Origin of the sequence: Evansella sp. AB-rgal1 (assembly GCF_041820985.1) — a bacterium.
In the GTDB taxonomy this organism is placed as follows: domain Bacteria; phylum Bacillota; class Bacilli; order Bacillales; family Salisediminibacteriaceae; genus Evansella.
The window spans coordinates 1-57,671 of record NZ_JBGUAU010000017.1 but is presented as its reverse complement, the minus strand read 5'-3'; the positions used below and the strand labels follow the sequence as shown (position 1 = coordinate 57,671).

General features: G+C 37.0%; 49 protein-coding genes, 2 tRNA genes and 1 riboswitch (1 of these 52 running past the window's edge). Of the genes, 48 read left to right on the top strand and 3 right to left on the bottom strand.

The genetic code is table 11. The annotated features are described in order from the left end of the window. A protein-coding gene (gene rnhC / locus ACERII_RS15325) for a ribonuclease HIII (protein ID WP_373643478.1) crosses the window boundary here: on the bottom strand, positions 1–479 show its 5' portion. The gene continues 460 nt to the left of window position 1, outside the view; the window shows 479 of its 939 coding nt (coding positions 1–479); its start codon is at positions 477–479; its stop codon lies beyond the left edge, outside the window. Between the two features lie 270 nt (positions 480–749). Between rnhC and zapA the strand changes: the two genes are divergently transcribed. From zapA to ACERII_RS15250, 15 genes are all read left to right on the top strand, one after another. Continuing rightward, on the top strand, positions 750–1,019 hold the full coding sequence (gene zapA, locus ACERII_RS15320; RefSeq protein WP_373643475.1) for a cell division protein ZapA: 270 nt from the start codon (positions 750–752) through the stop codon (positions 1,017–1,019). A 2-nt stretch (positions 1,020–1,021) separates the two neighbouring features. Continuing rightward, positions 1,022–1,558, top strand: a complete 537-nt coding sequence (locus ACERII_RS15315) for a CvpA family protein (RefSeq protein ID WP_373643474.1) — start codon at positions 1,022–1,024, stop codon at positions 1,556–1,558. A gap of 341 nt (positions 1,559–1,899) precedes the next feature. Then, positions 1,900–3,624 (top strand): DNA polymerase/3'-5' exonuclease PolX, encoded by a 1,725-nt coding sequence (polX, locus tag ACERII_RS15310; protein WP_373643473.1) that lies wholly within the window; start codon positions 1,900–1,902, stop codon positions 3,622–3,624. A 20-nt stretch (positions 3,625–3,644) separates the two neighbouring features. Continuing rightward, the gene (locus ACERII_RS15305) at positions 3,645–6,008 is read left to right on the top strand and encodes an endonuclease MutS2 (RefSeq protein ID WP_373643471.1); all 2,364 of its coding nucleotides are present in this window, start codon (positions 3,645–3,647) and stop codon (positions 6,006–6,008) included. Between the two features lie 15 nt (positions 6,009–6,023). Further along, positions 6,024–6,431 carry a DUF350 domain-containing protein gene (locus ACERII_RS15300; RefSeq protein WP_373643469.1) on the top strand — a complete coding sequence of 136 codons (408 nt, stop codon included), beginning with the start codon at positions 6,024–6,026 and terminating at the stop codon, positions 6,429–6,431. A 464-nt stretch (positions 6,432–6,895) separates the two neighbouring features. Then, on the top strand, positions 6,896–8,689 hold the full coding sequence (locus ACERII_RS15295) for an ABC transporter ATP-binding protein (RefSeq protein WP_373643467.1): 1,794 nt from the start codon (positions 6,896–6,898) through the stop codon (positions 8,687–8,689). A gap of 295 nt (positions 8,690–8,984) precedes the next feature. Continuing rightward, the gene (locus ACERII_RS15290; RefSeq protein WP_373643464.1) at positions 8,985–10,679 is read left to right on the top strand and encodes a long-chain-fatty-acid--CoA ligase; all 1,695 of its coding nucleotides are present in this window, start codon (positions 8,985–8,987) and stop codon (positions 10,677–10,679) included. A 381-nt stretch (positions 10,680–11,060) separates the two neighbouring features. Then, on the top strand, positions 11,061–11,645 hold the full coding sequence (locus ACERII_RS15285) for a fatty acid metabolism transcriptional regulator FadR (RefSeq protein WP_373643461.1): 585 nt from the start codon (positions 11,061–11,063) through the stop codon (positions 11,643–11,645). Between the two features lie 227 nt (positions 11,646–11,872). After that, positions 11,873–12,100 (top strand): hypothetical protein, encoded by a 228-nt coding sequence (locus tag ACERII_RS15280; RefSeq protein ID WP_373643459.1) that lies wholly within the window; start codon positions 11,873–11,875, stop codon positions 12,098–12,100. Positions 12,101–12,169: 69 nt separating this feature from the next. Further along, on the top strand, positions 12,170–12,940 hold the full coding sequence (locus tag ACERII_RS15275) for an enoyl-CoA hydratase (RefSeq protein ID WP_373643458.1): 771 nt from the start codon (positions 12,170–12,172) through the stop codon (positions 12,938–12,940). Between the two features lie 41 nt (positions 12,941–12,981). Further along, positions 12,982–13,752 (top strand): electron transfer flavoprotein subunit beta/FixA family protein, encoded by a 771-nt coding sequence (locus ACERII_RS15270; protein WP_373643456.1) that lies wholly within the window; start codon positions 12,982–12,984, stop codon positions 13,750–13,752. 18 nt (positions 13,753–13,770) lie between these two features. After that, positions 13,771–14,742 (top strand): electron transfer flavoprotein subunit alpha/FixB family protein, encoded by a 972-nt coding sequence (locus ACERII_RS15265; protein WP_373643455.1) that lies wholly within the window; start codon positions 13,771–13,773, stop codon positions 14,740–14,742. A 484-nt stretch (positions 14,743–15,226) separates the two neighbouring features. Further along, positions 15,227–15,541: a thioredoxin gene (gene trxA / locus ACERII_RS15260; protein WP_373643453.1), complete on the top strand. Its 315-nt coding sequence runs from the start codon at positions 15,227–15,229 to the stop codon at positions 15,539–15,541. 202 nt (positions 15,542–15,743) lie between these two features. Further along, a complete protein-coding gene (gene uvrC, locus ACERII_RS15255; protein ID WP_373643452.1) occupies positions 15,744–17,519 on the top strand; it encodes an excinuclease ABC subunit UvrC in 1,776 nt (591 codons plus the stop codon). Between the two features lie 107 nt (positions 17,520–17,626). Next, positions 17,627–17,816, top strand: a riboswitch (Lysine riboswitch). A gap of 321 nt (positions 17,817–18,137) precedes the next feature. Beyond that, complete coding sequence (locus tag ACERII_RS15250) at positions 18,138–19,394, top strand: aspartate kinase (protein WP_373643451.1); 1,257 nt, start codon at positions 18,138–18,140, stop codon at positions 19,392–19,394. Positions 19,395–19,856: 462 nt separating this feature from the next. Here ACERII_RS15250 and ACERII_RS15245 read toward each other — a convergent pair whose 3' ends face one another. Continuing rightward, on the bottom strand, positions 19,857–20,291 hold the full coding sequence (locus ACERII_RS15245; protein WP_373643449.1) for a DUF2507 domain-containing protein: 435 nt from the start codon (positions 20,289–20,291) through the stop codon (positions 19,857–19,859). Positions 20,292–20,456: 165 nt separating this feature from the next. Here ACERII_RS15245 and ACERII_RS15240 point away from each other — a divergent pair, with 165 nt between their 5' ends. The 27 genes from ACERII_RS15240 (at position 20,457) to yihA (ending at position 50,038) form a co-directional block, all read left to right on the top strand. Then, positions 20,457–21,806 (top strand): TrkH family potassium uptake protein, encoded by a 1,350-nt coding sequence (locus tag ACERII_RS15240; RefSeq protein ID WP_373643448.1) that lies wholly within the window; start codon positions 20,457–20,459, stop codon positions 21,804–21,806. A 477-nt stretch (positions 21,807–22,283) separates the two neighbouring features. After that, positions 22,284–22,892 carry a succinate dehydrogenase cytochrome b558 subunit gene (locus ACERII_RS15235; RefSeq protein ID WP_373643447.1) on the top strand — a complete coding sequence of 203 codons (609 nt, stop codon included), beginning with the start codon at positions 22,284–22,286 and terminating at the stop codon, positions 22,890–22,892. A 22-nt stretch (positions 22,893–22,914) separates the two neighbouring features. Continuing rightward, positions 22,915–24,684, top strand: a complete 1,770-nt coding sequence (gene sdhA / locus ACERII_RS15230; RefSeq protein ID WP_373643446.1) for a succinate dehydrogenase flavoprotein subunit — start codon at positions 22,915–22,917, stop codon at positions 24,682–24,684. Continuing rightward, positions 24,681–25,442: a succinate dehydrogenase iron-sulfur subunit gene (sdhB, locus tag ACERII_RS15225; RefSeq protein WP_373643445.1), complete on the top strand. Its 762-nt coding sequence runs from the start codon at positions 24,681–24,683 to the stop codon at positions 25,440–25,442. The genes sdhA and sdhB overlap by 4 nt, the downstream gene beginning before the upstream one ends. A gap of 95 nt (positions 25,443–25,537) precedes the next feature. Then, positions 25,538–25,984: an acyl-CoA thioesterase gene (locus ACERII_RS15220; RefSeq protein WP_373643443.1), complete on the top strand. Its 447-nt coding sequence runs from the start codon at positions 25,538–25,540 to the stop codon at positions 25,982–25,984. 664 nt (positions 25,985–26,648) lie between these two features. Further along, positions 26,649–26,873, top strand: a complete 225-nt coding sequence (locus ACERII_RS15215; protein WP_088076137.1) for a helix-turn-helix domain-containing protein — start codon at positions 26,649–26,651, stop codon at positions 26,871–26,873. A gap of 196 nt (positions 26,874–27,069) precedes the next feature. Next, complete coding sequence (locus tag ACERII_RS15210; protein ID WP_373643440.1) at positions 27,070–27,615, top strand: sigma-70 family RNA polymerase sigma factor; 546 nt, start codon at positions 27,070–27,072, stop codon at positions 27,613–27,615. Beyond that, a complete protein-coding gene (locus tag ACERII_RS15205; protein ID WP_373643438.1) occupies positions 27,608–27,925 on the top strand; it encodes a hypothetical protein in 318 nt (105 codons plus the stop codon). Before ACERII_RS15210 ends, ACERII_RS15205 begins: the two co-directional genes overlap by 8 nt. Further along, positions 27,894–30,110, top strand: a complete 2,217-nt coding sequence (locus ACERII_RS15200; RefSeq protein ID WP_373643436.1) for a hypothetical protein — start codon at positions 27,894–27,896, stop codon at positions 30,108–30,110. The genes ACERII_RS15205 and ACERII_RS15200 overlap by 32 nt, the downstream gene beginning before the upstream one ends. A 139-nt stretch (positions 30,111–30,249) precedes the next feature. After that, positions 30,250–31,113, top strand: a complete 864-nt coding sequence (locus tag ACERII_RS15195) for a PRD domain-containing protein (RefSeq protein WP_373643434.1) — start codon at positions 30,250–30,252, stop codon at positions 31,111–31,113. Between the two features lie 267 nt (positions 31,114–31,380). Beyond that, complete coding sequence (locus tag ACERII_RS15190) at positions 31,381–31,644, top strand: phosphocarrier protein HPr (protein ID WP_373643431.1); 264 nt, start codon at positions 31,381–31,383, stop codon at positions 31,642–31,644. Further along, positions 31,644–33,368: a phosphoenolpyruvate--protein phosphotransferase gene (gene ptsP, locus ACERII_RS15185; RefSeq protein WP_373643430.1), complete on the top strand. Its 1,725-nt coding sequence runs from the start codon at positions 31,644–31,646 to the stop codon at positions 33,366–33,368. Before ACERII_RS15190 ends, ptsP begins: the two co-directional genes overlap by 1 nt. 257 nt (positions 33,369–33,625) lie before the next feature. Then, entirely contained in the window at positions 33,626–34,099 is a 474-nt protein-coding gene (locus ACERII_RS15180) for a MarR family winged helix-turn-helix transcriptional regulator (RefSeq protein WP_373643428.1), read from the top strand. Positions 34,100–34,191: 92 nt separating this feature from the next. Continuing rightward, positions 34,192–34,998 carry a glutamate racemase gene (gene racE / locus ACERII_RS15175; protein ID WP_373643587.1) on the top strand — a complete coding sequence of 269 codons (807 nt, stop codon included), beginning with the start codon at positions 34,192–34,194 and terminating at the stop codon, positions 34,996–34,998. Between the two features lie 1,202 nt (positions 34,999–36,200). Then, positions 36,201–37,331, top strand: coding sequence for a GerMN domain-containing protein (locus ACERII_RS15170; RefSeq protein WP_373643427.1), 1,131 nt, complete (start codon positions 36,201–36,203; stop codon positions 37,329–37,331). A gap of 215 nt (positions 37,332–37,546) precedes the next feature. Further along, positions 37,547–38,320 (top strand): ribonuclease PH, encoded by a 774-nt coding sequence (rph, locus tag ACERII_RS15165; protein ID WP_373643425.1) that lies wholly within the window; start codon positions 37,547–37,549, stop codon positions 38,318–38,320. After that, the gene (locus ACERII_RS15160; protein WP_373643586.1) at positions 38,320–38,913 is read left to right on the top strand and encodes an XTP/dITP diphosphatase; all 594 of its coding nucleotides are present in this window, start codon (positions 38,320–38,322) and stop codon (positions 38,911–38,913) included. Before rph ends, ACERII_RS15160 begins: the two co-directional genes overlap by 1 nt. A gap of 29 nt (positions 38,914–38,942) precedes the next feature. Next, positions 38,943–39,449 carry a metallophosphoesterase family protein gene (locus ACERII_RS15155; protein ID WP_373643424.1) on the top strand — a complete coding sequence of 169 codons (507 nt, stop codon included), beginning with the start codon at positions 38,943–38,945 and terminating at the stop codon, positions 39,447–39,449. Positions 39,450–39,514: 65 nt separating this feature from the next. Then, positions 39,515–39,588 (top strand) — tRNA-Gly (locus ACERII_RS15150). Between the two features lie 72 nt (positions 39,589–39,660). Further along, a tRNA-Arg gene (locus ACERII_RS15145) sits at positions 39,661–39,737 on the top strand. Between the two features lie 326 nt (positions 39,738–40,063). Next, positions 40,064–40,195: a hypothetical protein gene (locus ACERII_RS15140; protein ID WP_373643421.1), complete on the top strand. Its 132-nt coding sequence runs from the start codon at positions 40,064–40,066 to the stop codon at positions 40,193–40,195. 253 nt (positions 40,196–40,448) lie between these two features. Continuing rightward, positions 40,449–41,501: a tetratricopeptide repeat protein gene (locus ACERII_RS15135; RefSeq protein ID WP_373643419.1), complete on the top strand. Its 1,053-nt coding sequence runs from the start codon at positions 40,449–40,451 to the stop codon at positions 41,499–41,501. A 107-nt stretch (positions 41,502–41,608) separates the two neighbouring features. After that, complete coding sequence (tig, locus tag ACERII_RS15130) at positions 41,609–42,904, top strand: trigger factor (RefSeq protein WP_373643418.1); 1,296 nt, start codon at positions 41,609–41,611, stop codon at positions 42,902–42,904. Between the two features lie 548 nt (positions 42,905–43,452). Further along, complete coding sequence (gene clpX / locus ACERII_RS15125) at positions 43,453–44,715, top strand: ATP-dependent protease ATP-binding subunit ClpX (protein WP_373643417.1); 1,263 nt, start codon at positions 43,453–43,455, stop codon at positions 44,713–44,715. A gap of 324 nt (positions 44,716–45,039) precedes the next feature. Beyond that, positions 45,040–46,725 (top strand): ATP-dependent protease LonB, encoded by a 1,686-nt coding sequence (gene lonB, locus ACERII_RS15120; protein ID WP_373643416.1) that lies wholly within the window; start codon positions 45,040–45,042, stop codon positions 46,723–46,725. Between the two features lie 405 nt (positions 46,726–47,130). After that, the gene (lon, locus tag ACERII_RS15115; RefSeq protein WP_373643415.1) at positions 47,131–49,446 is read left to right on the top strand and encodes an endopeptidase La; all 2,316 of its coding nucleotides are present in this window, start codon (positions 47,131–47,133) and stop codon (positions 49,444–49,446) included. A gap of 1 nt (position 49,447) precedes the next feature. After that, a complete protein-coding gene (gene yihA / locus ACERII_RS15110) occupies positions 49,448–50,038 on the top strand; it encodes a ribosome biogenesis GTP-binding protein YihA/YsxC (RefSeq protein WP_373643412.1) in 591 nt (196 codons plus the stop codon). A 163-nt stretch (positions 50,039–50,201) separates the two neighbouring features. On the opposite strand, the gene ACERII_RS15105 is transcribed toward yihA, so the two are convergent. After that, the gene (locus tag ACERII_RS15105; protein WP_373643411.1) at positions 50,202–50,687 is read right to left on the bottom strand and encodes a LiaI-LiaF-like domain-containing protein; all 486 of its coding nucleotides are present in this window, start codon (positions 50,685–50,687) and stop codon (positions 50,202–50,204) included. Between the two features lie 322 nt (positions 50,688–51,009). Between ACERII_RS15105 and hemA the strand changes: the two genes are divergently transcribed. The 6 genes from hemA to hemL all read left to right on the top strand — a co-directional run bounded on the left by hemA (position 51,010) and on the right by hemL (position 57,599). Next, positions 51,010–52,401: a glutamyl-tRNA reductase gene (gene hemA, locus ACERII_RS15100; RefSeq protein WP_373643409.1), complete on the top strand. Its 1,392-nt coding sequence runs from the start codon at positions 51,010–51,012 to the stop codon at positions 52,399–52,401. Positions 52,402–52,418: 17 nt separating this feature from the next. Then, the gene (locus tag ACERII_RS15095) at positions 52,419–53,237 is read left to right on the top strand and encodes a cytochrome C assembly family protein (RefSeq protein ID WP_373643407.1); all 819 of its coding nucleotides are present in this window, start codon (positions 52,419–52,421) and stop codon (positions 53,235–53,237) included. A gap of 122 nt (positions 53,238–53,359) precedes the next feature. After that, positions 53,360–54,295 (top strand): hydroxymethylbilane synthase, encoded by a 936-nt coding sequence (gene hemC, locus ACERII_RS15090; protein WP_373643406.1) that lies wholly within the window; start codon positions 53,360–53,362, stop codon positions 54,293–54,295. Between the two features lie 55 nt (positions 54,296–54,350). After that, entirely contained in the window at positions 54,351–55,124 is a 774-nt protein-coding gene (locus ACERII_RS15085; protein WP_373643405.1) for a uroporphyrinogen-III synthase, read from the top strand. Positions 55,125–55,142: 18 nt separating this feature from the next. After that, positions 55,143–56,117, top strand: coding sequence for a porphobilinogen synthase (gene hemB / locus ACERII_RS15080; protein WP_373643404.1), 975 nt, complete (start codon positions 55,143–55,145; stop codon positions 56,115–56,117). A 192-nt stretch (positions 56,118–56,309) separates the two neighbouring features. Further along, positions 56,310–57,599 (top strand): glutamate-1-semialdehyde 2,1-aminomutase, encoded by a 1,290-nt coding sequence (gene hemL, locus ACERII_RS15075; protein ID WP_373643403.1) that lies wholly within the window; start codon positions 56,310–56,312, stop codon positions 57,597–57,599. The last annotated feature ends 72 nt before the right edge of the window (positions 57,600–57,671 follow it).

The window sequence follows — 57,671 nt, the reverse complement described above, 5'->3', positions numbered from 1 at the left end:
AAACTATAGGTACATTCTTTCACTAGTTTAGGAGCTAGCTCTTGAATTACTTTATCATTAATACTTTTCGAATCTCGAATTCCCCAATTCTCAATCGTTTTCATTTGCTCCGCGCTCAAATGTGCACAAACAACTGTCATTGGCCCAAAATAGTCTCCCGTACCTGTCTCGTCACTTCCTAACAAAACAAGATCTGTCACATTTTTTGGAGGTGCATAGGAATGATCGTCTACTGATTTAGACGCAGTCTTAGATTTTGATGCAGATGCGGTATTACTTGAACTCCATCTACTAGCTTCTGCTGTTGCATCTTTCCCCTGAAATAACACCTTTCCTGATTTATATCCAGTAATAGAGCATCCTTCTGTTTTTGCTGCAAAAACAGCTCCTTGAGGTGGTTGGCTCTTTAAATCCGATAGATAATGATTCTTGATTTTTTGCAAAACATCCTTTGATACTTGTAACACTTCATAGCTCAATGCCATCCATCCTTTCATTCGGGAGTATTATTTTCGGCTACCATTCAGTATAGCCAACTATTCAGTGGTAGTCACGTATCAAACATATTGTCAGAGTTATTATCGGGTCATGCTGAAAACGAGTGGCTTTTTGGATTGCAAAGGACGTGTTTTCTTTTATAAAAAATCTAGTTTCTACTAAGTATTGCATAGAGTTTCACAAATCTATCATCTTTATATTTCCATCCTTCGTCCATCGTGGTATGATATAGATTAGGATTTCTATGACGAATGGAGGCCTTGTTAGTGGAAGATGAACACGAAAAACGTCGAACGAGTGTTTCAATTTATGGTCAGCAATACACCATCGTCGGAGAGGAAAACCCACAACAAGTAAAAAAAGTGGCTATGCTCGTCGATCGAAAAATGAGAGAAATAAAAAAAAACAATCCATATTTAGATTCAAATAAATTAGCTGTACTAACAGCAGTAAACATAGGAAATGATTATCTTGCATTATTAGAAAAACTGGATACTGAAAAGAAAGATGGGGAGTCTTAAAGATGCTTAGTTTTATATTGTTTTTTGCTTTAGTAGTGAGTTTTTTCGTAGGCTTTCGCCGTGGACTCATTTTACAAATAATTCATTTACTAGGTTTTATCGCATCCTTCGCCATAGCTTATTTGTATTATCAGGATGTTGCTCACTACATACGATTGTGGATACCTTTCCCACAGTTTTCTTCTGAATCAGGCATGATTCTATTAGTTGAAGCGTTTGCATTTGAAGAGGTTTACTATAATGGTATCGCCTTTGCAATTTTGTTTATTGGTTCAAGAATTGTTTTACAAATATTAGGGTCTCTGTTTGATTTCTTAGCACACTTGCCTATCATCAATGCAATTAACCGATGGCTCGGTGGGATTTTAGGATTCATCGAAGGATTGTTATTTATTGTAATATTATTACATTTAGGTGCTTTACTTCAAATTGAGATAATACAAGAAACGATTCAAAATTCGTCGTTTGCTCAAATGATATTTGAATATACACCAGTAATTTCTAATCAAATTAAAGAGCTTTGGTTGGATACTATGTAAAGGAGCTTCTCGTTTTTCGAGAAGTTTTTTTCATACTTTAAGAATGCTACCTTCACAAAAGACTAAAGTGTAGAATAACTTTTTTTGACTTAAAAAGTTGTCTAGCTCCAGGCTCCATCAATTCGACCACAATAACAAAAGTAAAAGCACTTTTTATTGTCGTGAAAAGTTGCATTTTGTCGGGAGACCGAAGTTGGCGTTATGCCGCTCCTACAGGGCAAGTGGAATTCCTATTAACAAACCCATAACGGTTGCGAAGCTAGTCTATATAAGGATATGATGTTACAAGGACATAAAATTGGCATACTAGTGATAGAGAATGGATATCGAGGTGAGCTGTCTTGTCGAAGTTAAATAAAAAAGAAATAATAAAAGTACTTGAAACGATTGCAGTGTATTTAGAGATTAAAGGGGAGAATTCCTTTAAAGTTTCGGCCTATCGTAAAGCAGCAAACGCACTAGAGCGAGATGAACGAACAATAGAAGAAATAAAGGATCCTGCCGCACTACAAGGAATCGGAAAAGGAACAGGAGCAATTATCCAAGAGTTAATAGATACTGGTCAAGCCAACCTATTAAGCAAATTAGTGGAAGAACTTCCTGATGGCCTACTTCCCCTATTAAAAGTACCTAATTTAGGTGGGAAAAAAATAGGAAAGCTATATCAGGAACTTCAAGTAGTGGACGTGGAAACATTACGAAAAGCATGTGAAGATAAGAAGGTTCAAAAGCTTGCTGGTTTTGGTGAAAAAACAGAAGAGAAAATCCTGGCTGCATTGCAAGACTTTGGAAAACGGCCAGAGCGTTTGACAATTGCACAGATGATTCCTGTAGCAGAGTTAGTGAAATCGTGGCTAAATGAGATAGAAGGAATTATCCGATATGAATTAGCTGGTAGCTTTCGAAGAGGAAGAGAAACGGTAAAGGATTTAGACTTTATACTATCTACGGATGATCCCACGGCAGTTGGAGAACAAATTGTTGCAATAAAAAATATTAAAGGTGTTATTGGACATGGAGACACGAAAATTAGTGTTGAGTTTCAGTTTGATGACTTAATTGTACCAGCTGACTTTCGAATGGTGAAAGACGATGAGTTTGCAACAACACTTCATCACTTCACTGGATCCAAGGACCATAATGTGATGATGCGCCAACGAGCAAAAGCTCGAGGAGAAAAAATAAGTGAATATGGCGTAGAAATAGAAGAAACGGAAGAAGTAAAAACGTTCGAAACCGAGGCAGACTTTTTCAAACACTTTGGATTGCAATATATCCCTCCTGAAGTTAGGGAAGGGAAAGAGGAAATTTCTATTTTTGAGAAAAAACATAAGCTACTGGAAGAAGAGGATATAAAGTCTGATTTACACATGCATACTACTTGGAGTGATGGTGCACATTCTATTGAAGAAATGATTGAAGCATGCCGAAACCGAGGGTATAATCATATTGCCATTACAGACCATTCAAAGTTTTTAAAAGTAGCAAATGGATTAACAGTAGAACGATTGAAACGTCAGCACGAGGAAATCCGTACAATAAACGAAGGTCTAAAAAACTTCACTGTGTTTACAGGAATTGAAATGGATATCCTTCCAGATGGAAGTCTAGATTATGAGGACGAACTGCTAGAGCAAGTAGACTTTGTGATTGCATCGATTCACTCAGGATTTCAGCAGGATGTAAAAACAATCATGAAGAGATTAAAAAATGCAATGGAAAATCCTCATGTGGATATGATTGCTCACCCAACAGGAAGAGTCATTGGCCGCCGTACAGGCTATCCAGTGGATTTTGAAGAACTTATTGAATTAGCTCTTAAAACGGATACGATTCTCGAATTAAATGCTAATCCAAATCGACTCGATTTATCGGCAGAGTGGGTGAAAGAAGCACAAGCAGCTGGTGCTAAAATTGCAGTAAATACGGATGCACATCGTTATGAAACGTTAGATCATATGAGTATTGGTGTGAAAACAGCAAGGCGTGGCTGGCTAAAAAAAGAAAATGTAGTGAATACATGGTCAACAAAAAAACTTACAGAGTTTTTAAATAAACGTAGGTGACAATAACGGAGGTGACCCTTGTGTTAGAAAGGGTTTGTCGCATTTTAGAATATGACAAAATGAAAGTACAACTTATTAATCATGCAAGTAGCTCTTTAGGGAAACAAAAAGTGGAACAATTAACTCCATCATTTGATTTTGAAGAAATACAGCACGGACAAAACAGTACGTATGAAGGAACTAAGGTACTTCGATTACGTGGACAAGCTCCGTTAGGTGGAATACGCGATATTCGAGCATCTGTGAAGCGGGCAAAAATAGGCGGGATGCTCAATGAATTAGAACTTCTAGATATCGCTTCTACAATTTATGGAAGTCGTCGATTCAAAAGCTTCATTGAATCTCTTATGGAAGATGAAGTGGAGTTAGCAATTTTACCAGAGCTAGTAAATGACATTGTTCCACTCACAGACTTAGAAAGAGAAATAAAGCAATCCATCGACGAAAATGGAGAAGTATTAGATTCCGCAAGTCCTACACTTCGGAGTATTCGTCAAACTATTCGCTCTCATGAATCTAGTGTTCGTTCCAAGCTAGAGAGTATTACTCGATCTTCTAGTGGGAGAAAAATGTTGTCGGATGCCATTATTACGATTCGAAATGAACGATATGTTATTCCTGTAAAACAAGAGTATCGAGGACATTTCGGTGGAATGGTTCACGATCAATCCGCATCTGGTGCTACATTATTTATTGAACCGAATGCAGTGGTTCAAATTAATAATCAACTTCGAGAAGCGAGAATGAAAGAAAAACAAGAAATTAACCGAATTTTACAAGCGCTAACTTCTGTTGTGGCAGAAAGCTCTGAAGAGTTATTAACGGTTGTTTCAATTATGACGGAAGTAGACTTTATTTTTGCCAAGGCTCATTACAGTAATGAAATTAATGGAACTCAACCCAAGTTAAATGAAGATGGCTACATTCAGATGACCAAAGCAAGACATCCATTAATTCCAAAGGAAGAAATTGTACCGATTGATGTTGAAATCGGAAAGGATTATTCCTCTTTAGTAATAACAGGGCCAAATACTGGGGGAAAAACGGTAACATTAAAAACAGTTGGATTACTTACGTTAATGGTACAATCTGGCTTACAAATACCTTGTGAAGAAGGGTCCGATGCAGCTGTATTCCAACAAATCTTCGCAGATATAGGGGATGAACAGTCTATTGAGCAAAGCTTAAGTACATTTTCTTCCCACATGACAAACATTGTCGATATCCTAGAACGTGTGGACTTTCAATCCCTTGTGCTATTTGATGAATTGGGAGCGGGTACAGATCCTACAGAAGGTGCTGCATTAGCTATATCCATCCTAGATTTCGTTTACAAGGTAGGCGCAAAAGTTATTGCAACAACGCATTATAGTGAATTAAAAGGATATGCATATAATCGAGATGGAGTCATGAACGCAAGTGTGGAATTCAATGTAGAAACACTTCGTCCAACGTATCGATTACTTATTGGAGTACCAGGAAGAAGTAATGCTTTTGCCATAAGTAAACGATTAGGGTTGCGTGATGATATTATTGAAGAGGCTAAAAGTCACATAACCGCTGACACGAACAAAGTGGAAAATATGATTGCTTCCTTAGAAGATAGTCGTAAAAAAGCAGAGCAAGAAATGGAACAGTCGGAACTACTCCGAAAAGAAGCGGAACGAATACATCGAGATCTGGAGAGAGAATTTGGAAAGCTTGAGCAAGAAAAACAGAAAATTTTACAAGTTGCTGAAGAAAAAGCAGAACAATCATTAAAGAAAGCAAAAGACGAAGCAGAAGAAATCATTTCACATTTACGAGACATACAGAAGAATAATCCGAATATAAAGGATCATGAATTAATTGAAGCAAAGAAACGTTTAGAGGAAGCGAAACCCAACCTCGTTAATAAAAATAGTAAAGATAAACAAAAGAAAGTTATTTCAAAAAATCAAAAGCTTCTCCCTGGAGATGAAGTGAAAGTTATTAGTTTTGATCAAAAGGGTCATATCGTGGAGCAAGTAAATGAAAAGGAATTTTTCGTTCAACTAGGTATGATGAAAATGAAGGTAAAAAAGGATGACCTTCTTTATATTGATCGTCCAAAACAAGTGGAGAAAAATCCATTAGCGACTGTGAGAGGGAAAGAGTCACACGTTAGTACAGAGTTAGATTTACGTGGTGAGCGTTTTGAAGATGCCATGCTCCAAGTAGAAAGGTATTTAGATGATGCTGTTTTAGCTGGATATCACCAAGTATCCATTATTCATGGTAAAGGAACAGGGGCTTTACGCAAAGGTGTTCAAGAGCTTCTTAAAAAACATCGAAATGTAAATGAGACGAGAATGGGGAGTGCCGGAGAAGGTGGCTCTGGGATTACAGTCGTTACCTTGAAATAGAGAGGACGAAATTTTATGGGGAGTTTTTTTCAACATGAGTATATGTATACTGCGGGTATGTATAGCGTGGTAGTCATTGCATTAATTGTTTACTTGGCTATATTTGAATTAGTTACTAAATACAAAACATGGACAGAAATAAAAAATGGAAATGTGGCAGTAGCATTGGCAACAGGAGGGAAAATATTTGGTATAGCGAATATATTTCATTATTCCATCTTACATAACGATTCTGTCATTGCTATGCTTGGCTGGGGAACTTTTGGATTTACATTGTTGGTATTTGTGTATTTTATCTTTGAATTTTTAACACCTGGTTTTAAAGTAGATGAACAGTTACAACAAGACAATCGAGCTGTTGGTCTAATCTCTTTTATTCTTTCTGTATCTTTATCTTTCATTATTGGAGTAACTATTCTTTAGTTCCTTGAAATGTATGGGATAATCTACTACATTATGTTTGGCAAAAAAATGATAGAATAAAAAGATAAGAATGCGATAAAAAAGTATAGGTGATGATATGGAAACGTTATGGAAAGTTTTGATTGTAATATGTGCAGGATTTATTATTGCTGGATTCATTTTTTGGTTTTATGCTGCGTAAAAATTAAGTATTTCCTTGGAATTAAAAATTAGTAAGCCAGGTTTTAATAAAAGCCTGGTCTTTTTTATATGTCTGAAAATATGCGTTATCAAGTGGAGTTAAACTATCAAATATTACTAACTTTGTTGGTTTTTATTCCATTCGTGTCAGCCCACTCCCGATCTTAGCTACTTTCTATTGTGGTATGTATAAAATAGGATTATCATAAAGTAATATGATTAGTGTGTGATTAGTAACGTTTTAAGTAGTTAATTTCAAGAATTTGAGCATAGGAGATGGCACAATGAAAGAAAAAGGAGTATCCCTTGATTTTGAAAAAAGGTTTGAAGAGAATGCAAATATGAAAGGTCGCTCTTTTCGGGTACTACACATGTTGTATAAAGGGCAATTTGTTAAGCTATTTATCTCTGTTATCTTTTATCTATTTAAGCATTCACCTGTCTGGGTACTTCCTATTGTCACAGCAAACTTAATAAACTTCGTTGCAGATCCAGGAGAAAAGGATCTATCTATACTTTGGATCAATGGAATATTAATCACTGTTGTAATCATTCAAAATATACCAACTCATGTTCTACATATCAGTTTTATGAGCAAGGCTATTCGCCATGTAGAGGCAGGTCTAAGGAGTACACTTATTAGAAAGCTTCAACATTTATCCATCTCTTATCATAGTGAACTACGCTCTGGGAAACTTCAAGCGAAGGTATTACGTGATGTGGAAATGATTGAAATTATGTCGAAGCAAATGATTGTGGGTGTGCTCCCAGCGGTCTTAAATGTTCTCGTGGCTATTATCATAACTTTGAATAGAAGTTTTACTGTAGCTAGCTTTTTTATTTTATCAATTCCTATTTCTATTGTTATTGTTTATTTCTTCCGTGGAATCATCCGTAGAAGAAATCGAGAATTCCGCAAAGAAATTGAAGAAATGTCTGGTCAAGTTGCAGAAACCGTGGAGATGATCCCTGTTACACGGGCGCATGGACTACAGCAGGTGGAGATTAATAAAATAGATTCAATGCTTCATAATGTGAGAGGAAAGGGTTATATGCTTGACCGAGTAGAGGCGTTTTTTGGTTCCTCTAATTGGGTATCCTTTCAGCTCTTTCAGGTAATGTGTTTATTTTTTACCATCTACTTAGCTTATAATGGTCAAATTCCTGTTGGAGATGTAGTGATGTATCAGGCGTACTTTGCGCAAATTCTTATGTCGATTACTGCTCTTATTAATGTATATCCACAATTAGCGAAAGGGTTCGAATCTATCCATTCTGTTTCAGAAATACTTTTTGCAAATGAAAACGAAGAATATGTAGGGAAGAGAAAAGTAACTAACTTAGCTGGACAATTTACTTTTGAAAAAGTGTATTTTCAATACCGTGATACAGATAAGCATGTGTTAAGTGATTTGAATCTTCATGTGAAATCTGGAGAATGTATTGCATTTGTTGGAGAATCAGGTGCAGGAAAGTCCACGATATTAAATCTAACAACTGGTTTTTATCAGCCTACTAGTGGGAGAATTGTCATTGATAACATACCTATGGATGAAATGGACATAATGAATTATCGACAACAAATCGCTGTTGTACCTCAAAACACGATTTTGTTTTCAGGGTCGATTAAAGAAAATATTACTTATGGTCTTGCAAAAGTTTCAGAGGAAGAAGTGCAGCAAGCTGTTATAATGGCAAATTTACAAAGCGTTATAGACGATCTTCCAGATGGAATAGATACGAAAATCGGAGAACATGGTGGGCGTTTATCTGGTGGGCAACGACAGCGAATTGCTATTGCTAGAGCATTTATCCGTAATCCACATGTGATTATTCTTGATGAAGCAACTTCCGCTCTAGATAACAATTCTGAATATCTTATTCAACAATCTATGAAACAATTAATTAAAGGTCGTACAACATTTATTGTAGCTCATCGACTTTCTACTATTCGAGATGCTGATCGTATCGTGGTCATGAAGAACGGACGTTGCATTGAAATGGGAACTTTTCAAGAATTGATGGAAAAAGAAGGGGAATTCTATCGACTAAATGAAATGCAGCAAGTGGGAATTTGACCGCCTTTAATAATCCATTATCGCAATGTGACATCAAATGATTTCAAAATAACCTAATCAAGCAGAAACTTCTCTTGTTTAGGTTATTTTTTGATTTTTTTATCTATATAAATAATATATGTCAAGATCAAACGTAAAAAATTCAAAAAATTGAAACAAAACAGTTCCAATTTGTATGCGTTTTCATTAAAATAGAAACAGAGGGATTAATGCCTTTCGATGAAAATTAGTAGTTGTACTTTTTTTCATTGGAAAAAAGTAAAAGGATCGGTCATATCAAAGGGAGGAGATGGGTATGGATACTTTGACAGAAAAACCATGGTATCAGTTTTATCCGAAAGAAATTCCTAAGTCGGTGGATTACGAAGTTGCTTCATTGCAAAGTTACTTACAGAGTGCAGCGGAAAAATATCCTCAAAAAGTAGCATTGCATTTTATGGGGAAGGAACTTACTTACTCTGAGGTATATGAGTCCGCGTTAAAGTTGGCAAATCAATTACGAAGTCTCGGTGTAGAGCAAGGGGATCGAGTTGCAATTATGTTAGCTAATACCCCACAAGCGGTTATCTCTTATTACGGAGCTCTATTTGCTGGTGCAATCGTGGTTCAAACGAATCCGTTGTACGTGGAACGAGAAATTGAACACCAAATGATTGATTCTGGTGCTAAAGTTATGATTTGCTTGGATCTTGTTTATCCAAGAGTTGCAAAAGTGAAGGAAAAAACCCACTTGGAGCACATTATTGTAACAGGAATTAAGGATTATTTACCTTTCCCAAAAAACTTGATCTATCCTTTTATTCAGAAGAAGAATACTGGAATTAAAGTAGAACTGCAATATAACGGAAGATTGCACTCCTTTGTTGATGTAATCGAAAAAGGTGTTGCGGAAGAAATTGAACTTACAATAAATCCAAAAGAAGATTTAGCTCTATTGCAATATACTGGTGGAACAACAGGGCCTGCAAAAGGAGTAATGTTAACCCACTACAATCTTGTTGTAAATACACAGCAATGTCAGGTATGGATGTATGACATGAAAGAAGGGGAAGAAGTTATTCTCGCTGCGTTACCTTTTTTCCATGTGTATGGAATGACTACGGTAATGAACCTCTCCATTCGATTGGGCTTTAAAATGATAATTATGCCTAAGTTTGAACCAAAGGATATATTAAAGGCGATAGAAAAACATAAAGCAACTTTATATCCAGGGGCACCAACCATGTATATTGGGTTGTTAAACCATCCTGATATAAAGAAGCATGACCTTTCTTCTATTAAGGCTTGTATTAGTGGATCGGCCCCATTACCTCTTGAGGTACAAACAAAATTTGAAGAAGCAACGAAAGGAAGACTCGTAGAGGGGTATGGTTTGACAGAAACAGCCCCCGTAGCTGTTGCAAATCTAATTTGGGAACATCGAAAGACAGGAAGTATTGGATTACCTTGGCCTGATACGGATGTTGCAATTTTATCTGCGGAAACGGGAGATTTTGCAGGGCCAAATGAAATTGGAGAAATAGTGATACAGGGTCCACAAGTAATGAAAGGTTATTGGAATAAACCGGAGGATACTCAAGCAACTTTTAAAGGTGATTGGTTCCTTTCCGGAGACATGGGCTATATGGATGAAGATGGATTCTTTTATATTGTTGATAGAAAGAAAGATATGATTATTGCAGGGGGATTTAATATATATCCGAGAGAAATTGAGGAAGTTCTTTACGAGCATGAAGATATACAAGAAGCTTGTGTGATCGGTGTTCCAGATCCATACCGTGGGGAGACGGTGAAAGCATTTATTGTTCTTAAGGATGGTCGTAGTTTATCTGAAGGCGATATTGAGGAGTTTTGTCGAACACATTTGGCTGCGTATAAAATTCCAAGACTATATGAGTTCCGTGATGAGTTACCTAAGACGATGGTTGGTAAAGTACTTCGTCGTGTTCTTGTGGAGGAAGAGAAAAAGAAAAATTCGGAAGCAGGATAATGAAGTTTTATAGGGAATAAGTAAGAGGTTAAATCAAAGGAAAAAACCTTTGGATTTAACCTCTTTTATCCATTATAAACAAGTTCACTTATTTATAGTAAACGGACATTAAAACGATGACAAGTAAAATAAAGAGAACTAATGTTAAGATGAAGATCATGGTGTACGTTATAGGTGAACTATAACTTTTTCACCACCTTTCTTCAAGATTACTATAGTTTATGTACTGTAAAATCATTTGTACAGTTTATTAGCGGAATTTTCCTAGTATATTAGGAAAATAATTCATTCTGTATTTGACAATAATAAAAAGATAAACTAAAATGAATTTATGAATGAGTAATCATTCATTTTTAGTGAAGTTGAGGAAGTGAGATAATTATGGGAAAAAAACGAGGACAAAAATACGATCAGATTATTGATGCTGCCGTGAGAGTGATTGCAAAGAATGGATATCACAACTCACAGGTTTCAAGAATAGCAAAAGAAGCTGGAGTAGCGGATGGAACCATTTATTTATACTTTAAAAATAAGGAAGATATTTTAATCTCCTTGTTTGAAGAAAAAATGGGAGTTTTCGTAGAAAAAATTAGAGATCATATAGCACATGAAGAATCAATAGAAAAGAAGCTATTGCAGTTAATTGAGATGCATTTAATGCATTTAGAGTCTGATTATGATTTAGCTTTAGTTACACAGTTAGAACTTAGGCAATCGAACTTAGAATTACGAATACGAATTAATGATGTGCTAAAAGGATACTTAGGACTAATTGATTCCATCTTAAAAGAAGGGATTGAAAAAGGTTTCTTTCCTGAAACACTAAATATTCGCTTAGCTAGACAGGTTATTTTTGGGGCAATAGATGAAGTGGTAACGAACTGGGTGATGAAAGACCACCGCTATGAACTAGTACCACTAGCAAAACCGTTAAACAAAATGTTGCTAAATGGGTTAAGACATTAACCCATTTCCCTCCAGTGGGAACTAGACAGGGGCGAGACCCCGCAGAGCTGGAGCCAGGATGGCGAAATTGCGCCGTTGCCCACAGGACGTGGGCTGCTCTTAGGCCAATTGGAGGACGGCTCTCCAGCTCCCCACAGGACAGCGAGTGGGCAGCAGCGAATGGAATACAAACAACAAAGTTAGTTTTCATATTAGTCTGATAACGCGTATTTTCAGGGTAGACCTCGATGCAAGTAAAAATTTGCACCATGGCGGATGGAAAAACTTTATTAGATATATTAGTAACAATAACTGTATATGCAATGAGCGCAAATCCACGAACTCCAGTGGGAAGCAGAGTAGGGGCGAGACACCGTAGCGACGTAGTCGTGAAGGTGGCTCGGCAACTCCCCACAGGAAAGGAGTGGACTGGAGCGAATGGAATAATTTATAACAAAGTTAGCAATACTAGATAAGTTAACCACTAATTGAGAACACGTATTTTCAGGGTAGAAATCCAATATAGAAGAAAGGGGGAAAACATTATGGATAGAAAATATGTTACATGTAGCATGGAGAAGGCAATCGCCATAGTCTCGTTAAATCATCAGCCAGCTAATTCATTAACACAAGAAATGATTAAAGAAATAGGCACCTTATTTGATGAACTAGCCCTAGATGATAACGTAAAAGTAGTAGTTTTGCTAGGAGAAGGTAGATTCTTTGCTGCTGGTGCAGACATAAAGGAGTTTACAAAAGTAACAGAGAGTAAGGTTTTCCAAAACATGTCTCGAACAGGACAGTTGGTGTTTAATAAAATTGAAGCGTTTACAAAGCCTGTTATCTCCGTCATTCATGGAGCAGCGTTAGGCGGTGGACTAGAATTAGCAATGGCAACACATATAAGATTTGTAGCAGAAAACGCAAAGCTTGGGTTACCTGAATTGCAATTAGGGTTAATCCCTGGATTTGGTGGAACCTATCGATTGCAAAAACTAGTTGGATCGAGGGCATTAGAATTGATACTCACATCAAATCCAATATCTGGAGTAGAAGCAGTTGAATTAGGTTTAGCAAATCGGGCATTTCCTGAGGATGTTTTACTAGAAGAGTCAATGAAGGTTGCTAATATTCTCGCAAAGAAAGGCAAAGAATCCGTAGCTAGAACATTAGACTTGTTTTTACAATCAAGAGAGGGTTCTTTAGAGGATATATTGGAAAAAGAAGCAGTAACATTTGGGGAAATGGCAGTAACAGAAAACGCCAAAGAAGGTATTTCTGCATTTATGGAAAAAAGAAAACCGAATTTCAAATAATAATAGTTTCATAATTTAACTGAATTTGGGAGGGAAAATGCATGAATATTTATGTGCTTTTAAAACGAACATTTGATACCGAGGAAAAAATCCAGATTGAAAGTGGAGAAATTGTGGAAGATGGTGCTGAGTTCATTATTAACCCTTATGATGAATATGCCATCGAAGAAGCAATCCAGTTACGAGAGGAACATGGAGGAGAGGTAACGCTGGTAACAGTTGGTGATGAAGAGTCAGAGAAGCAATTACGAACTGGATTGGCAATGGGGGCAGATAAAGCGGTTCTGATAGAGGATGAAGATGTAGAAGATGGGGATGCATACTCAACCCAAGCAATGTTAGCTGCTTTTTTTAAAGACCAAGAAGTGGATGTCATATTAACTGGAAACGTTGCTGTAGATGGAGGTTCCGGGCAAGTTGGACCAAGACTAGCTGAAGCCCTCGGTATTAACCATGTTACATCGATTGTAAAGTTAGAGATAGATGGTGGAGTTGCGACTGTTGAACGTGATGTGGAAGGGGATCAAGAAATTATTGAAGTAAAGTTACCGTTATTAGTAACAGCGCAACAAGGGTTAAATGAACCAAGGTATCCTTCCTTACCAGGAATTATGAAAGCAAAAAAGAAACCTTTGGACACATTGGATTTAGATGATCTTGACCTTGAAGAAGAGGATGTTGAAGGAAAAACAAAAACGGTAGACCGTTATTTACCTCCTGCGAAAGAGGCTGGGAAGATACTTGAAGGTGAACTAGATGATCAAGTGAAGGAGTTAGTATCTTTATTGAAATCGGAAGCAAAAGTCATATAACTGGAGGGGATGATCCATATGGGGAAAAAAATACTTGTTGTTGCAGAAGTACGAGACGGTGAATTTAGGAATGTGAGTTTTGAAGCAGTTGCTGCAGCAAAACAAATTTCATCTGATGGTGAAGTTGTTGGTCTGTTGTTAGGAGAAAAAGTGAATCAATTAGGAGAGGCATTTATTGCTTTTGGTGCAGATAGAGTTATTGCAGTAGAAAATGATAAGTTAGCTCAATATACTCCGGATGGTTATACTCAAGTACTCCAACAAGTTGTGGAGTCAGAAGATCCGGATGGTATTATATTGGGGCACACCTCCATTGGGAAAGATGTTGCTCCAAAACTAGCAGCTCGAATTGGCTCAGGGCTTGTATCTGATGTGGTTTCAGTAGAGGTTGCTGGTGAAGAGGTATTATTCACTCGTCCAATTTATTCAGGAAAAGCTTTCGAGAAAGTTGTTGTTAAGGATGGTTTGATTTTTGCAACTATTCGACCGAACAACATTCCTGCCTTGGAAAAAGATGAAAGTCGAAGTGGCGAAGTGGAGAGTGTTGAAGTAGATGTGAAAGATTTACAAACGATGATTAAAGAAGTTGTGAAAAATACAGCTTCAGGTGTGGACCTTTCTGAAGCATCTGTCATTGTGTCTGGCGGTCGTGGCTTAAAAGGTGCGGAAAACTTTAAAATCCTAGATGAGCTTGCAGAAGTCCTTGGTGGTGCTGTAGGTGCATCCAGGGGAGCGTGTGATGCGGAGTATTGTGATTACGCTCTGCAAATTGGTCAAACAGGAAAGGTTGTTACTCCAGACTTATATATTGCAGTAGGTATTAGTGGTGCTATCCAGCACGTTGCTGGAATGTCCAATTCTAAAGTCATTGTTGCAATTAATAAAGACCCAGAAGCAGAGATATTCCAAATTGCTGATTACGGAATAGTAGGAGACTTATTTGATGTAGTACCTAAATTAACAGAGGAGTTTAAGAAGGTGTTGGTTTAAACTTTTATAAGGGGCACTCTTGGCATGAAGGTTTAGCTTTCATGCTAAGAGTGTTTTTCTATAAAAGATGAGGGAGTATAAAATTATGGACTTTGAAAGGTATCTAGCTCCAGGCGCCATGGCTCGTGTCAAATAACCTGGCCGATTAAAAGTAAAAAGCGCTTTTTATCGTCCAGAACATTTGCATTTAGCCGATAGCGGGCGCCTTGCGCTTTTCTTAAAGTGCACTTTCGAAAACAGCCAGCGGTTCATTTCGTTTGAGATTAAACTACAGTTCGTTTTGGAAAATAAAGCTCTGTTAATTTCCATTTCATCCATCTCTCAAGCATTTTTTTTGCTTTGAAAGGGTATGTTAGTTACTATAGGAATGTGAACGTTAGGAAAAATTGGGTATCTATAAGCAGTTCACTAACTGAATGTTATAAACTGGTGTTATAATCCTGATATAGGAAAAGTTGTTTTTTAATTAAGAGGAGGAATAATAATGGCAATTGTAAACGTAACTGATCAAACTTTCGCAACAGAAACAAGTCAAGGTGTAGTATTAGTTGACTTCTGGGCACCTTGGTGTGGACCTTGTAAAATGATCGCACCTGTTCTAGAAGAACTTGATGGCGAAATGGGAGACAAAGTAAAGATTGCTAAATTAGATGTAGACGACAACCAAGAAACAGCTGGTAAATTTGGAGTTATGAGTATTCCAACATTACTTGTTTTAAAAGACGGTGAAGTTGTTGATCAAGTTGTTGGTTTCCAACCAAAAGAGCAGCTTGCTACACTATTAAATAAGCACGTGTAATAATTGGTATCATTGGCAAAAAGGGTTGAACTTAATAGGTTCAGCCCTTTTTTTATTGTATAATGAAATAATGGGTATTTCTGTCCTATTACCCCAAAAATACTACTATTGTTTTATTATAAATATTTCTAATTTTTCACGTAAGGCACTGGTAACATCGTATCCATTTGAACCAACGCCATACTAAAAGGAGTTCATTACTATGTCTGAGTTAAAAGAAAAACTAGCACTAGTTCCTGCTCAGCCAGGCTGCTATTTAATGAAAAATAAACATGGAACGATTATTTATGTAGGGAAGGCGAAGTTGCTTAGAAATCGTGTTCGTTCCTATTTTACTGGCTCCCATGATAAAAAAACGCAGCGTCTCGTTAGTGAAATACGAGATTTTGAATATATTGTTACCTCTTCCAATATTGAAGCTCTTCTTCTAGAGCAAAATCTAATAAAAAAGCATGAACCTAGGTATAATGTTCTATTAAAAGATGATAAAAGCTATCCGTTTTTAAAAATAACAAAAGAGGAACATCCTAGACTAATTACCACTCGAAAAGTGAAAAAGGATGGGGGAAAATACTTTGGTCCGTACCCCAATGTCCTTGCCGCTAATGAAACAAAAAAACTATTAGATCGTCTTTATCCATTACGAAAATGTCGTACATTACCTGATCGAGTTTGTCTTTATTATCATATAGGACAATGTTTAGCTCCTTGCGAATTTGATGTACCTCAGGAAAAAAATAATGAGCTTGTAAATGAAATAACTCGTTTTTTAAACGGAGGACATAAAGAAATAAAAGAGGAGCTCACGAAAAAAATGTTCCTCGCCTCAGAAGAACTAAAATTCGAAAGAGCGAAAGAATTACGAGATCAAGTGCAGCATATAGAAGCAGTTATGGAGAAACAGAAAATGACCTTAACGGACGAAATGGATCGGGATGTATTTGGTTATTCATATGATAAAGGCTGGATGTGTGTCCAGGTATTTTTCATAAGACAAGGGAAGTTAATTGAAAGAGATGTATCTCTCTTTCCAATATATCAAGAACCAGAAGATGATTTTTACACATATATTGGGCAGTTTTACCTAGATGAGCAGCATCGTAAACCGAAGGAGATCTTTGTTCCTGATGGAATTGATGAACAGATTGTAACTAAGTTTATTAATGTAAAAACATTGAAGCCGAAAAAGGGGAAAAAGAAGGAACTTGTAGAATTAGCATGTAAAAATGCCCAAATAGCACTAAAAGAGAAATTTGACTTAATCGAAAGAGATGAACAAAAAACAATTGTAGCAATTGATAGACTAGGACAAGCGTTAAATATCGATACACCACATCGAATTGAAGCATTCGATAACTCCAATATTCAAGGGATAGATCCTGTTTCAGCAATGATTTCTTTTCTTGATGGAAAACCAGATAAAAAGAGCTATCGGAAATACAAGGTGAAAACCGTAGTTGGTCCAGATGATTATGAATCTATGAGAGAAGTTGTTAGAAGACGTTATACACGTCTCTTAAAGGAAGATCTTCCATTACCAGACTTAATTGTTATAGATGGAGGAAAAGGGCAAATATCAGCAGCTCAGAGTGTATTAGAAGATGAGTTAGGGTTGACAATTCCTGTATGTGGATTAGTCAAAGATGACAAGCACCGTACATCCCAGTTAATGATTGGTGACCCACCTGAAATTGTTCCATTAAAAAGAACAAGTCAGGAATTTTATTTGCTTCAACGAATTCAAGATGAAGTTCACCGTTTTGCTATCACATTTCACCGTAATATACGGAAAAAGTCAATGTTCTCAACGGTTTTAGACGATATTGAGGGCATTGGAGAAAAACGAAAAAAGAAACTTTTAAAACACTTCGGCTCGATTAAGCGATTAAAGGACTCTAATTTGGAGGAAATAGTAGCAGTTGGTATCCCTATGTCCTCTGCTAAAGTTCTATTGGAGAAAATAAAAGAAGATAGCTAATAATGGAAATTGTCAAAGTAATTGGTATTTGTTACACTCATATACGAGTTTTGCTTTGTCACATTAAATAACATTGAAAGCAGTAATACCATACTTCGGCTCTTAGGGGTGAAGGTAGAGGAGCGGAAACCTATTAGTATACTACGGGAGAAGGTTGAGCTTTATAGATCGTAGTAAAAAGGAGGTTCCGCCGAAGAAGGATACGGACTCAGACTGTATTTTTCTGGCTATTGTATTGAAGAAATACATGGCTGTCATACAGAGTTACTATTTTCTGTATGGAGGACTATCTCACGGAGCGGCATCAATGATGTGTTTATATTGAAGTCGTTTTCGGCAGTGGGATTACTCCTACTGTCGATTTCTTTTGTTAATGTCGAACCAACTACATTTAAGTCGTTTTCTTATGTGATAGGAGAGAATTTCAGGAAGAATATAATTCTATGAAAAAAAGATGACGACAATTTTTCAAAAATTCCTAATATCCATCATATTTAGGTCTGGTTCGTTAATTAACTCTACTCTTTTATCTCCAGTAAAGGATTTCTTGTTCTAAAAAGTAGAGCTTGGAGTAGAAATCAACTGTATGGGTTTGAATAAAAAGAGGAGGCGTTCATGTTGGCAACGATTGTTCAGAAGTTCGGAGGGACTTCTGTGGGCGACGTATCAAAAATTAAAAAAGCTGCTCAAAAAGTGAAAAAAGAAATGGAAGCTGGTAATAAAGTAGTAACAGTATTATCGGCAATGGGGAAATCAACAGACACATTAGTACAATTAGCAGAAGATATTACAGATAATCCTGATAAGCGTGAAATGGATATGCTTCTAAGTACGGGAGAACAAGTTACCATTTCCCTCATGGTAATGGCATTAAAAGAAATTGGGATTGATGCTGTGTCACTAACAGGGTGGCAGGCTGGTATAAAAACAGAACCAGTTCACCAAAATGCACGAATAACAAGAATTGACACGGAAAGAGTAGAATCATACTTAGACGAAGGGAAAGCAGTCATCGTTGCTGGATTCCAAGGAATGTCTGAGGACGGAGAAATTACGACACTAGGTCGTGGTGGATCGGATACAACAGCAGTGGCCCTTGCCGCGGCTTTAAATGCAAAATCTTGTTCTATATATACAGATGTAACTGGTGTATATACTTGTGACCCACGAGTTGCGAAAAAAGCTCGTCAGCTAGATAGTATTTCCTACGATGAAATGTTGGAATTGGCAAATTTAGGTGCTGGTGTTCTACACCCGAGATCTGTTGAATTTGCGAAAAACTATCAAGTACCTTTAATTGTCCGCTCAAGCATGGTAGATAAAGAAGGAACGGTTGTTGAGGAGGAAGCATCTATGGAACAAAACTTAGCGGTACGAGGTCTTGCATTCGAAGCTGCCGTAACGAAAATAACAATTGAGAGATTGCCAAATAATTTTGATACGTTGTCAAACGTATTTTCTGCATTAGCAGATGATGGCATTGATGTAGACATCATTACACAGCAAGTAACGGGAGAAAATGAAATGAATGTATCATTTTCTATTCATAGTGATCATTTACGTGAATCATTAGATATTCTAAAGCAACATTCAGATCGTATTGGCTATAAGGATATTCGCTATGAGGAAGGTCTTGCGAAGGTATCTATCGTTGGATCAGGAATGGTATCTAATCCAGGTGTTGCTGCTAATATGTTTAATGTTTTATCTCAAGAAGAGGTATTCATTAAAATGGTTAGTACGTCCGAGATTAAAGTATCTGCAGTTATTCCAGAAGATGCAATGGTTCGCTCAGTCGAAGCACTGCATACAGCATTTCAATTAGATGAACGTGTACCTGTGGAAGAGAAGAAAAAAGAAAAAGTACCATCGTAATTACACCATATGCATGAACCTAGCTTGGGGGAATCCTGGGCTAGGTTTTTTTAGAGTGAAAAACGCGATCTAATGGTTATCAAACTTATTATGTGAGGCTGAGTCAATAGTGTTTTCATCGCTGAGAAATCCGAACGAATGATACTTACGTATACTATTCGCTACGGAAATATACTTTGCTTTCCTCTGCTCACCTTTGCCTTTTGATCTCGCCGGATTCTTTGTATATTTCCTCCTCTAAGGTTACACATCGTTCGTCCTCTCAGCTCTACATTTTCGTTTGACTCAGCCTCATTCCAATCACTTCAGTCCACTCCCACCCAAGAGCACCAGTGTGAGATCCGTTCATATTTCTGGGTGTCTTCTATAAAAAATAGCCTCACCAGTCATTTGACCGATGAAGGCGATGTACTTCTTAAATTAATTGAAACTTTACTAAAACAGCCTCGTAAATATAGAGAACTATTCAGTAAAAGCCCTGTCTTTCGTATCCCAGCGTACAATAATTTTACATGTACATGGTTTTTTCTTTTTTAGCTCATACGTTGCCTCTGTTATAAATTCAACTTGTCTTTCCGTCCAGTTTGCGATAAATCCACACTCTAACGAGAAGGGTCTTTCGTGTTCCATTAACGGTGCAACAAGTTCATAATGTCTTTCATTTTTCTTTTCTTTTTCAAGGGTAAGAGTACCCCAATTTGCTTTTTCAAAAAAAGTAGGTAAATCTTCTACTTGTAATTTTCTAGATAAAGATTTGCCTGCCCAGTATAATAGGCTTTCTTCTTCTTCTCCTAATAATTCAGGTAACAATACATGCCGAAGAATATGATTGCTATACGCTGATACGTCTAAATTCAGAGAATCAATTCTTTGAAGCCATTGATCATTTTTGCTCATCTATAATCATCCTTCATGTAATCATCGTTTTTATCCTTTATCATCTTACCACAGTATGATGAGATTATGACGAAAATCGTAAACAGATTTTTAGACAATAATAGTATAAATATCGAACTCGTGATATACTAAAGCCCGTATGTGTGTTAGTCGGAGGTTAGAATAATGAATCTTGGATTAAGTAAATTTTTAAGCCCTTTTCGTGTCATTGTTATTTCCTATGTTATAACAATGTTTGTATTCAGTGTATTACTTTATTTACCCATATCTTCACAGCCAGGGGTTGTAGTTACCTACTCAGAAGCTTTATTTACATCTGTAAGTGCAGTAAGTGTGACGGGATTAACCGTTGTTAATGTTTCTGAAACATACAGCGGGGTGGGCATTCTTTTTTTAGCCTTGGCCATTCAGTTAGGCGGTATAGGTATCATGACTCTCGGTACCTTCGTTTGGATGGCATTTGGTCGGAAAATCGGAATGGCACAACGAATGCTCATAATGGTTGACCAAAATCAAATTGCATTTTCTGGACTTGTTCGTTTATTACGGGGAATACTTGTAGTTGCATTAGGTATTGAACTTATAGGTGCACTTATATTAGGTACATATTTTTTAAATTACTTTGATACAGCTCTTGAGGCATATTATCAAGGTGCTTTTGGAGCGTTGTCCGCATTTACAAATGCAGGTTTTGACGTGACTGGTCAATCATTAATCCCATTTGTAGATGATTATTTTGTTCAGATGGTAAATATTTTACTTATTTTTGCTGGAGCAATTGGTTTCCCAGTTCTAATGGAGTTAAAAGAATATTTCACATCGAAAGACCGTAGTTTTCGCTTCAGTCTATTTACAAAAATAGCTACAACGACTTATTTTATTGTCTTTGCTATTGGGGTAGTAGGTCTCTGGATATTAGAAAAAAATGCGTTCTACGATGGTTTAAGTTGGCATCAACAGTTATTTTTCTCACTATTCAATTCAGCAACCGCCCGAAGCGGTGGATTAGCAACCATGGATGTATCTCAGTTGACATTAGCTAGTTTGTTGTTCATTTCAGCATTAATGATTATTGGAGCAAGTCCATCAAGTGTGGGTGGTGGGATCCGAACTACCACACTTGCAGTGATGTTTTTGACAATACGAAGCTTTGCATTGGGTCGTAGTGATGTAAAAGCGTTTGGTAGAGAAATACATCAGGAGGATCGTCAAAAGGCTTTTATCGTGCTATCTGTATTTGTTGTAGGGTTATTCTTAGCCATTATTCTCGTGAGTGCCTTTGAACATAGTAGTGAATTAGAACTAATGGCGATCATTTTTGAAGTAAGTTCTGCATTCGGAACATGCGGGTTGTCGATGGGAATAACACCAACGTTAACGTTACCTAGTCAAATTACATTAATGGTATTAATGTTTATCGGGCGTGTAGGATTAGTGGCGTTTTTATTCTCCATTCGAGGAAAAGAAAAGAAGACACATTACAAGTTTCCTACTGAACGAATTATTATTGGTTAAAAATGTCATATATTATTCATAATTGAACTACTGTCGTGAAGGGAAAATATATGGTATAATTTACCACTTAAAGAAATATTTCACTATAAGGAATTTCTCATTTAAATACCAATTTGAACCTGTTATAAATTAAATTTTTTATAGCAGGTTTTTACTATTCTGTTGTGATCTAAACCATATATATGTTAGAAAAACACTAGATTTTTTTCGTAATAAATATTGGATTTAATCAGAAAATTAGAAAGATTGTGCCGTAATTAACACTTTTCTGTTAAAATAAATACTGTATCCGCTTTCTTGACGATATCCGTTCAGAAGGGTAAAATCAAGTTGTCACACATAATTCATAATTGCGTGATTTTAATCGTTGACAATGTTAAAATAATATTTATATGTGAAACGAAAAAGGAGGTTAATAAAAACATAGGTTTCTAGCTTTAAAGTTAGTAGAAAATTATATTACAAGGGGAGAGTATGATGTCCACGAATCGTGAATTTCTTTATCGTAAGTTACATTCTCTGTTGGGCGTTGTTCCATTAGGAGCTTTTTTAGTCGTTCACTTCATGATTAACTATCAAGCTGTAAATGGTCCAGATGCGTACAACCAAGCAGCAGGTTTTATGGAAAAATTACCGTTTTTACTAGTGATGGAGTTTGCACTAATCTATCTTCCAATTCTTTTCCATGGTGTTTATGGATTATATATTGCGTTCCAAGCAAAACACAATACGTCTTCATATAGTTATTTTCGGAACTGGATGTTCCGTTTGCAGCGTATTACGGGTGTAATTACAATTATTTTCGTTGCTTGGCATATATGGGATACTCGAATCCAAAAAGCATTAGGAGCGAAAGTTAATTTTGATATGATGGCAAACATTGTAGACAATCCTGTCGTTTTAGTTTTGTATATCATTTCCATCGTAGCAGCTACGTTCCACTTAGCAAATGGACTTTGGTCATTTTTGGTTACATGGGGTATCACAGTATCACCTCGTTCCCAACAAATTGCAACATACGCTACAATGGCAATATTCGTTGTAATGACATATATCGGTATCCGTGCAATTTTAGCGTTCGTCTAGTCAAAGAGAAGGAGTGTTTTGTATGAGCAAAGGTAAAATTATCGTTGTTGGCGGTGGCTTAGCTGGTCTCATGGCGACGATTAAAGCTGCTGAAGCTGGGGTAGCCGTAGAATTATTTTCTGTCGTACCAGTAAAACGATCCCATTCCGTTTGTGCACAAGGTGGAATAAATGGAGCGTTAAATACTATGGGTGAAGGTGACTCCACTTGGGAGCACTTTGACGATTCTGTATATGGTGGGGATTTCCTAGCAAACCAACCACCAGTAAAAGCAATGTGTGATGCAGCTCCTGGTATTATTCATTTAATGGATCGTATGGGAGTTATGTTTAATCGTACTGGAGAAGGCTTATTAGCTCTTCGCCGTTTTGGTGGAACGCAACATCACCGTACTGCATTTGCAGGTGCTACTACAGGTCAACAGTTATTATACGCACTTGATGAGCAAGTCCGTCGTCACGAAGTAGCTGGTTTAGTGACAAAATATGAAGGCTGGGAATTCCTACATGCTGTATTAGACGAAGATAATGTTTGTCGAGGAATCACAGCACAAAATTTAAATACATCGGAAATGAAATCCTTTAAAGCAGATGCTGTTATTTTAGCTACAGGTGGTCCTGGAATCATTTTTGGTAAATCTACCAACTCCATGATTAACACTGGTTATGCTGCAGCTGCAGTGTACGAGCAAGGTGCTTACTATGCAAATGGTGAGTTCATTCAAATTCATCCAACGGCCATTCCAGGAGACGATAAACTTCGCCTTATGAGTGAATCTGCTCGTGGTGAAGGTGGACGTGTTTGGACGTACAAAGATGGAAAGCCTTGGTATTTCTTGGAAGAAAAATATCCAGCTTACGGTAACTTAGTACCTCGTGATATTGCTACACGTGAAATATTCCACGTATGTGTAGACTTAAAGCTAGGTATCAATGGAGAAAACATGGTTTACCTAGATTTATCTCATAAAGATCCAAAAGAGTTAGACATTAAGCTTGGTGGAATTATGGAAATCTATGAAAAATTCATGGGTGACGATCCTAGAAAAGTTCCAATGAAAATTTTTCCAGCAGTTCACTATTCCATGGGTGGATTATGGGTTGATTACAACCAAATGACAAATATTCCTGGACTATTCGCGGCTGGTGAGTGTGACTATTCTCAGCATGGTGCAAACCGATTAGGTGCTAACTCATTACTATCTGCAATCTATGGTGGAATGGTAGCAGGTCCGAAAGCTATTGAATATATTGATGGCCTAGAAAAACATAGTGACGATATTGATGAATCTGTGTTCGAAGCTCAATTAAAAGCGGATGAAGCGAAGTTTGAAGAAATCCTTGCGATGAAGGGTGACGAAAACGCATTTAAACTTCATCAAGAATTAGGACAATGGATGACAGATAACGTAACCGTTGTACGTGATAATAAAAAGCTTTTAGAAACAGATGAGAAACTTCAAGAGTTACTAGAGCGTTATAATCGTATTAACATTGACGATACTGCTAAGTGGAGTAACCAAAGTGCAGCATTCGTTCGTCAATTAGATGCTATGATTAATTTAGCAAGGGTAATTACATTAGGAGCATACAACCGAAATGAAAGCCGTGGGGCTCATTACAAGCCTGAATTCCCAGATCGTAACGATGAGGAATGGTTGAAAACAACGAAGGCTAAATTTAATCCTGTTACAAAAGCGCCAGAATTCGAGTATGAGGAAGTAGATGTATCCCTCATTAAACCTCGTAAGCGTGATTACACTTCTAAGAAGAAGGCGGGTGAAAAAGCATGAGTGGGAAAACCATTACATTAGTAATTACACGTCAAAAGGATATGAGTAGTGCACCATATAAAGAGACTTTTGAAATTCCATATCGTGAAAATATGAACGTTATTTCTGCTTTGATGGAGATTCGCCGTAACCCAGTTAATGCCGATGGAAAAGAAACAACTGCTGTTTCATGGGACTCCAGCTGTCTTGAAGAAGTTTGTGGAGCATGTTCTATGGTTATTAATGGGAAACCACGTCAATCCTGTACGGCACTCATTGATCAACTAGAGCAACCAATTCGTTTAGAGCCAATGAATACATTCCCGGTTACGAGAGATTTAGTTGTAGATAGAAGCCGTATGTTCGACTCGTTAAAACGAGTAAAAGCATGGGTACCTATTGATGGAACGTATGATCTAGGACCTGGACCTAGAATGCCAGAGCCTAAACGTCAATGGGCGTATGAGTTATCAAAATGTATGACATGTGGTGTATGTTTACAAGCGTGTCCAAATGTAAACAGTAAATCAGAGTTTATTGGACCTGCTGCACTTTCACAAGTTCGTCTATTTAATGCTCATCCAACTGGTGGTATGCATAAAACAGAACGTCTACAAACAATTATGGATGGAGACGGAGGACTTACTAACTGTGGTAACTCTCAAAACTGTGTTCAAGCATGTCCAAAGGGAATTCCTTTAACCACTTCCATTGCGTCACTTAACAGAGAAACAACACTACAATCATTTAAAAATTTCTTTGGTAGTGATAATGTTTAATAGAGTCAATGAATGGAAAGAGACATTGTGTCTCTTTTCTTCTCAGAGTGATGTGAATGATTACTCATTCATAATTTGTGGGCGAGGTGATGAACATGGGGATACCATCCTATATTGATAACATGTCAGAATGGAAAGATTCTTTTTCTTATCGTTATCCATTGAGTGTACGTTTTTCTGAAACAGATGCATTTGGTCATATGAACAATACTGTAGCATTTGTTTACTTTGAAACTGGTAGAATTAACTTTTTTAAAGATATTGGTTTATCAAAGGAGTGGTTTTCGTCAGGAGGAAAAATGATTCCTGTTACTGCAGATCTTCAGTGTGATTATATTAGGCAAATTTTCTTTGACCAACAATTGCACGTTTGTGTGAAGGTGGCGCATATCGGGAATTCGTCTGTTGATTTACACTATATGGTTGTAAATGAGAAGGAAGAAGTTTGTTTAACTGGTAGAGGTCGAATGGTACAATTGAGTCGTGAAACTGGAAAACCAGTGAGTTGGTCGGAGAATGCAAGGATATACCTGCAGAGTTAGATTACCTAACAAGAATCAAGGTGCGGTCTACCCTGAAAATACGTGAATTAGCGGTAGTTAAACTTATATCGTATTACAAACTTTGTTGGTTTTATTCCATTCGTTTCAGCCCATTCGCGTTCCTAGGGGAGCTGCCGAGCTTCCTCCCGCCCCCGTCGCTGCGGGGTCTCGACTTGACTATGCTTCCCACTGGAGTATCTGCTTCTGCTCATTCCATGACGAAACGTATTGTATTAACATATTTTATAAGTATTTACATTTTTTCAAAGGTGCAGTTCTTCCCTTGTTTGAATGTCTATCCTCGCTAGTCTTTATGTGGGAAAAAGTCCTAAGACAACTTATTAGCTTCATATTCATATATAGTGGTGTAATGTCACTGGATGGAAGGTCAACACATAACATAAATAATTCCCAATTTTTTTCATCAAAATAATCTTCTATTCAAAATGATTATTGATTGTCCAATTAAATAGATATCGAAGTCTTCCAAACACTATTCAACAAAAATAGGTAAAATTTTTCTAAAAAAAGTTGAAAAAATCCTTTCTTGCCTAGCTAACTCATGTCACAGCATCAATATAAGTGACATAAGATAATGATGACTAAATACTCACCTAAACCATTTTTAGAACTTAGCAACCCATTGCAAGAAAGGGTGAAAATATTGAAAGAACACGAGTTCCGACCTAAGCCATTATTAACGAAACGCGAACGGGAGGTATTTGAACTCCTTGTACAGGATAAGACTACGAAAGAAATTGCAGCACAGCTGTTCATAAGCGAAAAGACTGTTCGTAACCACATTTCCAACACGATGCAAAAGCTTGGAGTAAAGGGGCGCTCTCAAGCCGTGATTGAATTAGTTAGATTAGGGGAGTTAAAGATTTGATGGTCTTTGCTTTCATTAGGTGATGTAACATCATATTTTTTATATTTGAACAATTTTAAATTGTATCAAATGGCAATGTGAATTAGTATTAAGCTGGAGCGAGAGGAAATCTCGCTCCCTTTTTTATTTGAAAAATTTTAAATCATGAAACTTTTTTTTTGCAAGTCACATCTACATAAGTGAAGGGGGAGATGCTGTGGATTTAGTTGATCGACTAAGACTGGGAGAAGAAGAAGCATTAGTTCAAGTAATGGATAATTATGGCGATTTGCTACTTCGAACGGCAATACTCCTTGTGAAAGATTCGTTTTTGGCAGAGGAAATTGTTCAGGATTCATTTGTTATCGCTTTTCAAAAGATTGACCAGTTAAAAGAAAAAGAGAAGTTAAAAAGCTGGTTAATTATCATAGTTGCTAATGGTTGTCGTGGAAAAATGAGAACTTGGAGTTGGAAAAATATCTTTTTGTTTAAAGAAGATAATGAGGAAGAACATCTTGTTGATGAAGCAAATCCTGAAGACGTTGTAATGATCGGGTTTAAAAATCAAAGTATCCATAAAGCAATACACCAGCTTCCATATAAGTATCGAGAAGTAATTACTCTTTTCTACTTTCACGAACTTTCAATAACGGAAACTGCAAATGTAATTAAAGAAAAAGAAAATACAGTAAAAACGAGATTAGCAAGGGGAAGAACACTATTGAAGGAAATCTTACAGAAAGGGGGAGAAAACTTTGATTGATAATAAGCAACAAAAGGAGTTAAAAAGACAACTAGATTCAGAGCTTTCCCACTTCAGTTTTACGAAACAAGGAGGGGTTTTAAGTAAAACTCATCCAAAAACTTGGAGTGAAAAAGTTAACAATTGGTGGAATAAAGAAATTACGATCCCTCTTTTACCTGTAGGAGCAATAACGGTTCTCCTCCTTCTTACAGCAGGAATGATACTGTTTTCCAATGATGGTGGACAGCAGGTTGAACTTATAGAACGGGGCGGTAATATTTATTGGAGTGACATGTATGAAAGAAAGGTTGGGGCTAATGAAAGTTAATATAAAAATTAAGCACCTGATTATGACGGTCATCTCGCTAGTTGTCTTTCTGCTTGTTTTTAATATATATATATACCCAAAGTGGGAAAATTGGCTTATCGATCGAGATGTTGCTAATGGTAATATGAGTGGTGCTAAGGATCGTTTACTAAGTAACTTGGATAGGAATTCAAATAGTAAATATGACTTTATCAGAGATCATATTATAACAACTGCTCCAGAAATGTATGATGTATACATTGGGCCATCTTCTCAAACAGGGTCAGGTTATCCTAAACAAATTCTCACCTTAAAGGAAGCTGTGCCTTATTTACAGGATTATATACAAGAAGCACCAGCAGATGAATATATCGTATGGGCAGCAAAATCGCTTGTATCTTATTTTAAGAGAAATGGTAATCGTGACGAAGGAGATCAAGTTCTTGAAGCTGCAGTAAATAGGTTTACTCAAGACAACTCACAATACCATGAATTATGGTCACTGAGAATAGAAGAATCTGCAGCATGGCATGAATTTGAAGAAGTGGAGGAGCTCATAACAAAATACGAGAGACACATGGATGAAACCTTCATGGATCCAGTTTTACGAATAGCAAAGGTAAAAGGAGAAATGTTAGCAAAACAAGGGAGAAAAGAAGATGCTTTAAATGAACTAGATAAAGGAATAGAGTATTATGATAACTGGTTAGAAGAAATCAAAGAACAGTTTTCCGAGACTGATAATTTTGAAGCAGGGGAAAGTCATTATTATCATGAGCTTAGAGAATATCGTACGTTCTTACTAGCACAATCTGAAAACACGGATCTTGCTACAGTAGAAGGACAATTAGTTAAGTCCAATGGGGAACCGTTGGTTAATGTAGGAGTATTTCTACGGAATGAATCGAAATCCAACCATAGTTTTTACGGAGATGGAAGATATGAAACGGTAACAAGCCATGATGGGAGTTTCAGAATTTCAAATGTATTACCTGGAAGCTATCAAGTTTACTTAGGCCTAATGTTTGATCAAGTAGATGGATACGTTTGGGCTACGGACCCTTATGACATTATTGATATTGAGGGAGAAGAAGTAGTTGAATACCCTATTGAGTTTCAGCCCTTAATTAATATAGTCTCGCCAAGTAATTATGTGGTAATAAAGGATGAGGAAGTTACTTTTACTTGGGAAGAGGTTCCAAATGCCGATTATTATGTGATTCAACTAGGTGTACATTTTGATGGTGGTTCTATCTATTCTTCTCCAAATATTGTTACAAAGGATCAAGAAGTTTCTGTTCCTGTAGAGATATTATATGATCACACGATGGGAATTACTCATAAAGAGAATTGGGATAAAGAGTACTTAGATACAGAAAGCTTACTAGCTTTTCTTAATGTGGAAGGAACTTTCTCTTGGCAGGTGCATGCATTGGATGAGACTGGGAAATTAATTAGTAAAAGTAACGGGTATCGTCTAACAGAGGATACAATGAGCGAGTTGCCTTTTTTCCATTTACAAGAACGAACAATGACAGAGGCGGATCTTGTGCTCCAGGACGGTGACATTGAAAAAGCATATAACATGTACAAAGAAAATATTGAAAATGAGATAGAGCTTATTCATAGCTTACGAATGATAATACGCCTAGATAATACGTTAGATAAGGAGAGTGATGCTTTACCATATCTACTGATGTTGGGAGAAAAGCATCCAACTCCATCCACTTTATCTTCTCTAGTACGGTATTATTTCCGCGAGGGAGGCTGGCAGGAATTTGAAAAGTGGTTTATAAAGTATGAAGAAATAAGTGAAGATGATTCTACCTATATGGATTCGTTATATGCTGTTTTTAAAATGAAACAAGGGGAGTTAGAAGAAGCGTTAGCTATATTTAAGAAAACAATGGATGAATATTCTTCCAACCACTATATTGGTTATATTTTAGCTTTAGAGCTATATTTGGAAGAAGATTGGGGGCGCGTGGAAGAGTTGGCAAGAAATTATCCTGAACGAAGTTTTGGTAATAACCCACCAAATTGGCTTCGTCTTATTCAAAATATATCAGATTTGGAACATGAAATAGTAATGGAAGGATTGTCTAACTATTTTACAGGGGATGAAGAGAAAACAGACGCTTATCTCGAAGAAAAAGATGAGAATGCACTTACAATTTTTATTAGAGCGTTGCAACAAAGTAGATAAAAGCTTGAATGGTTTCATTCCGGAGGAGCCCTTTTTCCAATTATTTATTGGTGAAAAAGTGGAGGATTTTAGTTGACGAAAATTATTAAATCTCTTTATGATGAAAGGATATAGGAATTCGATTAGAGAGGAATACATCATGCAAGGACCTTTTATTATTGAAAAAACGTTAAATAATAATGTAATGATTGCCAAATCTTCCTCAGGAGCAGAAGTTATTTTCATTGGAAAAGGGATTAGTTTCGGGAAAAAACAAGGTGAAGTACTTGAAAAGCAGACGTATGATAAAATATTCCGTCTCGTCGATGAACAAGAGCAAGAAAAATATAAGAAATTACTTTCTAAAGGGGAAGAAGACCTCTTATTAACGATACATGAAGCAATAGAAGTTATTCATAACCGCATTGGAGTTCAACTTCATGAAAAAATACATTATGCTTTGGCACAGCATCTTGTTTTAGCTATGGAAAGGAATGACAATGATACAGATGTCCACAATCCTTTTTTAATGGAAACGAAATGGTTGTATCATCAAACATTTCAAATAGCAGAAGAAGTTGTTCGATTTTTGTATGATAAAACAGGGAAAATGTTATCAGAAGCAGAGGCTGGTTTTATCACGTTGCATATTCAGGGAGCAATTACAGAGGAAGTTACTAGTGAAATGAAAAAGGATCCTTCTGAATTAATTTTCAACTTTACTTCCTATGTGGAGGATAAGCTGAACATTTCATTGAATAAGGAAAGTCTTCATTTTAAAAGATTTGTTCAGCACTTAAAGGAATTATTTGAACGAAGTATGACAGATGAATTTCCTCTAGAAGAAAAAGTGTTACAATTGTTGAAATCTGAAAATCCTTTATGTTATAATATTGCTCGAAACATAGTTCGAATGGTGGAAAAAACAGTTCAACACTCCGTGTCAGATGTGGAAATTGTTTATATCACAATTCACTTACAACGATTAATTGAAGACACTAATAACCATCACCTAAACGTGTAACTGATACGATCAGGCATGAGTAAAAGGTGTGTATGAGGAATAGTACATGATTCATGTACTAATAAAAGGGCTATTCCCCTTTATCTCATATGCAACGATACTCATGCCTTTTTTATTATCCTTATTTCTTCAAAAATTGTTATTTTTAAGCGTGAAGAAGTAATAAAATGGGTAATAATAAAAAGAATGTACATGTTTTGTACGATGGGGAATTGTCCTCCAATCATTCGCAACTATTATAAAATTATATTTAGGGAGTGTTTTAACATGGCAGAGAAAAATTATAAAATTACAGCAGACACGGGAATTCACGCGCGCCCAGCTACACAACTTGTGAACAAAGCAGGTCAATTTGAGTCTGAAATTACACTTGAATACAAAGGTAAATCCGTCAATCTTAAGTCTATCATGGGTGTAATGTCTTTAGGAGTTGCACAAGGTGCAGAAGTTACGATCAAAGCAGAAGGTCCGGATGCAGATCAAGCTATGGCTGGAATTGATGAAGTTATGAAAGCAGGATTAAGCGAGTAATGTCACAGCAATTGACAGGTATTGGAGCATCAGCAGGTATTGCCATCGCGAAAGCCTTTCGCTTAGAGAATCCGGATTTATCAGTAGAAAGACAACCAATTACCGATGTAGATGCTGAGCTTTCTAATTTTAATGCCGCTTTAGAAACTTCCAAAAAAGAACTGGAAGTAATCAGAGCGAAAACAAAGCAAGACTTAGGAGAAGAGCATGCTGAAATTTTTTCAGCTCACTTATTAGTATTAAGCGACCCAGAATTAGTGGATACAATTCGTAATAAGGTGAAAGACGAAAACGTGAACGCTGCATTTTCTCTTAAAGAAGTTGCTCAACAATTCATCACAATTTTTGAATCAATGGATAATGAATATATGAAGGAACGTGCAGCAGACATTCGTGACGTATCTCAACGTGTTCTAGCTCATGTTCTTGGAAAAAGCATTGTTAGTTTAGCGGAGATAAATGAAGAAGTAGTGTTACTTGCAGAGGACTTAACTCCTTCTGATACCGCTCAGTTAAACAAACAATTTGTAAAAGGTTTTGTAACGGATATTGGAGGGCGTACTTCTCACTCCGCGATTATGGCAAGATCCATGGAAATTCCTGCTGTTGTTGGAACAAAATCCATAACAGAGCAAGGAGAAAATGGGGTAACGGTAATCGTAGATGGTTTGGAAGGTACTGTTATTCTAAATCCAAGTGAAGGCGAACTTGCATTCTACCGCCAAAAGCAAGCTGATTATGAAGAACAAAAGAAAGAATGGGCGAAGCTTGTTAATGAGCAAACAAAAACACAGGACGGTCACCATGTTGAATTAGCAGCGAATATTGGTACACCAAATGATTTAGTAGGTGTAAAAAATAACGGTGCTGAAGGTATTGGGTTATACCGTACTGAGTTTTTATACATGGATCGAACGAAGCTTCCTACAGAAGAAGAGCAATTTGATGCTTATAAAAAAGTAGTAGAAGAAATGAACGGCAAACCCGTTGTTATACGAACACTTGATATTGGTGGAGATAAAGAGCTTCCTTATTTAGATTTACCAAAAGAAATGAATCCGTTCTTAGGTTTCCGAGCAATTCGTTTATGTCTTGAAAAAACAGATATCTTCCGTACGCAGCTAAGAGCATTGCTCCGTGCTAGTGCATTTGGTAACTTAAAAATCATGTTCCCAATGATCGCTACACTTCAAGAATACCGTGAAGCGAAAGCGATCCTAGAAGAGGAAAGACAATCGCTTGTTAATGCAGGTACAGAAGTAAGTAACGACATAGAAATTGGTATCATGGTTGAAATTCCATCTACTGCAGTTATGGCACGTCAATTTGCCAAAGAAGTAGACTTCTTCAGTATTGGAACAAATGATTTAATTCAGTACACAATGGCAGCAGATAGAATGAATGAGAAAGTTTCTTATTTGTACCAGCCATACAACCCTGCAATTTTAACTTTAGTTAAGATGGTAATTGATGCTTCTCATGCAGAAGGTAAATGGACGGGAATGTGTGGAGAAATGGCCGGAGATAATATTGCTATCCCATTATTACTTGGCCTTGGTTTAGATGAATTTAGTATGAGTGCAACATCTATTTTACCTGCACGTAGTCAACTTGCATCCCTATCAAAGGAAGCAGCAAAATCATTAGCGGAACAAGCGCTAACAATGAACACTGCAGACGAAGTGAAGGATTTAGTAGAATCATTTTTAGCAACTACGAAATAAATGTAAATAACATGGCTACCTAGAATATTTTAGGTGGCTTTTTTTTAAGTTGTTTAATTTAAAGTGGCGTTGGTATATGGCTAAAATGGAAAAAAACGTGGTTTTGGTTTTTCAGAGAAAAGTTCAAGTAATACCCAGAAAACTGATGTACTATATATGATTTTTATGTGGAAAACAATAGAAGTACTTGCTATTCTATTAAAAAACTAAGAAAATGAAAGTATCAATGTTTTATTGTGTTATAGGGAGGGATTTAAATGGCAGATCAAAAAGAAACTGTAAAAATGGAACAAGTAGCCCACATTGAAAAATCATTGCGTATGATTGCCGATATCGTAAAACAAAAAGGGAGAGAAATTTTAAATGAATTTCCTATTACCCCTCCGCAATTTATTGCGCTACAATGGCTTCATGAATTTGGTGATATGACAATTGGTGAATTATCATCAAAAATGTATTTAGCTTGTAGCACAACAACAGACTTAGTAGACCGTATGGAGAAAAATGAACTCGTAGAACGAGTAAAAGATACGAACGATCGTCGTGTGGTACGCATACATTTATTGGGGAAGGGTGCTACGATTATTCGAGAAGTTATTCATCAACGACAAGCATATTTACAGGGCATACTTGAAAATTTTTCACAGGAAGATGTGGATTTCTTAGAAAAGAGTTTATCCGTATTAAATAATGAAATGAAACGCGATTCAAAATCCTGGAAATCGTTTTAAAAATATGTCTTGTAGTAGCTCCTCTTTTTTCGTATCCTGTATAAGTTATATGAATTTAATTTGAAAAAAGAAAGAGGCATAATACAATGTCATTGAAAAAACCAATTGGTGTGATTGATTCAGGAGTTGGTGGTCTCACCGTTGTTTCTGAATTAATTCGACAACTACCAAAAGAAGAAATCATCTATATTGGTGATACTGCCCGTTGCCCATATGGTCCTAGACCAGAAGAGGAAGTTCGCAGGTACACTTGGGAGATGATAGATTACTTACTTTTACACGAAATTAAAATGCTTGTTATTGCATGCAATACAGCCACCGCAGTTGTTTTGGAAGAAGCAAAACAACGGCTGAGTATTCCTGTTGTAGGAGTTATCCATCCAGGTGCATTGGCGGCATTAAAAGCAACCAAGAACGATCATATAGGCGTTATTGGAACAGAAGGGACCATTAAAAGTGGTGCGTATTATCGCGAGTTAACGAATATTAATGATCGTGTAAAGGTAGAAAGTCTAGCATGTCCTGATTTTGTTCCTATTGTTGAAAGTGGAGTCTTCTCGGGTGATATTGTCCGAAGAACAGTTTCAGAAGGGTTAAAACCAATCTTATCAACGAAAATTGATAGTTTGATTTTAGGTTGTACTCACTACCCTTTGTTAGCACCATTGATTCAAGAGATTGCAGGTGAGGACGTAGAGATAATATGTTCAGGCGATGAGACAGCAAGAGAGGTTAGTGCTCTCTTATATCATCAAGACTTACTATATATAGGCGAACGGACTCCTTCTCACTTATTTTATTCAACAGGTTCCAGTAATACATTTGAGCAAATCGCAAAACAATGGTTAGGAACAGACAGTGTTGATGTAAAGAAAATTGAATTAGTAACGATCAGTTAAGTAATGACAGCCTCTGTTTATGAGGCTTTTTTTTGTTCTGGGAAAAATTAGTTTCTTATTTTATGGCTATGATTTTTTATTCACTGTTAATTTAGATTCCTAAAATAACACCATTGTTTTTGAAAAAAAAGAGTATGACGTTATGCGATCTTTTAGTTTATTTGACAAAACCGAGATGAAGAAGCGTCCGTTTGTCAATCAAGCGTGTTTTATTTGACAAAACCGAGATGAAGAAGCGTCCGTTTGTCAATCAAGCGTGTTTTATTTGACAAAACCGAGGTGAAGAAGCGCTCGTTTGTCAATCAAGCGTGTTTTATTTGACAAAACCGAGATGAAGAAGCGCTCGTTTGTCAATCAAGCGTGCTTTATTTGACAAAACCGAGATGGAGAAGCGCTCGTTTGTCAATCAAGCGTGCTTTATTTGACAAAACCGAGATGAAGAAGCGTCCGTTTGTCAATCAAGCGTGTTTTATTTGACAAAACCGAGGTGAAGAAGCGCTCGTTTGTCAATCAAGCGTGCTTTATTTGACAAAACCGAGATGAAGAAGCGTCCGTTTGTCAATCAAGCGTGTTTTATTTGACAAAACCGAGATGAAGAAGCGCTCGTTTGTCAATCAAGCGTGTTTTATTTGACAAAACCGAGATGAAGAAGCGCTCGTTTGTCAATCAAGCGTGCTTTATTTGACAAAACCGAGATGAAGAAGCGCTCGTTTGTCAATCAAGCGTGCTTTATTTGACAAAACCGAGGTGAAGAAGCGCTCGTTTGTCAATCAAGCGTGCTTTATTTGACAAAACCGAGATGAAGAAGCGCTCGTTTGTCAATCAAGCGTGCTTTATTTGACAAAACCGAGATGAAGAAGCGCTCGTTTGTCAATCAAGCGTGTTTTATTTGACAAAACCGAGATAAACCAGCTCCAAATTGTCAAACTATGCCCTTCATATCGAATGAGTGGAAGCTTGCGAGACTCCTTGAACAACACATTTTCTCACTCATGAAGAGTAACCCCGGCCTACGTATCACATTCTTCACTTTTTTCCCAATCCTTCCAATCATTCCTCACAACAACCTAATATTCAGAAAACAAGAACTAAGCTATAAATTATAAAAAAATATAATTTTTCAAAAGGCTTGTTTATTTCTTGGTCTAAATTAGAGAATAGCTCGTATATATGATAGTACAAACTGTCAAGGAGGTAATGTAATGCGACGTCTAAAAACAAAATTAGGGTGGGGTCTTGCAATTGCTACAGCAATAACCCTTACAGCATGCGGCTCAGATCCAGTAGATGAAAATGTGTTGGAAGACATAGATCCACCACAACAAATAGAATTCGTTGATGCGGATGGTGAGCTTGTTGTAGAAGTTGATGGAGAAATGATAGGAGATCCAATGACGGATCTTGATGGAGATGGCACTGCAGATGAAGGGGAAGACATGGAAGAAAAAGGTGGTCCTGTCGAGGAAACGGTAATGCGTGAGCTGTACCTAATGGATAGAAATGGTTACGTTGCACCACAAACAATAAATATTCCAAGTGGTGAAAATGAAGTTGAAAAAACAATTGAATACTTAGTAAAAGGTGGGCCAGTAACAGATGTTTTACCGAATGGTTTCCAAGCTACTCTTCCATCTGGAACGGAGTTATTAGGTGTAGAAGTTGCAGCTGGAGTGGTAACACTCGATTTTTCAGAGCAATTTGAAGATTATCATCCGGAACAAGAATTACAGATACTACAATCATTAACGTGGACTGTAACACAATTAGATGATGTTGATAGAGTAAAACTAAAGGTAAATGGGGAAGCATTAGACGTTATGCCGCAAAATGGTACTCCAATTGCTAATGGTTATACTCGATCTCACGGTATTAACCTAGAGATGAGCGACTTTGCAGATCTATCTAACACGAAGTCTGTTATTGTATATTTCCTAAATGAAGTAGATAATCAAACATATTATGTTCCCGTTACCCGACGTGTTCCACAACAAGATGATGTATATCAAGCAGTCGTAGGAGAATTACTCAAGGGGCCGAATATGATGAGTCCTTTATTATCGGATTTTGATAGACATGTAGAATTATTGGATCAACCTGTATTGAGCAATGGCACTCTAACATTAAATTTCAGTGAACAACTGTTAAACAAAATGGAAGGGGAAGCTGTTTCTAATGATGTTATAAACATGTTGGTTTTATCCTTAACAGAACAACAAGAGGTCCAAAGTGTTTCTCTACAAGTAGATTCAAACGATAGTATTTTAGTAACAACAGGAGAAACGTTGACAGAACCTGTTGCTAGGCCAAATACGGTTAATACTGGTGAATACTAATTTTTTGTTGACATTTGAAATTCAATTCATAAAGAATTATCATTAAGAGGTTAGCGGAAACGCTGCCTCTTTTTGTCTGCAATAAAGGAACAATACTGTTATCTTCTTTACTAACGTAAAATATGACTGTAGTTCGTGATAAAAAAGAGATGCGTAAGGAAAAACATGTATATTTCAAAGAAACGACCTAGAAGATAAGTCTAAGGAGCGATTATATGAGACATGATGGAAGAGCAACAAATGAATTAAGAAAAGTTGAAATGATCACTGATTACATAAAGCACCCAGAAGGATCCGTTCTTATATCATTTGGTGATACAAAAGTAATTTGTACTGCGAGTGTGGAAGATCGTGTTCCACCCTTTATGAGAGGTCAAGGAAAGGGCTGGGTTACAGCGGAGTATTCTATGCTTCCAAGAGCTACAGAACAAAGAAATATTCGGGAATCATCAAAAGGGAAATTATCTGGTAGAACGATGGAAATTCAACGTCTTATTGGTCGTGCTTTGCGCTCTGTCGTTGATTTGAAGGCGCTTGGCGAAAAAACAGTCTGGATAGACTGCGATGTTATTCAAGCGGATGGAGGTACAAGAACGGCTTCTGTAACGGGGGCTTTTGTTGCAATGGCAATGGCTCTAAACAAGCTTGTAGAAACAAAAGCGATCTCTAAATATCCTATCAAGAACAATTTAGCAGCTATTTCCGTTGGGGTTGATGAAAAAGAAGGAGCAATACTTGATCTAAATTACGTAGAAGATTCCAAAGCCAATGTAGACATGAATGTCATTATGACTAGTGATGGAGAGTATGTTGAATTACAAGGCACAGGTGAAGAATCTACATTTTCTAGATCACAATTAAACGAGATGTTAGATTTAGCGGAAAAAGGAATCAAAGAGCTATTTGTTTTGCAACAAGAAGCAATTGGACCTGTTTCAGAAAAATTATCCAAGCAAAAATTGCAATCAAAAACTGAGGATCAATTATGATAAGCGAATTATTTATTGCAACGAAAAATAAGGGAAAAGTAGCAGAGTTTGAGACTTTTTTTGCTGAGATGAAAATTGAAGTAAAATCCTTGCTTGATTTAAACGAAGAAATAGATGTAGTAGAAGACGGACTCACATTTGAAGAAAATGCAATGAAAAAAGCGGAAGAAATTGGAAAGAAGATTGGGTTTCCAGTACTTGCAGATGATTCTGGGCTAGAGGTTGATGCACTAGATGGAGCGCCAGGGATTTATTCTGCTAGATATGCTGGAGAAGGAAAAAATGATGAGGAAAACATGAATAAATTGCTTGAAGAATTATCTGGTGTGGAAAAAGATCAACGAACAGCACGATTTGTTTGTGTATTAGCAATTTATATCCCTGGAAAACCTACGAAAACAATTCGTGGTACTTGTGAAGGTATAATAGCTAAGGAACAAAAAGGTGAATATGGATTTGGATATGATCCTGTTTTTTATTTGCCAGAGCACGGGAAAATGATGGCTGAATTGGAAAAAACAGAAAAAAACACCATAAGTCATCGAGCTAACGCCCTAATAAAATTAAAAGAACAATGGGCGAACTGGTTTTGAACATATAATTTTGATTGGAGAGGTATTTGTTGAAGGCTTTAATTATGAGTGATAGTCACGGATGGACACAAGAAGTTTTAGAAATAATTCAAAGACATGAACATGAGATCGATGCAATTTTTCATTGTGGTGATTCTGAACTTAATTCTGATTCACCAGAATTGAAAAGTATGAATACCGTTAGTGGGAACTGTGATTTTGGGTCTGATTTTCCTAATGAGATTACAGAAGATATAAAAGGTTATCGTTTTTTTGTTGCTCATGGTCATCTTTTAAATGTAAAGATGACGGAGATGAACTTGCTTTATAAAGGAAAAGAAGTAGGAGCACAAATTGTTTGTTTTGGTCACACACATATTCCTGTCGTGCTCAAAGAGGATGGGATAATTATCCTTAATCCAGGAAGTATACGACTTCCTAGACAATGGAATGTTGGTACATATGCTATTGTAGAAGCGGAAGATGAACAAATATCAGTAACTTTTTATTCTGTAGATGGAACGGAACAAAAAGAATTAAGTAAAAAGTTTTTATAAACTGTTGACATTTTCTTTAGGATTGTATATATTAATTATTGTCGCTGTTAATTATACAGTCCAATGCGGGTGTAGTTTAGTGGTAAAACCTCAGCCTTCCAAGCTGATGTCGTGAGTTCGATTCTCATCACCCGCTCCAATAATTTTCTAGTAAGTCAGTTACGAGCAACACATTCATGAAAATGCTAAGCGTTGTTTCCTATTATACTATGTCCCAGTAGCTCAGCTGGATAGAGCATGGCACTTCTAATGCCAGGGTCGGGAGTTCGAATCTCTCCTGGGACGCCATACATACAATAAGCGTTTATTACGAATGAAATTCGTAGTGAGCGTTTTTTTTATTTTTTTTCGAAAGCCGGAAGTACTATTTAGTGCTTAAGGTAAAACAAGTAGGCAATGGCTAATGAAAAATATGGAATACAATTCAATAAATTAGCATTACTAGATAGTCTGATACATGTATTTTCAGGGTAGCCCTATACAAGTAAGTGAAAAAACAAAAATTAAAATGTACCTCCTTCTACATATTCCTGTATGATCGAAGCCATATTAAACAGAGAGTACTTCATCTTTATGATGGTACGCTAAGTAAATGTGTTAAGGAGGTCATGAATATGAATCATGAAAGAAATGAGCAGAATAAAGCCATTCAAAAAGGTCAAAATTCAAAAAAACGTATGGAAAAAGAGAAAGCTTCTGGTTATGGAGATAAAAAGCTTGAGGGGCCAAACAGACCATCAGAGTAATAACTTCACCTATTTTTAATAAGTGAAACAATACTTAAATAGCTGTAGCGAATGGAGAGCGCATGATGATTGTTCATGCGTTTTTTCATATCTCTATTCAAAAATAATTAAATTCACAACATGGAGAGTTGTTTAAAGCATCTATTTCTACTAGAAAAATTACACAAGGAAAAATGAAATATATTTGTTTTTCGTTTGGGGTATTGGTAAACTGAATGGAAGAATAAATGTTACTGAAAGGTGGGGTGAGTACGTGGGGAATAAGTCAAATGGGAATGACGACAATAATGTGATCCTCTTTCCTGGCTTAGTATCAAAACTTATTGAGAAAGGCATGTCTTCTTTAAAAGAAAAGAAATTTTATGATGCTCTTCAATATTTTCAGGAATCTACGGAACTAGAGCCCACCCACCCTCAGGCTCGGTACGGACTTGTTATTACTAACATAGAATTAAATCGTTTAACAGAAGCGAAGAAACATTGTGAGTCAATGCTTAGAGAAGGAATTGGTCAGTATTATGAAGTTCTACAAGTATATGTTTCTATATTAATCCAACTCGGAGACTATCAAGAGGTGGAAGTATTATTAGAAACAGTTATTTCTGAAGAAAAACTGCCAGCTAAAATGGCAGAGTCATTTTACCAACTACTGAATTTTTCAAGGCAAATGACAAAGCCTTCTGTAGAGAATGAAGAAGAGCCGAATTTTGAGGAAACATTGGAAGAGGTTGGAAAGAAGGAAGAATGGTTACACTTATTAGAGCAAGGTGAATTAGATCAACAATGGGGAGCAATCCAAAAGCTTAGCCAAATAAATAGTAAAGATGTGGAAAAAGCTTATAAATCATTTTTACTAGGAGATGGAAATCCGGTACTGAAAAGCTACATACTTCAAATGCTAAAAGAGTTAAACATAAAAGGTACTATCGAAGTACATAAGTTTGGTGAGACTTTCACTGTTGATGTAGATTCATTAGAAGATGTTTTTCATGAGCAATTTGGTACGAATGTAATAAAGAAATTAGATGAAGAATTAGGGCAAGATAGTCCATCTTTGTTTGAAATGGTTCAACAAGTATGGTGGCATTTCTTGTTTGCACTTTATCCAAAGGCTCCTAAACCTACAAATGAATCTATTTGGGCCGCATCCTTACATATGTTAGGTACTATATTAATGAATGATCCACAGGAGGTGCATGAAATAGCAGAAAGGTATTTAGTAAGTGAAGAAGAAGTTACCAAAGCAGTGCAACAAATGAAAGAAATAGAGTCACACCTTTTCATGAATAGTAGTGAAAATACATAATAGTAGAAATCGTTGAAAAGCCACTAGCTTGTGTTATAATATAAGGGTTGCAAAAAATGATTCGATAAAAAAGTATTCTTTTTTTGATTTTGGAGGGAAAGTATAATATGACTGTTAAATGGGAAAAATTAGAAGGTAACTCAGGCGTTCTTACTGTGGAAGTAAGCAGCGAACGCGTGGATACAGCTCTAGATGAAGCTTTTAAGAAAGTAGTTAAAAAGGTAAATGTACCAGGATTCCGTAAAGGAAAAATTCCACGTAAAATGTTCGAACAACGTTTTGGAGTGGAATCACTTTATCAAGATGCATTAGATATTCTTCTTCCACAAGCTTATTCTGAAGCTATTGAAGAGTCTGGAATTGAGCCAGTTGACCGTCCTGATATTGACATTGATACAATGGAACAGGGTCAAAATCTTGTTTTTAAAGCAACTGTTACAGTAAAACCAGAAGTAAAGCTTGGTGATTATAAAGGTTTAGAAGTAGAATCACAAGACGTTACTGTTACTGATGAAGATGTAGATGCTGAAATTAAGCAACTTCAAGAAAGACACGCTGATTTAGTAGCTATTGAAGATGGAGAAGTAGCAAACGGTGATACTGTTGTTATGGATTTTGAAGGTTTTGTAGATGGGGAAGCTTTTGAAGGTGGAAAAGCGGAAAACTATTCCCTTGAAATTGGTTCTGGTCAATTCATTCCTGGATTTGAAGAGCAGCTTGTAGGAACAAAAACTGGGGAAGATGTAGAAGTTAACGTGGAATTCCCAGCAGAGTATCATTCGGAAGAATTAGCAGGTAAGCCTGCATTATTCAAGGTGAAAATTCATGATATTAAGCGAAAAGAGCTTCCTGAGCTTGATGATGAATTTGCAAAGGATACAGATGAAGAGGTTGAAACGTTAGACGAATTAAAAGGGAAAATTCGTGAAAAACTAGAAACTTCTAAAAATCAACAAGCAGAAAACGAAAAACGTGACACATTAGTAGAAAAAGCTTCAGAAAATGCAGAAATTGATGTTCCTGAAGCAATGGTTACAACGGAAACGGACCGTATGTTACAAGAGTTTGGTCAACGTTTACAATCTCAAGGTATGTCTTTAGACATGTATTACCAATTTTCGCAAACAGACGAAGAAGGAATGAAAGCACAATTCCATGATGATGCTGAAAAACGTGTACGTATGAATTTAACGTTAGAAGCTATTGGTAATGCAGAAAACTTGGAAGTATCAGAAGAAGATGTTGATAAAGAAATCAATCTTATGGCTGAAACATACCAACGTACTGCAGAAGAAATTAAACAAATCCTTGCTATGCAAGGTGGAGTAGATACATTAAAGAACGACTTAAAAGTTCGTAAAGCGATTGATTTCTTAGTAGAGAACAGCAAAGTAGCTGAGTAATCTTTCAATAAAAAAAGAATTGGGGCAAGGCATGAATATTTCATGCCTTGCTTCTATACATAATGGTCTAAATTGAATTATTTGTAGAAAAAAGTGTTATACATACTATTCACGTCACTTTTTGCGCAATGATCATCTTGAATGGAGAACTTGTACCATTTATATGCCTGAATTCGCCTTATTATGATTGTAAAAAAGGTTATAAGATAAGCCTTATTTTTATACGATTAAGTAACTATTCCATTTTGTGAAGAAATGCAAATTATTTGACAGAGCTTCCCTTGTGATATATTCTTGTGGAAATATATTAATCGTAAAAACAAGGTTTTCTATTCAGAGATTATTTAAACCTATGGTACAATCCAATTAAAGGTAGACGTTTTCTGCTTACTTGTTTTTGTATTCTTTTGAAACCATTGTACAGTTGAAGTGATTAAAAAAACGTTCAGCAAGGTACAATGTAAATAGGTTATATCTAGTTGGGATAAGAAAGGTAATTATCTTGATAAAGAGTTCCGTTCTTAATTTTACTGTAAGGGGTGAACGTAATGTTTAAATTTAATGAAGAAAAAGGGCAACTTAAATGTTCCTTTTGTGGAAAAACACAGGATCAAGTAAGAAAACTTGTTGCTGGTCCTGGTGTTTATATATGTGATGAGTGTATTGAGCTGTGCACTGAAATTGTAGAAGAAGAATTAGGTAGCGAAGAAGAAGTGGAGATGGAAGACATTCCAAAACCACAAGAGATTCGTGAAATCTTAAATGATTATGTTATTGGTCAAGATCAAGCGAAGAAGACGCTGTCTGTTGCCGTATATAATCATTACAAACGTGTAAATTCCACTCAAAAAAATGATGAAGTAGAATTAGCAAAAAGTAATATTTGCTTAATAGGTCCAACAGGTAGTGGTAAAACATTGTTAGCACAAACATTAGCTAGAATCTTAAATGTGCCGTTTGCAATTGCTGATGCTACTTCATTAACGGAAGCAGGTTATGTTGGGGAAGATGTTGAAAATATCTTACTAAAACTAATCCAAGCTGCCGATTACGATGTAGAAAAAGCAGAACGTGGAATCATTTATATTGATGAAATTGATAAAGTTGCTAGAAAGTCTGAAAATCCATCCATCACTCGTGACGTATCCGGTGAAGGTGTTCAGCAAGCTTTATTGAAAATTCTTGAAGGAACGACAGCTAGTGTTCCTCCACAAGGTGGACGTAAACATCCACATCAAGAATTCATCCAAATTGATACAACAAATGTACTATTCATCGTTGGTGGTGCCTTTGATGGTATTGAACAGATTATTAAACGACGTCTTGGTAAGAAAGTAATTGGTTTTGGATCTGAAACATCTGCTGAAGATCTAAAAGAAGGTCAATACTTAGCTAAGATTCTTCCAGAAGATTTATTAAGATATGGTTTAATTCCTGAGTTTATTGGGCGTTTACCAGTTATTTCGAGCTTAATGCCTTTAGATGAAGCAGCTTTAGTAGAAATTTTAACGAAACCGAAAAATGCTCTTGTTAAACAATATCAAAAGCTTCTTGAATTAGATGATGTAGAACTTGAATTTACTGATGATGCTTTGCGTGAAGTTGCAAAGCAAGCGATTGAACGAAAAACGGGTGCACGTGGACTACGATCAATCATTGAAGGAATCATGCTCGATGTTATGTATGAACTGCCATCGAGAGAAGATATTGCTAAATGCTTAATTACAGATGAAGCTGTTCGTGACAAAAAGCGGCCAATTCTTGAATCTCAAGACGGAGAAATCATCAAAGAGCCAAAAGAAAGCGCGTAATAGATAATTTGTTGAACCACTGACCTTGTGTTAGTGGTTTTTTATTTAGCAAACAATTTTTTGACCTTGTTGTTTTCCGTAAGGAGCTGGAAAATGAGTTGCAACGGAAAATAAAGCGCTGTTGTTTTCCGAAAGGAGCTGGAGATGAGGTGGAATGAAAATAAACCGTACAAACCTCACCCTAGGGCATAATAAGAACCTCATTAATGGAAAAAAACGACATCCGAGATTAACAATTATTCCCTACTTTCATTTTTACAAATGATCTTGGATATTCAGGAAATACTAATCAGCACAACGAAAATTTAGTCAGGAGGGTAATTAATGAGTTTGACCGGAATGGCTTTCTTTATCCAGCTCTTTTTTGGTATTGTGATCGGTCTTTACTTTTGGAATCTGTTGAGAAATCAGCGCACACAAAAAGTTTCTATTGATAAAGAATCGAAAAAGGAATTGGAGCAACTGCGTAAACTACGCTCTATTACTTTGAGCGAACCATTATCAGAAAAAATTAGACCTCAATCCTTTGATGATATTGTTGGTCAAAAAGATGGAATTAGAGCACTACAAGCAGCAATCTGTGGGCCAAATCCTCAGCATGTTATCATCTATGGCCCCCCAGGAGTTGGAAAAACTGCTGCTGCAAGGCTAGTTTTAAATGAAGCAAAGGTAAACCCCAATTCACCATTTAAGCATACATCTGTATTTGTGGAATTAGATGGAGCTACTGCAAGATTTGATGAACGAGGAATTGCTGATCCTTTAATAGGGTCTGTACATGATCCTATATATCAAGGTGCAGGAGCGATGGGGCAAGCTGGAATTCCTCAGCCGAAAAAAGGTGCTGTTTCTAAAGCACATGGTGGTATTTTATTTATTGATGAGATTGGGGAACTTCACTCCATACAAATCAATAAACTACTTAAAGTGTTAGAGGATAGAAAGGTTTTCTTAGAAAGTGCCTATTACAGTGAGGAAAACGAACAGATTCCTCCACATATCCATGATATTTTTAAAAATGGAATGCCTGCAGATTTTCGCTTAATAAGTGCAACAACGAGGTCACCAGAAGAAATCCCACCAGCGATACGATCTCGGTGTATGGAAGTGTATTTCCGACCATTAACACCATTAGAGATTATTACTGTTGCGAAAAAAGCAGTGGATCGTATTGGAGTAAAAGCAGATGACAATGTTTATGAGCTAACTTCACAATATGCGTCAAATGGGCGTGAAGCAGTTAATATTATCCAAATTGCTGCTGGGATGGCTTCAAGTGAAGGAAGAGATAATATATCTGTGAAAGATATTGAATGGGTTATTTATTCTAGTCAGCGTTCGCCGAGACCGGAGAAGAAGATTCATAAAGAAGATAAAGTAGGGTTTGTAAATGGATTAGGTGTATTTGGTCCAAATATGGGATCAATTTTAGATATAGAGGTTACTGTAATAGAAAATAAGGGAAAAGGATCATTAAACATAACAGGTATAGCGGAGGAAGAGACTTCTGGAAGTCAAACAAAGCAAGTGAAGCGGAAAAGTATGGCAAGAGGATCAATAGAAAATGTTCTTACTGTATTACGGAACATTGGTGTAAATACATTCGATTATGATATCCATGTTAATTTTCCAGGAGGTATTCCAGTGGATGGCCCTTCCGCAGGTATTGCAATGGCCACAGCTATTTATTCAGCCATTCATAAGCTCCCAATTTCTTATAAAGTTGCGATGACGGGTGAGTTAGGAATACATGGCCATGTAAAACCAATTGGTGGTGTCGTAGCCAAGGTTGAAGCAGCGAAACAAGCAGGCGCAACAGAAGTTATCATTCCAAAAGCCAATTTTCAATCTATATTACAGGACTTCGAAGGGATTCGAATTCATCCAGTAGATACATTAGATGAAGTGTTCCGTCTTTCCTTCGTTAATCCAGCAAAAGAAGAAGAATTAGAAGATAGTTCTACACTACCAGCAGCGGCTTCTTTTGCATTAGGACAGTCAGGGGTCTAATTAAATTAGGCCCTCCTTTCCTTTCACAGCTCGGAAGCTCCCCTAGCAAAGAAGACACCGTGAAGAATGAATGGATGTCGTACTTATGCACTTGGTTAGAAGCAAGCAGGCTGGAGCGAATGGAATACAAACCAACAAAGTTAGTCATACTAGCTACGTTTGAACTACTATAAACCCACGTATTTTCAGAGTAGACTACACCATTGTTAGACAAAGACGGTTCTATGATATAAAATTGAACAAGACTAAATTGTTATGAATTGACAAACATTTTTTTATACTTTAATGATTGATTAACTAGACTATAGGAGTAAAGTATAAGAAAATCTAAGACTTTCGCCATGATGACTTGGTGATAAGCCAAGTTTTTCTAATAGATTGGTTTAGGGAAAGGTGTGAATACATATGAGTACAGATTCTCTGAAACGACTCCCTTTACTGCCGTTAAGAGGTTTGCTTGTTTATCCAACGATGGTTTTACATCTAGATGTTGGAAGAGACAAGTCGGTACAAGCGTTAGAACGTGCGATGGTAGAGGAGCATGAAATTTTTCTAGCAACACAGAAAGAAATATCGATTGATGAACCTGGGGAAGAAGATGTTTATTCAGTAGGAACATTAGCAAAAGTAAATCAAATGCTAAAGCTACCGAACGGAACAATCCGTGTTCTGGTGGAAGGAATTCAGCGAGGTACAATCGAACAGTTTGAAGAAAAGGAAGAGTACGTTGAGGTTGAAGTTAATCTTCTAGACGAGCGTCAAGAAGCTACTGTAGAAGAACAAGCGTTAATGAGAAATGTTCTGGAGCAATTCGAGCAATATATTCATTTATCTAAAAAGGTTTCTCAAGAAACATTTGCAACTGTTTCTGATATTATCGAGCCTGGACGCCTTGCGGATATTATTGCATCTCATTTACCTTTAAAAGTTGTCCAAAAACAGGAAGTATTGGAAATCATTAATCTTGAGGATAGACTTACTAAAATTCTTCAGATACTACGAAATGAAAAAGAGGTATTAGGTCTAGAGAAGAAAATTGGACAACGAGTGAAAAAGTCCATGGAAAAAACGCAAAAAGAATATTATTTGCGTGAACAGATGAAAGCTATCCAAAAAGAATTGGGTGACAAGGATGGCAAAGAAGGAGAAATAGACGAATTACGTTCAAAAATTGCCGATGCAGACATGCCAGAGTCCGTAGAGGAAAAAGCGATAAAAGAGTTAGCACGATATGAGAAAATGCCTGCAAGCTCTGCGGAAAGCTCCGTCATTCGCAATTATATTGATTGGTTAGTACAGATTCCATGGAAACAAGAAACTACAGATATGCTAGATATTCATCGCTCAGAAAAGATATTAGACGAAGATCATTATGGGTTAGAAAAAGTAAAAGAGCGAGTTCTGGAATATTTGGCTGTACAACAGCTAACGAAAGAACTAAAAGGACCGATTCTATGCCTAGCAGGACCCCCAGGAGTGGGGAAAACATCGTTGGCGAGATCTATCGCTCGTTCTTTAGGGCGTAACTTTGTTCGAATCTCTTTAGGGGGAGTTCGTGATGAAGCAGAAATCCGTGGTCACCGACGTACGTATGTTGGAGCAATGCCAGGGAGAATTATTCAAGGGATGAAAAAGGCAGGTACACGAAATCCTGTTTTCCTTCTAGATGAAATTGATAAAATGGCAAGTGATTTCCGTGGAGATCCATCTGCCGCAATGTTAGAAGTATTAGATCCAGAACAAAATAATAGCTTCAGTGATCATTATATAGAAGAAGCATATGATTTATCGAAAGTAATGTTTGTGATGACTGCGAACAATATTGGAGCAATTCCAGCACCATTAATGGATCGTATGGAAATTATTCATATTGCAGGCTACACAGAAGTTGAAAAACTAAACATTGCACAAGAGTATTTACTTCCAAAACAGGTGAAGGAACACGGATTAACAAAAGGGAAATTACAAGTAAAAGAAGAGGCACTATTGAAGGTTGTACGCTATTATACTCGTGAAGCTGGGGTTCGTAATTTAGAACGTCAAATGGCGACGATTTGCCGAAAAGCAGCAAAAATCATTGTTTCCGGAGATAAAAAGCGTGTGGTTGTAACAGACAAAACGATTGAAGAGTTACTTGGAAAACCGAAGTACCGTTACGGAAAAGCAGAGTTGGAAGATTCTGTAGGCGCAGCAACAGGGTTAGCTTATACGACTGCTGGTGGAGATACGTTAATGATTGAGGTATCTTTAGCTCCTGGTAAAGGGAAGTTAACGTTAACAGGGAAACTAGGAGATGTAATGAAAGAATCTGCTCAAGCTGCTTTTAGTTACATTCGTTCTAAATCAGAGGAGTTATCAATAGACCCTGATTTCCACGAAAAAAATGATATTCATATTCATGTACCAGAAGGAGCAGTGCCAAAGGATGGACCTTCTGCTGGTATTACAATGGCAACAGCACTTATTTCTGCATTAACTGGAAAAGCTGTTCGTAAAGAAGTAGGGATGACAGGTGAAATTACGCTACGTGGGAGAGTACTTCCAATTGGTGGATTAAAAGAAAAATCCATGAGTGCACATCGTGCAGGCTTAACACACATTATCATGCCAAAGGATAATGAAAAAGATTTAGAAGATATTCCCGAAAGCGTAAGAAAAGATTTAACCTTCATTCCTGTGTCTCATTTGGATGAGGTATTAAAAGAAGCGTTGGTGAAATGAAATGAAAATTAATAGTGCAGAAATTATCATAAGTGCAGCGAAACCACATCAATTCCCTGAAGGGCCCTTCCCAGAAGTGGCCCTATCAGGTCGTTCGAATGTTGGAAAGTCATCGTTTATCAATACAGTTCTTGCTAGAAAAGGATTGGCTCGAACATCCCAGCGCCCTGGAAAAACACAAACGTTAAATTGGTATTTTATTAACGAACGATTTCATTTTGTAGACGTTCCAGGGTACGGCTATGCGAAGGTGTCTAAATCAGAGCGTGAAGCGTGGGGCAGAACGATGGAAACGTATTTCCAAGAACGAGAACAACTAAAAGGAGTTGTTCAATTAATTGATATCAGACATAAACCTTCGGAGGATGACATTATGATGTATGAATGGTTAAAGCATCATAAACATCCAGTATTAATAATCACTACAAAAGCAGATAAAGTACCTAGGGGAAAATGGGACAAGCATATGAAGATCATAAAAGAAGAGCTTAACATGGACCCTAGTGATACGATGGTCGCATTTTCTTCCGAGACAGGACTTGGTAAAGATAAAGCTTGGAGAGAAATGAGCAAACTACTATTTGGTGAATAAGTAAATAAAGAAACCAGGGTGTTAGGGTGCACATTAGAAAAAGGGAATAAGTAGACTTTCCTTCTTCTATTGCCACACTAAGAACCCTGGTTTTTTATTAAATGGTAAGAAAGTATAACATTTTTGGACTTTGAAAGTTGTCTAGGCATGCGCCTTTGGTAACTTACTTTCTTCGAAAAAACAATAGATAAACCCCAATACCAATAAAGATGATTGGCCAAAACGTATCAAATGTAGAGAAAAACGTTTGAATCCATGTAGTAACTTGATAGGAATAGAGTGCAAATAAAGATATAATAAGTAGGATTATTCCCGGAACGATTCCATCTCGCTTAGTAACAAAGTGCTTCATAAAAAATGCAATGCTTACAATCAGAGTAATATATCCCCAATGATAGCTCCACAAATGAAACGTGTGAATTCCATGGAAAAATACTCCTAAACCAAGCAAAATCGTACCGGAAAATATTTTATTGTCGTCCCGGTTAGAATGTCCTTGAAAAGCAAGAACGAACCCTATAGCAACTAAAATGGATGGCCATGCAAACAAACTATCAGAAAATGGGATAGAAATTTGAAATTGTTTTAATAGATAATAAAGTCCTACAAGAATTAAAATAATGCCTGGTATAACATTGTTTCTTTTCATGATAATCTCCTTTGTTTTAGGCTCTGTGAAAAATCAATACAACACTTAACTAAGCCTTGTTCTAAAATAGTAATAAAATAAAATACTAAAAATTTCCTGAATGGTTACAATAAAACAAGAACACTATTTACATACATATATGTTAATTAATAACAAGGTTGTCACAGAAAGTTCACAAAATAACTTGAGCATTTTTTGTGACTTTTGTAATAAAAATGTTATAATTTAAGACGAGTTAATTTGAATTATTCTTATTAAATATAAATTATTAGAAATATATGGTAACAAGGATACTGTTTGTAAAAGTCATGGGGGTGAAGGCATGCATATCCTGGTAACTAGTTTGAATTATAAAACAACTCCAGTTGAAATACGAGAAAAATTTACCTTTCAGGACGATTTGGATCATGCTTTAACAAAGCTCCGACAATCAAAAAGCGTGCTAGAATGCGTAATTATCTCTACCTGTAATCGTACAGAATTATACGTCGTAGCAGATCAGCTGCATACTGGACGTTATTATACAAAAGTATTTTTATCTGAATGGTTTAACATTCCTAAAGAAGAGTTTGCTCGGTATCTTGATATTCGCGAGGATGAGCATGCTATTGAGCATTTATACCGCGTTTCCTGTGGGTTAGATTCCATGGTGCTAGGTGAAACACAAATATTGGGCCAAGTACGTGAAAGCTTTATGAAAGCGCAAGAAAATGGCACGACGGGAACATTATTTAATGAATTATTTAAGCAAGCTATCACATTAGCAAAACGTGCACACTCAGAAACGACCATTGGTGAAAATGCCGTTTCTGTTAGTTATGCAGCAGTGGAGTTAGGGAAAAAAATCTTTGGTGATTTCACTGATAAGAAAGTACTTATTTTAGGTGCTGGAAAAATGAGTGAATTAACTGCGAAGCATCTGTCATCAAATGGGGTAAATGATATTACGGTGATGAATCGTACGAAAGAGAAAGCGGAAGACCTAGCTAGAAAGTTTAGTGGCAGTGCAATAGGGATGGAAGAAATGGAGTCTTCCATTATATCTACGGATATTTTAATTAGCTCCACGGGTTCAAGAAACTATGTTGTTACGAAGGACGCTGTAGAGAAGTTAGCGAAGAAACGAAAAGGTCGACCATTATTTTTGGTTGATATTGCCGTTCCACGAGATTTAGATCCTGCTTTAGCTGAAATAGATAACGTCTATTTATATGATATCGATGATTTACAAGGCATTGTTGCTGCGAATTTAGCAGAGAGAAGAAGAGAAGCAGAAAAAATAGAATTGATGATTGAAGAAGAGTTAATCCATTTTAGTCGCTGGATTGATACTCTCGGAGTGGTTCCGGTTATTACGGCACTTCGTACGAAAGCAATGTCAGTTCAAGAGGATGCTATGGAAAGTTTGCAAAGAAAGCTTACAGATTTATCAGATAGAGAAGTGAAACTTATTCGTAAACATATGAAAAGTATCGTAAACCAATTATTACGAGACCCAATATCTGCAGTGAAGGAACTCCCTGAGGATCAAAACTCAGAAGAGCTTTTACAATTTATTACGAAAGTGTTTGCATTAGAGAAGGAAATGGAAGCCCAAGGCCGTATTCCATCTTACGGAATACAAATTAATAAAGCAGAAAGAGAATGGAATCTACAAAAACGAAAAGCCAAAGTAGCTTTTAAGAAGAAAGAGGCAGTCGCCCGCTCTATATAAAAGAGGGGAATACGATAATGTTCATTCATATTTTATATCTTATAATAATTGTCATATACGCATTGAGCGTACTAGGGTATTTTATTGATTTCATACAAAACAACCAGAAGGTAAATCGAATTGCCTTCTGGTTGCTTTCTATTGTCTGGGTGCTTCAAGTTATTTTTATTATAATTCGAACGATAGAATATAACCGTCTACCTGTTATGACAACCTTCGAAGGTATGATATTATATTCATGGATATTAGTAACCTTCTCATTAATAATAAGTAGACTTTATCGTGTGGAGTTTTTAGTTTTATTTGTAAATCTTATAGGTTTTGCCATTATGGCCATTAGTTTATCCACCCCAGCTGGTGATGTGTCTCCTCAACTAACGGAAATCATTATAATGGAACTGCTAGTTATTCATGTAGTCATCCTTCTTTTATCCTACGGAACGTTTACTCTTTCCTTTGCATTTTCCTTTCTATACACTCTACAACACCAAATGCTAAAGAAGAAGCGTTGGGGAAAAAGAATGGGGCGAATCGGAAATCTAGATCGTTTAGAGCGATTTTCCTATCTGTTTACTCAGATTGGTTTTCCACTTATGCTTTTAGGTATTATATTAGGTATAGTATGGTCATGGGTGAAATTTGGGATGATTCCATGGCTAGATCCAAAAGTTCTTACATCATTTTTAGTATTACTCGTGTATGGTATATATTTGTTTCAGTGGGTTGTAAAAAAAAGACGAGGCTATACACTAGCATTACTAAATGTGGCTGGCTTTCTTGTATTATTAATTAATTATTTTTTATCTAGTTCTTTTTCCGATTTTCATATGTGGTAATAGAAAACAGAGGAAGAAGGGTTTGCTTAAGAAAATCTAGATTAGCACATTACTGATAGAGGATGTAACTACTCTGTTTTTCGAAAAAAAGGTTGCATTCCACGAGGTATTTGGAGGGTATTATGAGAAAAATTGTTGTTGGTTCGAGAAAAAGTAATTTGGCTATGACACAAACAAAGTGGGTTATTGAGCAGTTGAAGGCTCAAGGGCTTCCTTATGAGTTTGAGATTAAGGAGATTGTAACGAAGGGTGACAAAATTTTAGATGTGATGTTATCTAAAGTTGGTGGTAAGGGGTTATTTGTGAAAGAGATTGAGAAGGCGATGTATGATGGGGAGATTGATATTGCGGTTCATAGTATGAAGGATTTGCCTGCGGAGATGGCTGATGGTTTAACGATTGGTGCTGTTCCGAAGCGAGTGGACCCTCGTGATGCGTTCATCTCTAATAGTGGGGAGAAGTTGATGGAGCTTCCTGCTGGTTCTGTTGTGGGAACTAGTAGTCTTCGTCGTTCTGCTCAGGTGCTTGCGAAGCGTCCTGATTTGGAGATTAAATGGATTCGTGGGAATATTGATACGCGTTTAAAAAAGTGTCGTGAAGAGGATTATGATGCGATTATTTTAGCTGCTGCTGGCTTGGAACGTGTTGGCTGGACGAATAATGATATCGTGACGGAATTTCTTGAGCCTGAGGTTTGCTTACCTGCGGTTGGGCAAGGTGCGTTAGGTATTGAGTGTCGCGCGGATGATACTGACTTACTAGAGTTGTTGAGTAAAATCAATGATCCTGATACAGAACGTACCGTAACTGCGGAACGGTCTTTCCTTCATACTGTGGAGGGGGGCTGCCAAGTACCTATTGCGGGATATGCTACGTTATTAGAGAATGGTAAAGTTTCGTTGACGGCTCTTGTTGGATCTCCTGATGGTAAGCAGATTTTCCGTGAAAAAATGGTAGGATCTGATCCTGTGGCGATTGGTAAGGAAGTTGCTACGAAAGTCTTGAATCAAGGAGCAAAAGAAGTGTTGGATAAAGTGAAGGAAGATCTTGGTTTGTAGAAAACAAGAATGGGGGCGCCTTGCGCTTTTCGTTTAAGTTTAAGGAAGTGATTACATGGATTTTCCACTTCAAGGTGTTCGTATTTTAAATACGAGAGCAGCGCATCAAGCTGCCCCTCTTACTTCGCTTCTAGAAAGTTATGGGGGAAGTGTGTTAGAACTTCCCCTCATTTCTATGAAACGAACAGAGGATTTGCATCCGATGATAGATGCATTACATAATATAGAGGATTATGATTGGATTATTTTTACTAGCGCTAATACTGTTCAGTTTTTCTTTGACTTAATAGAGGAAGAAGGAATCGACCGTGTTTTGTTTGCTAGGATGAAGGTTGCAGCTGTTGGGGAAAAAACAGTCAAAAAGCTGGAGTCGTACGGTGTTCTTCCTCATTTAGTTCCTAGTGTGTACGATGGGGAACATTTGGCAGATGACTTGCTATCGAAGTTGCAAGGAGAAGAAAGGGTGCTTTTTCCTCGCAGCAATTTGGCGAGAGACGCTATTGTTAGTCGATTAAGAGGTAGAAACATTACCATTGCTGACCCGGTGTTGTATGAAACAAATTATGAAATGGATGATAAAAAGCGGCTACGAGAAGTATTATCTAGGAATCATCTTGATGTCATAACATTTACTAGTCCATCCACAGTTCATTCCTTTTTTTCGCAATTAGGGAAAGAGGTCGAGCTTGGATCTGTTCAATTTGCAGTTATTGGGGATATTACAAAAAATGCTTTACAGAAATATGGGGTAGATAACATTATTGCTCCTAAGACATTTACGATACAACATATGGTGAAAGAAATTATTACTACACTTAGTGAAAAATAGTGTTTGGGAGGTATAAAAATGGTTCAATTTAGACGTCATCGTCGATTGCGTAGAACAGCAGGAATTCGTAATATGGTTCGAGAAACGCATTTACATAAGGAAGATTTGATTTATCCTATTTTTGTGAAAGAGGGAGAAAATATCCAGAATGAGATTCCATCCATGCCTGGTGTTTACCAATGGTCTCTTGATCTAGTAGATCGCGAAGTGGAAGAAGTTGTTGGTTTAGGTATCCCATCGATTATCGTGTTCGGAATTCCTTCTGAAAAAGATGATGTTGGTTCCTGTGCGTATGATACGGAAGGAATTGTCCAGCGGGCCATTCGTCAAATTAAGGGAAATCATCCGGAATTAACGGTGATTGCTGATACGTGTCTATGCCAATTTACCGATCATGGGCACTGTGGTGTGATTGAGGATGGGTATGTCCAAAACGATGAGACCCTCGTTTTATTAGCGAAAACTGCTGTATCGCAGGCGGAAGCGGGAGCTGATATTATTGCGCCTTCTAATATGATGGATGGATTTGTAGCAGCGATTCGTCAAGGGTTAGATGAAGCAGGATTTGAAGATATTCCTGTGATGAGTTATGCAGTGAAATATGCTTCTTCGTTTTACGGACCGTTCAGAGATGCTGCCCATAGCTCACCGAAATTTGGTGATAGAAAAACATATCAAATGGATCCTGCAAATCGTTTAGAGGCACTTAGAGAAGCAGAATCAGATATTGAAGAAGGAGCAGACTTCTTAATCGTGAAGCCAGCGTTATCTTATTTAGATATTATTCGTGATGTGAAGGATCGCTATCCGTTACCTGTTGTTGCCTACAATGTAAGTGGAGAATACTCCATGGTAAAGGCTGCAGCATTACAAGGTTGGGTTGATGAGAGATCAATCGTATTAGAAAAACTCGTAAGCATGAAGCGTGCAGGAGCTGATTTGATCTTAACATACTTTGCTAAAGACGTAGCAAGATGGTTGGAGGAAAAGTAGGTACGTATTGATGAAATGAATGATTGTGTGCTTGCGTTTGAGGAGGCTCAGCAACTTCCCACAGGAAAGGAGTGGACAGAAGCGAATGGAATACAAACCAACAAAGTTAGTATTTCTAGACATTCTGATACACCTATTTTCAGGGGAGACATAATAATAGAAATCATTTTGTTGAAAGGTGGTTTAATTTAGATGACATGGGAAAAATCAACAAAAGCATTTGAACAAGCAAAAAAAGTAATGCCTGGTGGAGTAAACAGTCCAGTCCGCGCTTTTAAATCCGTAAAAATGGATCCAGTTTTTATGGAGCGAGGAAAAGGAGCTCACATTTGGGACATTGATGGAAATGAATATATTGACTATGTACTTTCTTGGGGCCCCCTTGTATTAGGACATGCTGATGACCAAGTAGTAGAAGCGTTAAAGGCTGCTACAGAAAAAGGTACAAGCTTTGGAGCACCAAGTGAGCTAGAAACAAAATTAGCGGAACTTGTGATTGAACGTGTACCGTCTATTGAGGTAGTACGTATGGTTAACTCAGGAACGGAAGCAACGATGAGTGCCCTACGTTTAGCTCGTGGTTTTACCGGAAGAAATAAGATTGTAAAGTTTGAAGGCTGTTATCATGGACATGGGGATTCACTTCTCATTAAAGCTGGATCTGGAGTGGCTACTTTAGGTCTTCCCGATAGTCCGGGAGTACCCGAATCTGTTGCTCAAAATACGTTAACTGTTCCTTATAATGACTTGGAAAGCTTACAGTTAGCGTTTGATTCGTATGGAGATGATATCGCAGCTGTTATTCTTGAGCCAGTTGCAGGAAACATGGGTGTTGTTTTACCAGAACCTGGATTTTTAGAGGGAGTTCGTAAAATGACGGAAGATCATGGTTCGTTAATGATATTGGACGAGGTAATGACTGGCTTTCGTGTAGGTTACCAATGTGCTCAAGGGGAATTGGGAGTGACACCTGACTTAACTTGTTTAGGAAAAGTAATTGGTGGAGGTCTCCCTGTTGGTGCTTATGGTGGGAAGCGTGAAATCATGGAACAAATTGCTCCAGCTGGCCCTATTTATCAGGCTGGAACGTTATCTGGTAATCCGTTAGCGATGACAGCAGGATACGAAACGTTGAGCCAATTAACTCCGGAAAGCTATGAGGAGTTTGATCGTTTAGGAAAACGGTTAGCTGATGGTTTAGCAGAAGCTGCAGCCAAGCATAATATTCCTCATTCTATTAGTCGTGCTGGATCCATGGTGGGGTTCTTCTTTACAAATGAGAAGGTAACAAACTATGAGAAGGCAGCTTCTTCTGATTTGGACATGTTTGCAACGTACTTTAAGAAGATGCTAGAGCAAGGAATCTCTCTTCCACCTTCACAGTTTGAAGGTATGTTCTTATCAACGAAGCACACAGATGAAGACATGGATAAAACGATAGCAGCAGCGGAGAAGGCGTTTGAATTTATTGCGGGATCTTAGGTTGGATTTTTCGATCAATTATGGTCTGTTGAAATATATAATATAGAAAAAATAGAGAGTGAAAGGTCTAAA

Excerpts from the sequence above, each read along its gene's own strand:
- ACERII_RS15190 (WP_373643431.1), top strand. The coding sequence starts at position 31,381 with ATGGCAGAGAAAAATTATAAAATTACAGCAGACACGGGAATTCACGCG.
- trxA (WP_373643453.1), top strand. The coding sequence starts at position 15,227 with ATGGCAATTGTAAACGTAACTGATCAAACTTTCGCAACAGAAACAAGT.
- hemA (WP_373643409.1), top strand. The coding sequence starts at position 51,010 with ATGCATATCCTGGTAACTAGTTTGAATTATAAAACAACTCCAGTTGAA.
- ACERII_RS15285 (WP_373643461.1), top strand. The coding sequence starts at position 11,061 with ATGGGAAAAAAACGAGGACAAAAATACGATCAGATTATTGATGCTGCC.
- ACERII_RS15265 (WP_373643455.1), top strand. The coding sequence starts at position 13,771 with ATGGGGAAAAAAATACTTGTTGTTGCAGAAGTACGAGACGGTGAATTT.
- ACERII_RS15240 (WP_373643448.1), top strand. The coding sequence starts at position 20,457 with ATGAATCTTGGATTAAGTAAATTTTTAAGCCCTTTTCGTGTCATTGTT.
- rph (WP_373643425.1), top strand. The coding sequence starts at position 37,547 with ATGAGACATGATGGAAGAGCAACAAATGAATTAAGAAAAGTTGAAATG.
- clpX (WP_373643417.1), top strand. The coding sequence starts at position 43,453 with ATGTTTAAATTTAATGAAGAAAAAGGGCAACTTAAATGTTCCTTTTGT.
- ACERII_RS15270 (WP_373643456.1), top strand. The coding sequence starts at position 12,982 with ATGAATATTTATGTGCTTTTAAAACGAACATTTGATACCGAGGAAAAA.
- ACERII_RS15220 (WP_373643443.1), top strand. The coding sequence starts at position 25,538 with ATGGGGATACCATCCTATATTGATAACATGTCAGAATGGAAAGATTCT.
- tig (WP_373643418.1), top strand. The coding sequence starts at position 41,609 with ATGACTGTTAAATGGGAAAAATTAGAAGGTAACTCAGGCGTTCTTACT.
- ACERII_RS15105 (WP_373643411.1), bottom strand. The coding sequence starts at position 50,687 with ATGAAAAGAAACAATGTTATACCAGGCATTATTTTAATTCTTGTAGGA.
- ACERII_RS15170 (WP_373643427.1), top strand. The coding sequence starts at position 36,201 with ATGCGACGTCTAAAAACAAAATTAGGGTGGGGTCTTGCAATTGCTACA.
- ptsP (WP_373643430.1), top strand. The coding sequence starts at position 31,644 with ATGTCACAGCAATTGACAGGTATTGGAGCATCAGCAGGTATTGCCATC.
- ACERII_RS15195 (WP_373643434.1), top strand. The coding sequence starts at position 30,250 with ATGCAAGGACCTTTTATTATTGAAAAAACGTTAAATAATAATGTAATG.
- ACERII_RS15235 (WP_373643447.1), top strand. The coding sequence starts at position 22,284 with ATGTCCACGAATCGTGAATTTCTTTATCGTAAGTTACATTCTCTGTTG.
- ACERII_RS15280 (WP_373643459.1), top strand. The coding sequence starts at position 11,873 with ATGCAAGTAAAAATTTGCACCATGGCGGATGGAAAAACTTTATTAGAT.
- ACERII_RS15095 (WP_373643407.1), top strand. The coding sequence starts at position 52,419 with ATGTTCATTCATATTTTATATCTTATAATAATTGTCATATACGCATTG.
- hemB (WP_373643404.1), top strand. The coding sequence starts at position 55,143 with ATGGTTCAATTTAGACGTCATCGTCGATTGCGTAGAACAGCAGGAATT.
- lon (WP_373643415.1), top strand. The coding sequence starts at position 47,131 with ATGAGTACAGATTCTCTGAAACGACTCCCTTTACTGCCGTTAAGAGGT.
- lonB (WP_373643416.1), top strand. The coding sequence starts at position 45,040 with ATGAGTTTGACCGGAATGGCTTTCTTTATCCAGCTCTTTTTTGGTATT.
- ACERII_RS15295 (WP_373643467.1), top strand. The coding sequence starts at position 6,896 with ATGAAAGAAAAAGGAGTATCCCTTGATTTTGAAAAAAGGTTTGAAGAG.
- hemL (WP_373643403.1), top strand. The coding sequence starts at position 56,310 with ATGACATGGGAAAAATCAACAAAAGCATTTGAACAAGCAAAAAAAGTA.
- sdhB (WP_373643445.1), top strand. The coding sequence starts at position 24,681 with ATGAGTGGGAAAACCATTACATTAGTAATTACACGTCAAAAGGATATG.
- ACERII_RS15180 (WP_373643428.1), top strand. The coding sequence starts at position 33,626 with ATGGCAGATCAAAAAGAAACTGTAAAAATGGAACAAGTAGCCCACATT.
- ACERII_RS15315 (WP_373643474.1), top strand. The coding sequence starts at position 1,022 with ATGCTTAGTTTTATATTGTTTTTTGCTTTAGTAGTGAGTTTTTTCGTA.
- ACERII_RS15140 (WP_373643421.1), top strand. The coding sequence starts at position 40,064 with ATGAATCATGAAAGAAATGAGCAGAATAAAGCCATTCAAAAAGGTCAA.
- ACERII_RS15085 (WP_373643405.1), top strand. The coding sequence starts at position 54,351 with ATGGATTTTCCACTTCAAGGTGTTCGTATTTTAAATACGAGAGCAGCG.
- ACERII_RS15300 (WP_373643469.1), top strand. The coding sequence starts at position 6,024 with ATGGGGAGTTTTTTTCAACATGAGTATATGTATACTGCGGGTATGTAT.
- hemC (WP_373643406.1), top strand. The coding sequence starts at position 53,360 with ATGAGAAAAATTGTTGTTGGTTCGAGAAAAAGTAATTTGGCTATGACA.
- ACERII_RS15290 (WP_373643464.1), top strand. The coding sequence starts at position 8,985 with ATGGATACTTTGACAGAAAAACCATGGTATCAGTTTTATCCGAAAGAA.
- ACERII_RS15245 (WP_373643449.1), bottom strand. The coding sequence starts at position 20,291 with ATGAGCAAAAATGATCAATGGCTTCAAAGAATTGATTCTCTGAATTTA.
- uvrC (WP_373643452.1), top strand. The coding sequence starts at position 15,744 with ATGTCTGAGTTAAAAGAAAAACTAGCACTAGTTCCTGCTCAGCCAGGC.
- sdhA (WP_373643446.1), top strand. The coding sequence starts at position 22,915 with ATGAGCAAAGGTAAAATTATCGTTGTTGGCGGTGGCTTAGCTGGTCTC.
- ACERII_RS15275 (WP_373643458.1), top strand. The coding sequence starts at position 12,170 with ATGGATAGAAAATATGTTACATGTAGCATGGAGAAGGCAATCGCCATA.
- ACERII_RS15200 (WP_373643436.1), top strand. The coding sequence starts at position 27,894 with ATGAAAGAAAGGTTGGGGCTAATGAAAGTTAATATAAAAATTAAGCAC.
- yihA (WP_373643412.1), top strand. The coding sequence starts at position 49,448 with ATGAAAATTAATAGTGCAGAAATTATCATAAGTGCAGCGAAACCACAT.
- zapA (WP_373643475.1), top strand. The coding sequence starts at position 750 with ATGGAGGCCTTGTTAGTGGAAGATGAACACGAAAAACGTCGAACGAGT.